Source organism: Alteribacillus sp. JSM 102045 (genome assembly GCF_041949975.1).
Taxonomy (GTDB): domain Bacteria; phylum Bacillota; class Bacilli; order Bacillales; family Marinococcaceae; genus Alteribacillus.
In genome coordinates, this window is record NZ_JBHFQG010000024.1 from 1 (window position 1) to 56,998 (window position 56,998).

Below are 56,998 nucleotides of genomic sequence, written 5' to 3' on the forward strand. Positions count from 1 at the left end.
CATACCAATAGAGCATCCGTGCCTGGGTGCCGGTCGTTTTCCCGACGGTTTTGTATCCCGCCTGCGTGAGAACCCCGGTAACTAATCTAGTTACTGTGGATTTGCCGCGGATTCCGTTGATATTAATGCGAATCGGAACTGCAGCAATGTTCTTGTAGTGCTTGCGGCGTTCCACCACGCCAAAAGTAAGTAATAAGAGAATAAAAAAAGCAATTAGATAGAGCATACACGTACTCCTTCATTATTTTTGCACTGATCTTAGGTGAACGGTCAAACTTATTTTCAAGCTGACACTTCACCCATCCACCGTATGATATACAAGTGTTAGAAAAGCGTAAAGGTAAATAAATCCCATTATTACGGCTCGTATGATAGGAATATAATGGCTGGTTGTAATCCGTTCTATTAGTAGAGAAAGAAGCTTCAACCACCGCTTTTAGTGGGTTTTAAGGAAAAAGCCGGGTGTGATTATCAGTTTTTGAGGTTTGTTTTTTATCAAAAGTAATCCGTATTTATTCTCACGACAATTGCTTTAAGAAAGAAAGTGAACAAAGAAAATAGGAGTATATAAGTGAACACTTGTATCCAGTTAAAAAGAATTAAAAAGGTTAAAATAAAGGGGGATAAAGGAAGTTACACTAGGGATTTTATTTCATGGAATAGGAGGAATGTAAAATATAAAATACAGTAGATAAAACAGATAATGAACTGGTATTAATAGGTTTAAAGGGGGGTTAGCTGAAAAATTAATAGAAGATAGGTATAAATTCGTTTTATAATCAACGATTTTTAAATAGGTACAAATACACGTAAACTTAGTAATGGGACTATTAATCAAAAAACTTTTTATAGCTCTTATGGCACTCATTTTTTGGTGGGATTCTGTTTTGAGAGAGTTCTTGTTTTTTCTGTACTATATAAGAATCACATTATAAACCTTGATTTAATAGAAATTTTCTCAATTAAACAATGAAATGAATTTAAGTCACAAGATCTTATAATATTAAGAATATAGTCATTATTTTTATCATAATAATTTTTAATTGTTTCTAAAGTCCTCATCAATTATACTTATTATGAAAAGGTAGATGTTGTCTTTTTTTATTTATATAATTAGGGGGAGAATGGTTGAAAAGATTCATACCTTGGTGTTTTTTGTTACAATTTTTGAAATTTTTTCCATTTAATCGAAGTGCAGCATATGCGGAGGTTGATTTGAATAACTTAAACAGTTTGCATATAGAAAATCGTTTGCTGGAGTTTATTCTTCCATATGAAGATTCTTTTTCTCAGAATTCTTATCAGGGGGATATAAATACAGATATCCCCTTTACGATTAAGGAGGGGAGTATACCGATCTTGGTTTCTGCTCCTCATGCTACAGAGCATTTGCGGGAAGGGAATGTGAAAAAAGCAGACATTTATACAGGCAGTATTTCTGCCATTCTACATGAATTAACCGGAAGCTATCTCATTCAGTCTTCCGGGTTCTCCGAAGACCCGAATTATATCGAAGCTGGAGATTACAAACAAGCGTTAAAACAGATCGTTGAAGAAAACGATATCAAATATGTTATCGATTTACATGGAAGCGCCCGGCACCGGGACTTTAATATTGATCTAGGGACAATAAACGGCCAATCTATTAAAAATAGTGCTTTGCAAAAGATAAAATATAGATTTGAAAGTAATGGAATCGATAAAGTTGCGGTCGATCACACCTTTTCCGGGTTAAGTGGGGGGACCATTGTTAATTATTCTGCGAATAACCTGGGTGTGGAAGCAGTCCAGCTGGAAATCAGCAGGGCATACAGAGACCCGAGAAATGATATGAATTCTTTTTATACTCTTTTACTTTCTTTAAACGAAATTATTAATGAATTAAACGATAATATAAATCAGGAAACGCTAGATTCTGAAATGACGTTTAATGATGTGCCGTTTTCTTTTTGGGGATGGAAAGATATTTATTTTGTATTTAAAAATAATTGGATGAAAGGACAGACAGAAAGTACATTTTCTCCTAATGCTCATCTAACGAGAAGTCAAGCTGCTGTTACAATTGTACGGGCACTTGAGTTAGAAGCGAAAGAACCATTGAAGCAGTCCTTTGAGGATGTTTCCGAAGAATATTGGGCTTTTAAGGAAATTGAGATTGCCAGGCAGCATGGAATTATCGGCGGCTACAAAGACGGAACCTTTGGACCGGGTAATCGAATAACAAGAGAACAAATAGCAGCAATATTTGCCAAAACGATAGAAGATACTACACGTGCCAAACGTCCTGCATTTAAAAATGTCAACAGTAGCCGCTGGTCCTTTGATGCCATCATGAGTCTAAGTAAGAAAGGAATTATAAACGGCTATCAAGATAATACTTTCATTCCAGGCGGGTATGTGACAAGGTCGCAATTGGCCTTTATGCTCCATCGGTATGCCCAACACAGGAGAGAAATTAAAGATTATGATGGAATATTTTGGGATAAATGATTCAAAAAGAATCTTCAAGGAGGGCTGTTCATTTTGGTTAGGGTCAATGTCACTTACTTGCTGTTGTGCTTATTGTTGTTCTATTCTCAGCCTACTTACGCTCAAGACCCAGCAGCAGATAAGGCCTTAGAAATGGTTGGAGAAAATGAAGAGAACTTTATTACATCAGAGTTTGTGCAATATGTTTATGAAGAAGCAAAAGGAATCAGTCTGCCGCGAAGTGCAAGGGATCAGCGTGCGTTAGGTGAAGAAATTGAAAAAGAGGATCTGGAGGCAGGAGATGTTGTATTTTTTCAAGGTTCCTCTTTAATGTCTGGGATTTATCTTGACAACGGTCGTTTTATCATTGTTACTAGTGAGGGAATTTCCGAAAGAAATATGGAGACCAGTGCCTATTGGTCGGAGGCTTATCAGGAGTCGAACCGTTATACAGAGGAGAATACAGCCATAGATGATCCAGCCGGTCAAATGGCGTTAGACAGCGTCGGGGAAAACAGACAGGACTTTATAACCTCAGAATTTGTTCAGTATGTTTACGACGCAGCAAAAGGAATCTCACTTCCAAGAGCTGCGAGTGATCAATGGATATTAGGAGAAGAAGTAGAGCAAGAGAAATTGCAGGCAGGAGATGTAGTTTTCTTTCAAGGAACATATTTAATGTCTGGAATTTATATTAAAAATGGTCGTTTTGTGATTGTGACCAGTGAGGGCATTTCGGAAAGAAATATGGAAACGAGCGCTTATTGGTCAGAAGCATATAGAGGGGCGAAAAGATATTCAGAGAATGCTGCAGACCCTGTGACTTCAAACAATGAAATTGTGGAAAAAGCCAGGTCTCTTATTGGCAGTCCTTATAATCGAAAAGGAGATGATCCGGAGGAAGGGTTTAATTCCGGGGCGTTTGTTTACTATGTTTATAAGGAAGTAACAGGAAGCTGGCTTTCTAAGTTATCATCGCCGCAGCTTGAAGCAGGCATTGAAATAGAAAGAGAAGACTTAGAGCCTGGTGATTTAGTATTTTTCGAAGGCAATGAAGATGAAATCATATCGGGAATTTACACGGGGAATGATCAATTTATTACTGCTTCTTCTTCAGGAGTTCAGGAGCGGCATATGGAGTACCACACGTATTATGCAGAACGGTTTTTAGGAGCAGCTCGCTATCCAGAAGAGGTACTGGAAAAATCCAATCCAAACACCTATGCCGCTCATGAAAACCCGGTTATTCAAGAAGCAATTCAATATATGGGAACTCCCTATTTAATGACAGGAAGCACCCTGGATGCATTTGATTGTTCTTTTCTCATTCAAACAGCTTTTCGGGATGCAAAAGATGTGTTTTTACCTAGAATTAGTTACAGGCAATGGGAAGTTGGGAAGACAATTTTACCAGCAGGCACGGATATTAACCAGATTGAATTGGATAAACAAGTGCAGCCTGGAGACGTTCTTTATTTTTCTGGAACATGGCAAGAAGGAATTTCTCACACAGCCATTTATTTAGGAGACAATCATATTATTCATGCCACTGGCGAAGAGGGTCAAACAACTATTTCTTATATGAGTGAATATTGGCGTGATCATTTTATCGGAGCCAAGCGATTTGATGACTTAACCATAAATTATGAAAATGATGCAGTTTTTGAAGCCTATCAATTATTAGGCACAGAATATAATCTTGGCGGAAATACTCCAGAAGAAGGCTTTGATACTGGAAGTTTCGTTCAATATGTATATAAAGAAGGTTTACAATATGACCTGCCTCGTTACGGCAGTCAGCAATGGGAGGAAGGTACAGAAATTTCATTGGAAGAAGCCAACCCTGGCGACCTCTTATTTTTTGAAGGATCGAGCATAATCCCTGCGATTTATATTGGCAGCAATCAAATGATTGTTGCTACGCAATCAAATGGAGTATCCGTTATCGATCTGACTACAAGCTCGTATTGGCCGCCTCGTTACTTTGGTGCTAGAACCTATGAAAAAGAGGAAGCTGAGAGTGTGGATGCTCAAATTGCAGAAAGTTACGTAGGAGAAGCATTTGAGGGTACCTCCTCTGAGTTTATTCAGAAAATATTCAAGGAAGGTTCCGGCAAAGAGCTATCCTCCAATATTGAAACGCTCCGGGAAAATGGAGATGAAATTCATGTTGAGGAACTAGAGAGAGGAGACCTCATGTTCTTTGGAGATGAAAACGGCGGAGATACTCCTGTCTTTGCTGCTATTTATCTCGATGATGGACATTTTGTAACGGTCAATGAAGGAGAAGTAGTCCAAGAATCTATGAATGATGATAGTGAGTGGATCGACAGATTATTAGAAGGAAGAAAATATACAGATTAAAAGAGTTATGCATAGATTTTTAAAAGCCCTAGCATGGTAACCAGCCGGTCGTAAAATAAATGACGACCGGCTGGTTTTGTTTTACAACAATCCGACAAGCAGGTAACTGGAACTTCAAGATCCTAGCTTGGTTACCGCTCCTCCTTGCATTCTCCAGTTCCGGGTATCAAACACTCTTCTTGATGACCGTTCCAACTTGCTTTCTTTTGTTTTGAGCACCAAAAGCATTCCATGGTTACCGTGCCGCTTTTCTTTTTCCTGTTCCGGGGACTAAGAACCTTTCTTAATGAACATTCTGCCATGCTTCCTCCGGTTTTGACTCCCAAGAGCCTTCCTTGGCTGAGGCTTCATCTTTCTTTCTCCTGTCTTGGGCTTCAAGTTCCTTGCTTGGCGAAGAAGGCACAGGATCGCGCTAAAACTGTAAGCAAGGAAGATTGGGCATTAAAAAAGTTAAATGGTACAACCTTTTATTACTTATTAACCAGGACATAACCATAGAAATTTTATATTTTTTTTAAAATGGTAGGAATTTGAAATAGTTATTGTTGAAAATATAAACGAAAATTCCAAATGGGAGGGATTTACATTGAAAAAGGTGATTAAAACAGGGATGATCTCGGTATTATCTTTATCCTTATTAGCAGCACCATCTTTCACTCACACTGTTACTGCTGTTGGAAGCGGACCAGAGGTAAATGAAAATCAAGAGGTTAAAATTGAACGGTTAACAAGCTACGAAGAAATGGTAAAAAAATTAGATCGTGTAAACAAGAAAGTAGATCACATGTCAGTAGAAGTTATTGGCGAGTCTGTAAAAGGACGTGACCTTCACCTGGTAAAGTTTGGGGATGATGAGAATAACCCGACATTATTATTACTAACTCAGCAGCATGGAAATGAACCCTTGTTAACAGAATCTGTGCTAAAAGTTATTCAAGAACTTTCAGCTAACAGCAAAGAAGTAAAAAACTTATTAGATCAGGTAAATATTTTATTTGTGCCGCGTTTAAATCCTGATGGAGCAGAGGGAGATGTCGATTGGGATTCTTCTCATCTGCAAGGGGGTGGCCAGCAGACGCGGAACAATGCAAATGGAATTAATTTAAACCGCACTCATAATTCGCTCTCCCAGCCGGAAACAAGAGCGCTGCATGAAAATGTACTGGAGCAATATGATATTGATTATGCCATTGATTTGCACCACCAGGTAGCCAATCGTGCAATTGATAACGAAGGGAAAGAAGAACTTGTGTCGGGAGCAATGCTGTTCCCGACCGCAAGCGGAGTCTCAGATGAAGTTCTGGAAAGCTCCAAAAAACTGGGAGCTGTGGTGAACGAGGCCGTAGAAAAAAAGGGATATAGCACGCTAGCTCGTTATAATGTGATGAATACCTTAACATCAAATGCTAGAAATCATTTTGCCGCCCATTATGATATTCCTACCATTCTTTTTGAAAATAGAGGACTATCTGATTCTCCTAATACCTCCTCCATTTTAGGGCAAAAAAGCAGCGGTTACTTAATAGGTCAGGGGAAAGTTGTAATAATGGCAGCTATCAAAGCTATAGCTGATCAATCAATTGAAGATGCGAATATTAGTATTTGGGACTCTTTGCCGGAGCAATATACAGTAGAGGATGATAATGGAGAATAGATAATAACGTATAAGCCCCCTTTGGCCTCAACAGTGCTAGAGGGGGCTTTATGGTTATACAGCAGTTTCTTTTTCTTCCTTGTTCTTTTTCTCAACCCTGTGCCCGCAGCTGTAAACAGTCTATACGCAGCAGGGATAAGAAGCAAAGTGATAAGAGAAGCAAATAGGAGCCCGGAAATTATCACTATTGCCATTGAAGCTTGATAGTTTCCAGTTGTGCCTGAGGCCAATACTAACGGAAGCATTCCTCCTGCAGTGGTTAACGTTGTCATTAATACAGGCCGGATACGGTTTCTCCCAGCTTCTATGAGAGCTTCTGTCACACTAAACTGCTGCCTGCGAATCTGGTTGGTTCGATCAATAAGAAGAATAGCGTTGTTTAAGACAATTCCAATCAGCATAATGACACCCGTGCCGGACATAATACTTAGCTCACGCTGAGTGATTAACAGACCTAAGACAGCTCCGACAATAGTCGCCGGAATGACATAATAGGATGTACCAGGTTGATTAAATAATAAAATGAAAAAGAAGGAATAAGGATATATATATCCGAATTATATTGCTAAATAATATTTTTGAAAAATCAGAAATGGTAGAAGGGCATAAATGAATATATTTACATCTCTTACGCTGAATGCCAAAGGCCTGCCGGACAAAAAAAGCACTTATCTTCCAAGAAAGAGAGTATACGTATAACGAATTTAATGACACGGTCAATCAGCTCGCTCATGGGCTCATAAATCAAGGTATTAAAAAGAGTGACAAGGTTTCCCTTATGATGAAAAACTCTGATTATTTTGCTATTAGCTATTTTGCCATAGCTAAGGCAGGGGGCGTGGTAGTACCTATTAATTTTCGATTGCTGGCAAAGGAAGCAGCTTATATTATTCATCAATCTGACAGCAAGTTAGTTCTTTGTGATAAAAGCGCAGAAGCAGTTGTGAAAGAAGCATAAGAAGATATAAGAGCTGTTCAGAAAATTATTGTGGCACCGCACGCAAACGTACCTAACCACTTGTCATTTAATCAAATGCTGATCGGTCGAAAAGAGGAACCTCCAGTAGAAGTGATGAATAAAGATGATCTTCATATTTTATACACGTCCGGTACCACTGGAAAGCCAAAAGGGGCATTATTTGATTAACTCAGGTCCCAAATGCAAAAGATTTTGATCTCTCTTCCGTTACTCGTTGTGCTTACGCACAGCTCCAATGTCCCCTGAATTAGGGAAACGAAGCATGGGGTTATTTGGTACGGATCAGTTTTACAATTTATGCGGATTAACGGAAGGCGGTTCTTCTGGTGTTTATTTGTCTCCGGAAGACCATAAAGAAAAAATTGGAGCATCCGGTAAAACACCATTATTATTTACAGAAGTTAAGATTATCGGGGAAAATGGTGAATCCATTCAACCTGGAGAAGTAGGAGAAATGATCTTAAAGGGTGGTACAATCATGAAGGAGTACTATAATAAACCAGAAGAAACCAGAACAACTTTAAAAGATGGATGGCTCTATACAGAAGATTTAGCAACCATTGATGATGACGGGTTTATTTCCATCGTAGACCGAAGAAAGGATATGGTCATAACTGGTGGAGAAAATGTTTATTCTGTCGAAGTAGAATATGCATTGGATGAACATCCTGCTGTGATCGAAAATGCAGTCATAGGCTCTTCTGATCCTCAATAGGGAGAGATTGTAACCAGTGTTGTTGTAACAGCACCGGAGACAAAAGTCACGGAAGAGGAACTGATTTAATTTTGTAAACAGCGGCTTGCCGGCTATAAAGTTCCAAAGAAGATTATTTTTACAGATCAGCTGCCAAGAAATGCATCTGGAAAAATTCAGAAGTTTAAACTACGCCAAGATCATACTGTTTCTTCCTGAATAAAGGATATTTTCAGAAAAGTGAATAAAAAACATTGACAAAAATGTAAGCGTTTTATAACATGAACAGTAACATCAATAAAAATAATACCGATGGATTGTTAGAGTACGACTCCATTCCACACCAGAATGGAATCTCGGATCTAAAAGCCAGTCCACCTTCCTTTAAGACTTGGGGAGAGGACTGGCTTTTTTGCGTAGTTTTATAGGAGAGAAGGCAGATATTAATAAAAAGAGGAGGAAGGTAAAAATGGATTTTCATTTTTCAGAGGAACAAGAAATGGCACGAAATATGCTGAGAAATTTTGTGAATAAAGAAATCATTCCAAATATGAAAGAGTGGGATGAACAGGGCTATTTTGAACCTACTATTTTTAAGCGGTTAGCAGAGCTTGGGATGATGGGAACTTGTATACCTGAACAATACGGCGGCAGCGGAATGGATTATAATACGTTGGCCATTGCCTGTGAGGAGTTAGAAAGAGGAGACACAGCGTACCGTACGGCAATTTCTGTCCACACCGGGCTGAATAGCATGACTTTGCTGCAGTGGGGAAATGAAGAACAAAAGCAGCGAATTCTTACTCCGCAGGCAAAAGGCGAAAAAGTAGGAGCTTTTGGGTTAACAGAACCCAACGCAGGCTCTGATGTAGCAGCGATGAATACGACCGCAGAAAAACAGGGAGATTACTACATTATAAACGGTTCTAAAACTTGGATATCTCTTTGCGATTATGCTGATCACTTTTTAGTGTTTGCTTATACAGATAAGGAGAAAAAACATCACGGTATTTCAGCATTTGTAGTAGAACGTGACAGAGAAGGCTTTTCTTCTAAAGCAATTAAAGGCAAGCTGGGTATTCGCGGCGGTAATACCGGGGAAATATTTTTTGATAATGTGAAAATTCCAAAGGAGAACTTAATCGGAGAAGAAGGGGAAGGTTTTAAAATTGCGATGTCCGCTCTCGATAATGGACGATTTACCGTAGCGGCTGGTGCTTGTGGTTTAATAATGGCCTGCCTCGAAGCAAGTGTGAAATACTGCCATGAACGCAAAACATTTGGAAAAGAAATCGGAAAGCATCAACTCGTTCAGCAAATGATTGCAAAAATGGAAGCTGGCCTTCAAATGAGCAGGCTGCTCGTTTACAGAGCTGGAGAATTAAAAAATGCAGGTAAACGAAACACCCGTGAAACTTCGTTAGCAAAATGGCAGGCGAGTGATTTTGCGAATGAAGCAGCTAATGATGCCGTTCAAATTCATGGAGCGTACGGCTATTCCAATGAGTATCCCGTAGAACGTTACCTTCGTAATTCAAAAGCACCGGTGATCTATGAAGGAACCCGCGAAATTCATACAGTGATGCAAGCTCGTTATCTGCTTGGGTATAACGAAGATAAACCTTTAAGAAAAATGCTGCCTGTTTGGCCTTTTGAAGAAGAAAAAGCCAAAACAATGAAATAAGAATTTTTAATAAAATAAAAATAATCAGATTTTTATTGAAATTAAAAAGATAGCGTGATAGGGTTAAAATTGGATACAATTTTCTTCGCGCTATCTAACAATATCTTTATATCGTCTTTATTCACCACCGCACAATAAACTTCGCTGCATTTTGGATCCCAAGAAATAGGTTCCTCTTTTTTAACCAGTAAATGAAAGCGCTGTCACAAAATGAAATTGTGAAGAAAAAATATAAAGGGAAAAGGAGGAAAAACATGAGTGAAGGGAAGCAGCCTTCTTTGACAAAGGAATTAAGAGAGGCAGAAAAGTACGACTCCGATTCAAAGATGAGAACCTATACAGGTCTAATGGAAAAAATCATTACAGTTATCTGTATTGCCTGGGCCGGGGTGCTGATGTATTACAACAGCATTGGCTCCATGGAAGCTATTTTGTTAAGAGCTTATACACTTGGATTTTTGTTCCTGTTAGCTTTTTTGCTTTTTCCTGCTACAAAAAAAAGCAGTGGTACAAGAAGGCTTCCTACTATATGGGACATTATATGCGTTATATTGGCTCTTAGCTCTATTGTTTACTTTATTAGCATCTATGAAACATTTGCTAGAGAATGGGGCGGATTTCACCGAAGTGATTGGAACTACATTTTTGGTGCGATCGCCACCATAATGCTTTTTGAAGCAAGCAGACGAGTTGTAGGAATCTCTTTATCTATCATTGCTGCTTTATTCCTCGCTTATGTTTTTGCAGGCCCTTATATGCCTGGAACTTTTAGCCACGGCGGCTTCACGATAACCAGGGTTATTGACACGATGTTTTGGGGAGCTCAAGGAATTTATGGGATTGCACTAGGAGTATTTACTACATTTGTTTTTATGTTTGTATTATTTGGAGCTTTTCTAAAAAACAGCGGATTTACTGATTTTATAAATAATATGGCGTTGACGGTAGCCGGACGAACAGCTGGAGGACCAGCGAAAGTATCGGTAATTGGCAGCGGATTTATGGGGATGGTCAATGGAAGCGCTGTTGGTAATACCGTGACAACAGGTGCTGTAACCATTCCACTTATGAAAAAGACTGGTTATAAGCCGCATTTTGCAGGAGCAGTAGAAGCTGTGTCTTCAACAGGTGGTTTATTTGCACCTCCAGTCATGGGTGCCGCAGGTTTTATTATGGCTGAATTTGTTGGGGTGCCCTACACAACCGTGATGCTAGCTGCCTTAATACCAGCACTGCTTTATTTCATAACAGTGTTTATGGTAGTTCATTTTGAAGCAAAGCGTATTGGTTTAACCGGGTTAAGTAAAGAAAATATTCCACCAGCTCTTGGAGTGATAAAAGAAAAAGGCCACTTGATTGTTCCATTAATAGTTCTTGTATATCTGCTTGTGAGCGGTACCACACCCACATATGCGGCTGTGTTTGCACTTTTGGCTACTGTAGCAGCAAGTTTTGTTCGCAAGTCTACTCGAATGAATGTAAAAGTAATTATTCAGTCAATTGAAGATGGATGTAAAGCAGCTATATCAGTAGGCATAGCATGTGCCATTGTTGGGATAATAGTTGGCGCTGTTACACTGACAAGTCTTGGTCTTGTTGTTGGTAATAATATTCTTCATTTAGCTGGAGGAAGTTTATTGCTAGCCGGATTCTTCACTATGGTGATCAGCATTATTATGGGGATGGGGGTTCCAGCTACAGCATCTTATATTATTGTGGCAACTGTTTCAGCACCATTATTGGTTGAACTCGGGGCGCCTGTTCTTGTGGCTCACATGTTTGCATTTTTTTATGCTGCTCTTTCGAATATAACCCCGCCAGTTGCCTTGGCTTCTTATGCAGCTTCAGGGATCGCAGGTGCTTCACCGAATAAAGTATCCTTAACCGCTGTGCGGCTGGGTATAACAGGGTTTATTATTCCATTTTTCTTTCTGTACAATCCTGTACTATTATTCGATGGTGCAAGCTACACAAGAAGTATTATCGCGATGGTGACGGCCATTATAGGCGTTATCGCCTTATCAGGCGGATTACAAGGATGGCTTATCACTAAAGCGAGCTATATCCAGCGCATTGTTCTTTTTTTCAGTGCATTTCTATTAGTCACTCCTACTATTTTCTTTGATGTGTTTGGAATTGCGCTGCTAATTGGGGTAGGAATTTGGCAGAAGATTAAACCATATAAAACGAAAACAACAGAAAGCAGAAGTCCAGAAACTGCCATTTAAAAATGTATAATTATTAAATGTTGGGGGTGGTATCCTCTGAAAGCTTCTCGTTCAATAAAGTACAAAGAAATCATACTTTTGGAAAAGGAGGACATTCAATGAAGAACATAAGACTGTATCCATTAATGGCTGCCTTACTTGGATTAGGGATGTTAACTGCTTGTGGCGGGGAATCAGAAGATATGGGGGGCGAGGAAACAGCTGGCGGAAATGATGAAGCTAGTGAAGCATCAGGGGCTGACGGCCTTGATGGGTTAGACGAACAGGGAGATGAAGATGACTTTCATATAGATCTTGTGACCGCTAGTGAAACGGGTTTGTATTACCCGCTTGGAGCTAGTATTGCAGATTTTTGGAGCAGTGAGGTAGATGGTGTTTCTTCTTCCTCTCAATCTTCTAACGGCAGTGTACAGAATATGATTTTCATGTCTCAAGGAGAAGCTGATGTAGGGTTTGTTATGGGGAATATTCTTCAGGAAGCATACAATGGGGAAGCAGGATTTGATGGAGACCCTTATGAAGATGTAAGAATTTTGGCAGGGATTTATCCAAACTATAACCATGTAGTGTTGCGTGAAGGTTCTGGTGTGGAATCTATTGATGATTTAGAAGGAGGAGATTTTGCACCGGGTGCAACTGGAAGCGGAACAGAAATCGCCTCGCAGCACATACTAGGCGCTTATGGCTTAACTTTTGATGATATGGAAACACATTTTGGTGCTTTTCCGGAAGCCACAGATTTAATGAGAAATAATCAAGTAGACGGCGCAAATATTAATGCAGGAATTCCAACTTCTGCTGTAAGTGAAATGCTAAGCACAGCAAACGGAGTATTAACTAGCATTGATGATGAACAGATTCAAAGCATGGTAGATGAGTATGATTTTTATATTGAAGAAACGATTCCAGCAGGTTCTTATGAAGGGCAAGATGAAGACGTGCATACTACCGCACTTAAAAACTTCCTTGTGGCTGACGCATCTATGCCGGATGATGTGGCCTATGAAATTGTGAAAGCAATGTGGGAAAACATCGAAGATCTGCATGGACAGCATGAAACGTTCCAGCAATTTGATATTGAAAACGTAGAGGAAGGGTCCGGGGATGTTCCATTCCATCCGGGAGCGGAAGAATACTACAAAGAAGAGGGGATTATGGAATAACTAATCTCGGATCACAGGAAAGGCTGCACATAATTATGCAGCCTTCTTCTTATCAATCCTGTGAGAGAATTAGGATGCAATTTTAGTTTTTCTAAAAGCGGGGGTGATTGATTTGCAGCATTCCGTATTTAAAGAAGAAAAACGAACTATTGAAGATGAGGTAGCTGATTCATTAAGAAGAGCCATTTTATTAGGGGAATTTAAGCGCGGGGATCGAATTGTACAGGAAGAATGGGCCAAAAAGCTCGGGGTTAGCCGTATGCCTATACGTGAAGCTTTAATTCGGCTCGAACTAGAAGGGATAGTAAAAAACGTACCAAGAAAAGGTGCAGTTGTCTGTCCTATTACGCCAGAAGATATTGAAGAGATTTACACCCTTAGAGTGGTTAATGAAAGTTTGGCTATGGAGAAAGCACTGCCTTTTATCACCGACAGGGATTTAGAAGAAATTGAGAGCATTCTTATAGAAATGGAGAACTTGGATTTAACGGATAAAAATATTGACTTTTATTCAAATCTAAATAAAAAGTATCACCAAAAAATGATTGAGAGGTGTCCTTGGAGAAGAGTAAAACAAAACGTGGAACTATTATGGACAGGATTTTTGCCAATATCTAGTCCAAGGCTGTTAAAAAATAGTCACCATAAATCCCGTAAAGAACACCGACAAATTTTTGAAGCGCTAAGCACAAAAGATGAAAAAGTAGTGAAATCGATTGTGGAATTTCATATTGAAAGAAACAAAATGGACTTAATTCATAGCTTTAAAAAAAGAAACTTATAACGTTTGCAAAGTAGGGAGGTAGCTGAATTATGACAAAGCGAAGACAAGCGGCCTCTTATGGTGATGAAGGATTTAGTTTATTTTTGCGCAGGGCATTTGCAAGGCATATGGGTCATAGTGCGGAAGATTGGGAGAAACCGGTTATCGGAATTTGCAATACCAAAAGTGAAGTGAACCGTTGTCATACCCATTTCGATAGAATAGTAGAAGCCATTAAACGAGGAGTATTAATGGCGGGAGGGATTCCGTTAGAGTTTCCTACCATTTCTCTTGGGGAAAGCTTCACCAGTCCAACTACAATGTTATATAGAAATTTAGCAGCAATGGACACGGAAGAAATGATACGTGCTCAGCCATTAGATGGTGTAGTGCTTATCGGGGGCTGTGACAAAATGACTCCAGCTCAGTTAATGGGAGCGGCCAGTGCCAATATCCCATCTATTATGATTACGGGAGGACCTATGAACAACGGCGAATACGAAGGGCAGACATTAGGAGCCTGTTCTGATTGCCGTTATTTCTGGCAGGAATACAGAAGCGGTACGGTGGATGAAGAAGAATTAGAAGAAATAAATAAGGCACTAGCTCCTACAGCCGGTCATTGCATGGTTATGGGAAGCGCCAGCACGATGGCAGCTGCATCTGAAGCACTTGGCATGATGCTTCCTGGCGGTGCAGCTATCCCAGCTGCAGATAATAGAAAACTAGAAGAAGCACAGAGTGCAGGAAAGCAGATTGTTAAGCTTGTTCATGAGCAGCTTCTTCCGTCTTATATTATGACAGAAAAAGCTTTTGAAAATGCAGTTCGAATGCTTATGGCAATCGGCGGTTCTACCAATGCGGTGATTCACTTAGTTGCAATTGCCGGAAGGTTAGGTATTGAACTGCCACTAGAACGTTTTGATGAAATTGGCAGAGAGACGCCGTTTATCGCTAATTTAAGACCAGCCGGAAAATATCAAATGCAGGAATTCTATTACGCTGGGGGAGCCAGGGCTGTTATGAAAGAGCTAGAATCATACTTTTATACTGATCAGCTTACCGTTACGGGTGAAAGCCATGTTGATAATTTAAAAGATGTAACCTTATCATCCCATTACCGGCATGTCATAAAGCCTGCGGATGCTCCATTACATGAGGGTGAAGGAATTGCCTTTTTGCGGGGAAGTTTGGCTCCTAATGGGGCCGTCATAAAGCCAAAAGCAGCATCCGAACATTTGCTGGTTCATGAAGGTCGTGCTGTTGTTTTTGAGTCTGTGAAAGACATGCAGAACAAGGTAGAAGATCCTGATCTTGATGTGGAACCAGATGACATTCTAGTTTTGAAAAATACAGGACCTGTTGGCGCTCCTGGGATGCCAGAAGCGGGAATGCTTCCTATTCCAGCCAAGCTTTTAAAAAGAGGCGTTCGTGATATGGTTAGAATTTCGGATTGCCGCATGAGCGGAACTGCTTTTGGAACCGTCGTTCTTCACGTGGCCCCGGAATCAGCGGTAGGAGGACCGCTGGATCTTGTTGAAAACGGAGATTTTATCAGGCTTGATGTACCAGCCAGAAAGCTTGACCTTTTGGTGGATGATCAAGAACTTGAAAATCGCAAAAAGGAAAGACAAAAAAGCACCTGCTCCTCCATAAGAGGATATGAGAAGTTATATCGAGAGCATGTTCTTCAAGCAGACAAAGGCTGTGATTTTGACTTTTTAGTGGCAGAATCTTTGCAGTCAGAGAATAATCGATTGAGGTAAGTGAGGGGAATGCCTTGAATGCTGCAGGAAAATGGGGCAGGCGATTATCTATATCAAGAGGGTATCTGCTGCTGGCCCTTGCCGTTATATTTATTCTATCAGCTTTTTTTAATTGGCCTGGGAAATACATTTTAGTAGCTTTAACTGTCTTTCTTATAATGTATTCTTTTCCCTTTATGTCAATGTTTCCAAAAGTCATGACGGGTCTATTGCTTACGGCAGGGCATGTTGTGTATTTTTCCCAGCCATTGTCTTTCCTGTACTGGCAGAACTCTCTTATTGAAAATTTACCATTAGTTGCTCTGTTTGTTTCCGTTCCTCTTTTTGCTTATCCCCTTCAAGCAGGAGGTTATGTAGAATATGTTTCTTCGATTGCTCATCGTTTTTTGAAAACACCAATTAAAATATTTTCAAATATAGTGGTGCTTACTGGAACGCTTTCGTCATTTATGAATTTGGGATCGGTTCGAATTACGTATGAACTGTTTTACGAAGAAATTCAAAGAGATCCCAAATTTTATATTAAATCTGTTTCGCAAGGATTTAGCTTAGCTATGTGCTGGTCGCCGTATTTTGCAGGAGTTGCTATTGTACTAAGCATGTTAAGCCTGCCGATTTTTCCGTTTATTCTCTGGGGAGTGCTGATGATGATAGCCGGTATGGCTGCTGCTGTACTGATGAGCTTAAAAGAAAGTCATAATGATGTTGAAAACAGGGTGATTCTTGAAGCAAAATCAAATCAGAAGGAAAAATTGTCCTGGAAAAAAGGTCTCGAATTGACCTCTGTTTTTGTCGGAATGTTTGCATCTCTCTTTATATTAGAACAAATCTTTCAAGTGAATCTTGTTATCTTAATAAGTTTTATAGCCTTTATCTATCCTGTTGTATGGATGGCTTGTTTAAAAAAGAAAAAAGAATTTGGAAAGTCTCTGCGTCATTATAAAGACCACATTTTACCGCGAATACATAACGAAGCTATTCTTTTTATAGCTGCAGCATTTTTCGCGGAAATGGTGAAAACAACAAGTATTTCAATAGTTATAGCAGATGTTTATGAATATCTGACCAGGTTGTCGCCCTTTATTGTTATATTCTCGACTATTTTAATTATTGTTTTATTAGGGGCTGCTGGAATACATCAAATTTTAACCGTGTCGTTAATTGGAGCAAGCATTTCAGTTTCGGATTTAACCATTAGTGTAGAAGCATTCGGGCTCGCTCTTATAGCAGGGTGGTCTCTATCTACAGCTGTTTCTCCGGTGGCAGCTCTTAATTTAACCCTTGGTAATTTGTTAAGGCGTTCTCCCATGGCAGTAGGCTGGTTGAATGTTCCATACGCGGCGGTGACCATGACAGTTTTATCCGTCATTATTTATTTCATTAATTATTTAACAATTTAAAAAGGAGGCGGGGAAATTGAAAGTTGCGTGTATACATGCGCTGAAATCATCACTGGAACCAATCGACAAGGCTTTTCAAGCAGCAGCCCCTCATATAGAGATTTATCATTTAATGGATACTGGTATGTTGTATCTTTTAAAAAAATACAAGGAGATTACTCCAGCTATTTTGAGGCGTTTAACTGATCTTTGCAGCAAGGCAGAAGAATTGAAAGTAGATGCCATTCAAATGACATGCTCGGCCTTTAATGGAGTCCGTGACCAAATTGCGCCATTCGCTTCGGTGCCGGTTTTTCGCTCCGATGAAGCCGTACTAGAGGAAGCATCTAAATATAAGAAGATTGGCTTGATTGCTACTGTTCGTGAAACCGCTCCGCCGTTAATAAAATATTTACATCAGATTGGACCAGCGACAGAGGTGATAACAGAAGTGAATACGCTTGCGATGGAGCGATTGGAAAAAGGAGAGCGTAAAGGACATGACAAATTAGTGTTAGAAATGATCTCCTCTTTAAAAAATAAAGTAGAAGCAGTGGTGCTTTCCCAATACAGCATGGCTCATACAGCGAACATGGCGTCCCAGGTAGAAATTCCAATTTTGACCGCCCCGCAGGCGAGTGTTCGAAAATGTCTGTCATCATTCCAAAAAAGGGGTGAGAGAATTGCAAATAATTGAAGCAGAACTCCAATTTCCAGAAAAAACATTAAATTATACACGCGAAACCATTTTTAAAGAAGTAGAGAGCCAGTTAAAACAGAACCATCTACCTGCTGGCGGGGAGATTGCTATTACAGCAGGAAGCAGGGGCATTTATAATATTGACGGTATTCTTAAGGATACATTGGACGCAGTTCGAAGCTTTGGATATACCCCGTTTCTTGTTCCAGCTATGGGGAGCCACGGCGGTGCAACAGCTGAGGGGCAATTAGAGGTACTTCAGCATCTAGGTATTACAGATAAGACCATGGGAGCAGAAGTTCGAAGTTCTATGGATGTAGAGCTGATTGGTTATACCGAAAATGGTGTTCCGGCTTATATGGATAAACACGCTTTTCATGCAGATGGAATTATTGTCGTGAACCGAATAAAGGCACACACTGCTTTTCGAGGAAATGTGGAAAGCGGGCTCAGTAAAATGGTGACAATCGGGCTCGGGAAAATCCGTGGAGCCACTTTTGTTCACAGTCACGGGGCTTTAAAAATGGAAGAGAACATTACAGATGTATGCAAGACATGTCTTGAAAAAGGTCCGGCCATTATGGGGCTTGCGATTGTAGAAAATGCTTATGATAAAACAGCTGTTATTAAAGGAGTAGAAAGAGAGCGGTGGTTCGAAAAGGAAGCGGAACTGTTGGAACAATCAAAAAGTATGATGCCGCAACTTCCTTTAGATAAGATAGATGTCCTTGTGATTGAAGAAATGGGTAAAAATTACAGCGGTACTGGAATGGATCCTAACATTATTGGAAGGTGGAGGATTGACGGAGTACCAGAGCCTTCATCTCCTGCAGTAAATCGGATCGCTGTGCTGAATCTTTCGGAGGAATCATTTGGAAATGCCCAGGGAGTAGGTTTAGCAGACTTTATTACGCAGCGTTTAGCTGATCAGATCGACCGTCACGTCACCTATACGAATGCTTTAACAAGCACCTATCTGCGCAGGGCCATGCTTCCGTTTATTTATGATACAGAGAAAGAAGCCATTGAAACGGCATGTAACAGTCTCGGACCGGATGTGGACATGGACCAAATTATATTCCTTCAAATCCCTAATACGCTGCATTTAGAGAAAATGTATGTCAGCAAACAAGCACTTCATGAAATGGAAAAACAGAACATTCCTTTAAAAAAAGGCAAACGGTTTTCCTTGACCTTTAATCAACAGGGAGAGCTGGCAATGAGGTTGAATGAAAAATCTTCTGTATAAAGGGGAATGGATATGAGCAGCAAGTTGAATATTGAGTAAACAGAGCAAAATATGTCTTTTCTTATTGATGAAAAAGACAATGTAAGTGTCGCGCTGCAAAAAATAAATGAAGGTGAACAATGTACCGTTCGGAAAGAAAAAGAAGAAGAAACGATAAGAGTTCTTGAAACCATAGATTTCGTCCACAAAATAGCAATGACAGATTTAGAAAAAGATGAAACTGTTATTAAATACGGAGAGGTAATTGGAAGGATGCAGCTGCCGGTTAAAAAAGGGAGTTGGATTTATAACCACAATATGTATTGTGAAAGGGGACAGAAATCATGACCGATACTTTTTTCGGTTACGCCTGCGAAAACGGAACAGTGGGTATTCGCAATGAAATAGCTATAATTCCTCGGTTTTTTGTTCTGGTAAAGTAGCTGAGCGAATTGCTTACCAGGTGCCAGGTTCCGTTTATTTTCGTCACCCGGTGGGCTGCAGCTAAGTGGGGGAAGACCTAGAAATAACGGCAAAGACTCTTATCCAAATTGGCAGAAATCCGAACTATGCAGGCGTTTTAGTAGTTGGTCTGGGCTGTGAGCGTTTTTCTCCGTATGAGTTAGCAGTTGGAATACGTCCATCCAAAAAAATGGTAGAAACCGTTGTTATTCAAAAAGAAGGAGATTCGTTGAAAGCTATTCAAGAAGGCATTAAAAAAGCGCGCGAAATAACAGGCAATTCAAAGACCTATCATAGAATGTTTGAAAATATTGACATAAATGTAGAAGAAGTGATTGAAGGTACGAAAATACTGAAGGAAAAAGGAGAAGAAATTTATAACGAAATGTTGGATGTTGCTTCTGGTAAAGGGGTGAAATCTGAAATTCTTGGCCACGATGAATTGTTTTGCATTACACGTGTTCGTTAAGAAAGGTGGTGTGTAAGGATGACAGTAAATGTGTTGTACTTTGATGAAGTGAATCCTGCTTTTAAACATGTTATTCAAGCAGCTGCTCCGGCATCGGTAAGTCTTTATTTTGCCAAGGAGCTTTCGGATGAATCATTAGAAAATCATATTAAAGAGGCAGATGCGTTTTTAGTTGCAACTGAAAAAATAAGCGGCTCCACTATTGAAAAAGCAGAAAATTTAAAGTTTATCCAAAAGACAGGGGTCGGCGTTGATAATATTGATGTCGAAACCGCAAGCAAAAAAGGAATTCCGGTAGCTAACACACCGGGGATGAATGCTGCAGGAGTTGCTGAACTGACGATTTTACTTACTTTAGCTCTTTATAGGAAGCTTCCTTATGTCCATGAGCAAACAACATCAGGTAACTGGCCGATGTGGTCGGTCCGCACAAGTTCTTTTGAAATGGAAGGGAAAACTCACGGATTAATTGGGCTTGGAAACATTGGTAAAGAAGTAGCTAAACGCTCGCAAGCGTTTGGAACGTCTATCTTATACTTTGATAAATTGCGACTTTCAAAAGAAGAAGAGACAAAACGAAATTTAACCTATGTTTCTTTAAACACCTTAATAAAAGAATCAGATATTCTTAGCGTGCATGTGCCTCTCCTTCCAGAGACTCGGCATATTATCGGGAATCGGGAACTGAAAACGATGAAGTCCAGTGCCATTTTGGTTAATGTTTCAAGAGGAGGCACTGTAGATGAAAAAGCTTTAGCAGAAGCGTTGCAATATAAGAAGATAGCCGGAGCAGCAGTAGATGTTTGGGAAGAAGAACCTGTTCCAAAAGAAAATCCTCTTCTTTCTATGGAAGAAGTCATTGCGACTTCTCATATTGGAGCGGGGACGAAGGATACGTTAAACAAAGTGCTTGGCACTGCTTTTCAGAATATAGAAAGATTTATTCAAAAAAATGAAGCTCTCTTTATTATTAACGATGACCACGTTCATGCTTAATAGATAGAAAGGAAGGTACAAGATGAGACTCGCTCAAATCATTGAAAAAAATCAAGAACAAGCTGTGATAGTAACAGAAGACAAGCAAATAAAAATATCAGATATTAACGAAAAATTTTCATTAAGTTGGTCAAATACGATTTTTTCATTAATTGAAAATGAAGAATTATCTGATTTAACCAAATGGTATAACGAAAACAAACATGAAATTTTAATGGAGAAGAAACTTTCTGCGGATAAATTTCAGCCATTATATAGGCATCCGGAAAAAATTTGGGGTATTGGACTGAATTATGTGGCTCATGCTTCAGACCTGAGTGAAAAAGCACCCAGCACAGAACCGGCAAGCTTTATGAAACCCGCTACGACAATTATCGGACCAGAGGATGTCATTGAGATTCCTCAGCAATCTGAACGGACAACGGCTGAAGCAGAACTAGGACTTATTATAGGAAAAGAGTGCAAAGACGTCTCAGAAGAAGAGGCCGTCAATTATATAGCTGGGTATACAACGATTATTGATATGACAGCAGAAGATATATTAGAAAAAAATCCCCGCTATTTAACCCGTTCTAAAAGTTTTGATACGTTTTTTAGTTTCGGCCCGGAGCTTGTTACGACCGATGAGGTGGAAGATGTACACCAATTAAACGTAGCAACTGTGATAAACGGCAGTCTCCACCGTAAAAATAATGTAGCGAATATGACGTTTACACCGTGGAACCTCGTTTCTTTTCACTCCAAAGTAATGACTTTAAAACCAGGTGATATTATTTCTACGGGTACGCCCGGGGCCATTCATATCAACGATGGAGACCGGGTAGAGTGTCATATCGATGGATTTACGCCGTTAGGAAACCAAGTGAAGGACTTGAAAAAACACTAATATACAGCAATGGAGGCAGGTAAGGATGGATCTATATTTAAAAGATAAATCAGTGATTGTGACAGCAGCTAGTAAAGGACTTGGAAAAGCCACCGCCAAAGAATTTGCAAGAGAAGAAGCACGCGTCCTTATATCAAGCCGAAATGCAGAAGAACTGGAAAAAACGGCCAAAGAAATACAAGAAGAAACCAATAATCCACATGTTTCATATTTAGTGTGCGACATTACAGATGCGGAATCTATAAAAAAATTGGTAGAACGAGCGGTGTCTGATTACGGTGCAGTGGATGTTCTGGTAAATAATGCTGGCGGGCCGCCAGCAGGTACATTTGAAAACTTTGATGACGAAGCTTGGCAGCATGCATTTGAATTAAATTTACTCAGCTTTATCCGGCTTATCCGTGAGGTGATGCCTTACATGCAGCAACAACAAGAAGGAAAAATTATGAATTTCGCATCATCTTCTGTTAAACAGACTCTTGATAATCTGATTTTATCAAATACGTTCCGGGCAGGAATTGTAGGTTTAGCAAAAAGTCTGTCCCAGGAATTAGCGGCCGATAATATATTAATTAATACCCTCGGTCCAGGCCGTATAGCAACGGATCGTGTAGCTCAGCTGGATGAAAAAAGAGGCGAAAAACTTGGTAAGACATATGAGCAAGTAAGAGAAGAAACAGAAAAAAACATCCCAATAGGACGTTACGGCCAGCCAGAAGAATTTGCAAAACAAGCAGTATTTCTTTGTTCTGGAGCGAACACCTATGTAACGGGACAAACGTTTGTCGCAGATGGCGGTCTTGTAAAAGCTCTTTAACACAAACGAATCGGATGGGAGTGGAAAAAATGAATAAACCTCTAGAAGGAATAAAAATCCTGGATTTATCCCGTGTTTTAGCGGGACCGCTCGGTTCCATGCAGTTAGCAGACCTCGGAGCTGAAGTTATTCGGATAGAGGCTCCTGAAGGAAAAGATGATATAAGGCACTGGTGGCCGTTTGTTGATGAAGAAAGCACATATTACCTTTCTGCTAACCGGAATAAAAAGTCAGTAACAATTAATTTAAAAAAAGACGAAGGAAAAGCATTATTTAAAAAGATGGCGTCCAAAGCAGATGTTATCATTGAAAACTTCAAAACAGGAACGCTCGATCGTTTAGGTTTAGGTTATGAAACACTGAAACAACTAAAAGAAGACATTATTCTTTGTTCGGTAACAGGGTATGGCCAAACAGGACCATATAAAAATCTGCCAGGTTACGACCCGGTAATCCAAGCCGTGGGAGGTCTTATGGATATTACCGGCCACCCTGATTCGGAAGCAACTAGAGTAGGCACACCTGTTGTTGACATTATGACTTCTCATTATGTGGCCATAAGTATTCTAGCAGCATTAAGGAAACGAGATATGAATGGGGATGGGGAGAGAATTGATTTATCTCTTTTGGATATTCAAGTCGCTTCACTTGGAAATATTGTAAGCAGCTATTTGTTAAAAGGGCATATCTCTAAAAGAATGGGAAATGCGCACGGTAATATCACGCCATACGAGACTTTCCAATGTGCAGATAAACCCATTATGGTGGCAGCAGGAAATGACCGCATGTTTTATCAATTAACAGAAATGATGGGGCATCCTGAATGGAAAGAAGACCCCCGGTTTAAAACGAATGCAGATCGTATTGAAAATAGAACAGAGTTAAGAGAATTACTGGAGTCTGAGTTTGTAAAAAAAGGGGCAGACGAATGGGAAGAGCTCCTATCTTCAGCAATGATTCCATGCGGTCCGGTTAATAATGTAGAACAAGTTTTCAATCATCCGCAAGTCAGAGCACGGCAGATGGTGCAAAACAGCAGTCATCCCACTTTAGGAGAAATAAAAACAGTACGAAACCCAATTAAATTTACAAATACAAGGGTAGAAGCAACATCTCATCCTCCTATATTAGGAGAGCATACAGAGGATATATTAATGGATTATGGGCTGTCTGAAAAAGAAATAAGAGTGTTGAAGGAAAACGGAGTCATTTAACCTGTTAAAACAACAGGACTCCTGTCCATTCTCTTCTACTACTTGTATAATAAATAGAGATGACGAAACGATGGGAGGACTCCGATGGCTATTTTTCATACTTGTTTCATAGCTGGGCATGCCAGGCTGCCGCAGGGGATGGCAGCTCAAAGTATTTTTAACTCACTAACGATTACAGCGGAAGTCGACCGGCAGTATGGAGTGATTATCGAAGCATCCTGTACACTGGCAACGGACCATGGCCGCCAGTACATTCATGAAATTTTAAAAGGGATCAGTATTAAAAATGGTGTGGAAGAAGCGGAGAAATTAATCGAAACACAATATAGAGGAAAAGCTACAAATGCATTAATAGCTGCCTTGAAAGATTTACACCGCCAATATTTAATAGTGGCAGAAGATGAAAACAAGTAAAAAAGAAGAGGGAGTCCCAAGCAGGGGATGACCTCTTCTTTTTTGCTGAAAGGGCTTTCATTACATTTTATTGACCGCAAAACGTCAAAAAGAATTGTCCTGCCCCGAATACTTTCATAGATAAGGAATTTATGAAAATTAAGGATCCCTTATCCAAAGCTATGTTAGCTACGAGCAAAAACTATTGTAAAGCAGCCTTGAGGTTAACGATGCCATTGCCATAATAGAAAGAATCACCAAGAGGGTCTGCTGTAGCATTTAGCTTTTGACGAATTTCTTCACTTGATAGACTGGGATCATTGTCAAGCATAAGGGAAGCAGCACCGGCGACGTGAGGCGAGGCCATAGAAGTACCGTCAAACGCTTCGTAATTATCATTAGGCGTTGTACTTAAAACATTGACCCCTGGAGCCATGACTTCAAGCTCTTCCCCAACACTTGAAAAAGAAGCGCGGTTGTCGTTTTCATCAACTGCTCCAACAGCCATAACGGAATCATACTTTGCCGGGTAGTTAATCGTATTAAAAAAGCCCAAAGAACCAGAGTTTCCGGCCGCTGCAATGACGGTAATTCCAGCTTCATAAGCATTGTCGCTCGCTTCTTCAAGTGCTTGAGATCCCATAGTACCACCAAGACTCATATTGACGATGTCCATATTATTATCAATAGACCATTCCAGTCCTTGAGCAATGCTGCTGAAATCACCGCTGCCATCTGCACCCAGTACTTTAACAGCATATAACTCAGCTTGAGGAGACATTCCCAATACCCCTGTATTATTATCCAACGATGCTATTGTGCCGGCAACGTGGGTGCCATGACCGTTTCTATCTGTTTGAGGGTCTGGTTCACTATCAACAAAGCTTACTCCGCCAGCAACGTGTAAATCCTCATGATTTCCGTCAATACCACTATCCAGCACAGCAACCTTTACACCGTTCCCGCTGATCCCGTCTCCATGTACATCAGGAGCTTCAAGCCTATCTAATCCCCATGGTATTTGTTGTTCCAAGGTTTCCATTTCTTCATTTTCTTCAATAAATTCAATATTTGGATTATTTTCAAGGGCGTTTGCAGCTTGTTTCGGAAGGGTTACCTCTAAAACGCTCATATATTCAAATTCATGTTCTACTTCCCCGTTTGCTTGTTTCACCTCTTCAAACTCTTCTTCTCCAACTTCCGTGTTAAAACCTATTAAATATTCGTTTCTTTCTGCTTGTTCTGCTTGAGCTTGTCCTGAACAGATAAACAGTCCAGAAATTATGGCAGTACCAGCCAGCCAGCCCACCCAATTTTTTTTCATAGATTATACCTCCTTTATCTTGATAGATTTAGTATAATAGAATGATAAAAAGAATGAATTTTTAAATAATTAAGATAAGAGAATAATAGAGGAAAAGAAAGAGGATTTAGCACATCATTCGATAAAATGTATGTAATTTTGCATATTTAGTTTGGCAGGTTTATTGACTTAGCAGAACCAAAAAAATCCCATGCTGGGCATGGGGAAAAGAGGGGATATTTAATGAAACCTACAAAGGGTTAGTACGTGGGTTAATGTTCGTACGGAAGATCGACTGTTTTCACATTCTCAGCTTCAGATGCTGAGTCTGCTGATACACTACTTAGTGACAGCGGGATAACAATCGCCGTGACGAATAAATATTTTAAAAGTATTGATTTCACGTGGCTTCCCCCTTGAGAAGTGGTAGTATTAATTATATAAAAATCATTTCGTAAAGCGAAATGTGGGATAACAGAGTTATTGGCGTTCTGCTTCGATTATTTAATAATTTGGTGAATAAGAAGCAAGATATTAATAATATGATGCATAAATGCATATTGGAGGGAGAACATGGACATAAACCGACTCGGAAAAGAAATTCAATATTATAGAAAACTTCGCGGTTTGTCTCAGCAAGAATTGGCCGGCAGTATTTGCAACCAATCTGAAGTGAGCAGGATTGAGGCAGGCAAAGTGTTTCCTACCCTTCAAATATTATATTACATGTCTTTAAAACTAAAGGTACCAATCACATTTTTATTAGAGGCATCTATGCGTGAAAGAGAAGATTATATCCGTGAAATAAAAGAGTGGATAGATGAACTTGTAAGCCACAAAAATTATGAAGAAGTGTATGAACTGGCAAGAGCAGAGTTGAAACAAGATTATGTATTGAATGATGAAGCCTTATTCAGCTACATCAATTGGCGTTATGCTGTTGCATCCTATCAAACCGGTCACATTACCGTAGATCAGTGTATTAAAAAGATAGAACAATCATTAGTGCAAACAGAAGAAAAGTTTATGAATATGGCAGAAGGACTGGATAGTAAAATGCGTAACAGCTTGGCGATATTATATGCGGAAAAGCAGAATTATGAGAAGTCATTTGATTGTTATGAAACTATCATTAAACAAGAGAAAATGTTAGAGACAGATCCATCTTTTTTGCCAAAGGTATATTATAATTACGGTAAGACTTTATTTGACTGCGGAAGTATAGAAGAAGCTGAGAAAATAGTAAATCAAGGGATACGCCAGTCTGTTCAGTGCGGAAATATGTTGTATATCGGACAGCTCTATTATCAACGGGGATGCTGTAAAGAAGAACGAAATGAAGCCTCAGCCGGTACTGATTTTATAAAAGCTTATAGCTATATGGATGAAATGGGAAAAGAAAACATGAAGAAAATTATATTACAGAAAAAACGAGATTATTTTAATTATGAAAGCGCTGCCCAATTATACCCTTTGTACCCTGTAAAAAAACTTTGACAAATAGTTGCAAAGGAGAAAGTATGATAAAAATGAAAAGACCTAAACTCCCTTTAACTGAGAGCGAACGGAAAGCTCTTCGTAAAAAAAGAATCAACCTTACAAATTTACATACGTGCCGTACCGATGAAATTGCCTTTGTTCTGGGGTGTGCAATGGAGAGAGCAGAGATTTTAAAAGCATTAGCCCTCTTTCAACAATTACCTTCTATTGGGGTAAAGGGGGCTGAACAGGTTGTATTTGTATTAGGGATTCTGTCCCTTGGAGATATGGCAAAGAAAAGCGGCGCAGACTGGCTGGATGAACTCGAACAAAAGCTGGGTGTTTGGACAGATCCGTGTGTAGAGGATCAGTTACGCTGCATGGTACACCATGCACGATATTCAGATAGCAGCAAACAATGGTTTGAGTTTACGGAAGAGCGAAAGATTTACCGAGCTAAGTACGGTTATCCAGCTAATCGTCCTAAAAAAGCATGGTATGAATAAGAAGTTTAGTCCACAAAGGGTAGTATCCAGCAAAGGGCAGTAACCCGAACAGTGGTTTTGTAGGAAAAGACGTTTGAATAACGTACCAGGCTTCTCAGTAAAAAGAGTTTCAAACAAAAAAGACATATCACTCCTAGAGGGGCAGCAATGATATGTCTCTTTTTTTCAGCACTAAATGTTAATTCTCGCTTTGGTTATTTTATTTCCAAACGGCAGCTGCAATTTCTGTTACATGACGAAGTTTTGCCCATTGTTCTTCTTCTGTTAGTAAGTTGCCTTCTTCTGTAGAAGCAAACCCACATTGAGGACTCAAGTTCAGCTGGTTTAAAGGCACATATTGAGATGCTTCTTCAATGCGGCGTTTTACTTCCTCTGTGTCTTCTAACGCCCCAGATTTAGAAGTAATCAAGCCCAGCACAATTTGCAAATCTTTTCTCTTAACAAAGCGAAGTGGTTCAAATCCTCCTGCGCGATCACTGTCATACTCAAGGAAAAAGCCGTCAATATTTAATCCATTAAACAATAATTCGGCAACAGGCTCATAACCGCCAGAAGAAATCCACGTTGAGCGGAAGTTTCCACGGCAAATATGCATTGTAATTTTCATATCAGCAGGTCTATCAGAAATAGCTTCATTAATCATTTTTCTGTACCAGGTTTTCAATTTTTCGGGATTATGACCACGTTCTCTGATTTTGTCCAGCTGTTCATCTGAACAAAAGTAAGCCCAGGACGTGTCATCAAGCTGCAAGTACCGGCATCCTGCATCATAAAAAGCCTGGATAGCTTGTTTGTATGTAGAAGCTAAATCGTGGAAAAATGCTTCATTATTATTGTATACACTTTCATCTATTTCTCCGCGGAAGTGCAGCATACTAGGGCTTGGTATCGTCATTTTAGCAGTATGATCACCCGCTGTGTTATTTAAAAACTTAAAGTCTTCGAGCATCGGGTGGTCGGAAAAACCGAGTTTTCCGTTTACTTTAATGGCTCGTGACTTCGTTTGCGTGTTTTTAAATTGAATACCACTGTCCGTGTTATATCCTTCAACCCCATCAAGATCTTCGAGAAAATCGAAATGCCACCAGCCCCGGCGGAATTCTCCGTCTGTTACAGCTTGAAGTCCAGCTTCTTTTTGTTTTTCAACGATGCGAATGATTTCTTCATCTTCAATACTGCGAAGCTCATCAGCTGTAATCTCCTCCTTTTCATATTGCAGTCGTGCTTCTTTTATACGTCCAGAACGTAATAAACTGCCAACATGGTCTGCACGAAAAGGCGGTTGGTGTAAGTTTGTCATAATTGATTCCTTCTTTCTTTCATATTAAGTTTAAGAATCTAATAAAGAATAACAAACATTCTAACAGGTGTAAATTTTTAAATAAAATTGAAAAAAAGAAGGCTGCATCAAAGAAATTCTTTGAAGACAGCCTTTCTAAAAAATGTTTTTGTCTAGTTTAATGCGTCAACTACTTTTTCTGCGGTACTCTTGCTTGACTGTGGATTTTGCCCGGTAACAAGGTTTCCATCAGCAACAGAGAAGTCCGTCCATTTTTCACCGCGCTTAATGTTTGCACCTTTTTCACGCAGCTTTGTTTCGAGCATAAATGGCATGTGCGTATCTAACTGCATTTCGATCTCTTCTTCATCTGTAAAAGCAGAAACATTTTTTCCTTTCACAAGCGGTGTGCCGTCCGCATATGTGGCATTCACAAGACCTGCAGGCCCGTGGCAAACGGCGCTGATAACTTTATTATTTTCTGCAAAATGCTGCAATACATTTTGCAGTGTTTTGTTTTCTGGAAAGTCAAACATCGTTCCATGTCCGCCAGGAAGGAAAATGGCATCAAAACCTTCTGTATCATTTTCACTCAATGCAGCCGTGTTTTTCAGTTCTTCCTCTGCTGTTTTCCATTCAGCACGGTCTTCAATGCTGTTTGGGTCAAGCGGAACTTCTCCGCCTTCAATGCTTGTTACTTTCACTTCATAGCCGTTGTCTTTAAAAACATTGTATGGCACAGCAAATTCCTCGAGCCAAAGACCCGTTTTGTGGTCATCTGTTATTGTGGTGTGATTGGTTACAACCATGAGAATACGTTTTGACAATATAAAAACCTCCCTTTCTTTTCTACAAGATCCATCTTAATATGATGTACAATCGGATGTAAAAAATTCTGCTTTAAGACTCAGTATTTAATAATCTTTAGCAAGACGTATACCATTGAACTGCCAGCGTTTATCAGGGTGAAAGAAGTTCCGGTACGTCAAGCGGGCATGTCCTTCCGGGGTCGTGCAAGAACCGCCTCTAAGCACCATCTGGCTGCTCATAAACTTCGCATTGTATTCTCCAAGCGCGCCATCCGGACGTGCACATTCAGGATATGGTGTATAAGGGCTTCGAGTCCATTCCCACACCGAGCCAAATGCATTTCTTCCCGGCTTTAATTTTGGATGATAAATCCCAGATTCTAAAAATTGTCCATCTGATTTTTCATGCCGAAAAGCCCATTCCCATTCTTGTTCACTTGGCAGACGGACCCAGCCCACCTGGCAAATGCATCCGCTTCAAAATAACTAACATGAGTGACGGGGTCATTGCCGCGAACTTCCTTCAAACCGGACAGGGTAAACTGATACCAGGTTCCATCGTGCTTTTCCCAATAAAGAGGGGCGTTCCAATTATTTTTTTGTACAGCCTCCCAGCCCTCAGCAAGCCAAAAGGATGGGGTTTCATAGCCGCCATCATTGATGAATTCGATGTATTCCTTATTGGTGACGGGTCTGTCAGCGATCGAATAAGAATACAGATAGTGTTTATGAGCAGGCCGTTCATTATCAAACGAAAAATTTACTTCATTTGTTCCGATCGTTACCAGCTCTTCTTCCACATCAATCCATTCCGCAGCAGATACACCTGCATTTTCATAGGTTTTTGATCTTTGATAAACAGGGAACAATAGAAAAATTATACTTGATATCGGTGTTCCTGGTGTTGTTGTTCGTGGTGAATGCCAAGGACAAGCAGGGAAGAAATCTCATCATCCCACATTTCTGCATTGGATAGGTAGGAGGAGATTGCCTCATCTACATGATTGCGGTAGTTTTTAATGTCTTTAACAGTAAGGCGTGATATAAAGCTGATTTAGGAAATGGTTTGCTAAACGTTTCATAATAAGAATTAAACAATAACCTGGCATTATCAAAAAACTCTTTATAGCCTTGAACAAAATGCTTTAAAATAAACTCTTCAAAAAACTAGGTAGTATGGGCAAGGTGCCATTTAGGCGGACTGACATCAGACATGGCCTGAACAACAAAGTCTTCTGTTTCTAAGGGTTCAGTAATTTTTTCAGTCAAGTATCTCGTATATAAGTATTGATCCAATATAGCTTCTTTGTTAGCAATGGTCATGTTCATCTGTAAGTCCTCCTTCGTTACATTGTCTTTCTTTTTTCCCGTTTTTTTAATAGAAATAAACATGTTGGGAGGGCCGTAATGAAGATATTAGTCATTTCTGATACACATATGCCCAAAAAAGCCAAAACGCTGCCTCATCAGTTGACCAAGGAACTTGAGAGTGCTGATACGGTTATTCATGCGGGAGACTGGAAAACAATGGATGTTTATAATGAACTAAAGAGTTACGGAGAACTGCATGGAGTTTATGGAAATGTCGATGACGAAGAAATTAGAAAAGTACTGCCTGAGAGAAAAGTGATCGAGGTGCAAGGCTTCAAAATTGGTATTGTACATGGCCACGGAGAAAAGAAAACGACAGAAAAACGAGCAGTGGAAGCGTTTGATGAAGAATTAGATGTTATTATTTTCGGCCATTCCCATTTGCCGCTGCTTCGATATATGGGAAAAACCATGTTGTTTAACCCGGGATCTGCCACTGATAAACGCAAGCTTCCTTATTTCTCATATGGATTACTAACGATTAAAGAAAACCTGCAGGCAGAACATATCTTTTGGAAATAATAAAAAACGCCCTTGCATGTGTGGGCTTTTTTATTATATTAATATAAATATTACACAGCTTTTTCTTCTTGAACGGCAGCATTGCTTTGCGGTTTATATTCTGGCAGTGGATGCTGGAAGGATTTTGTTAAGTAAACCAAATATAAAAGTCCTGCAGCTACCCATATAAACCCTCCTGTAATATATACTTTAGTAAATTTTAACTTTGTTAAAGGATTAAAGTTTAAGTAAAGACTAAGGCTTCCTCCATTTGGACTTGGCGGCAAGCCAAGTTTTTGTAATGGTATATATCGAACGATTTTAGCTTTATATTATTGTTAAAGAGTAGAACTTGAAATTTTAAGCGCCTTTCCCTCTCTAGATATGATACAATATGAAGATATTTTAAATATATATTCAGACTTTTCTATGATTTGTGAGAGATAAAGAGGTGGAGAGAGTAATGAAATATGGATTTGCCAAGCGTGTATATCACATGCAGTCGTCGGCTGTCCGGGATATTTTGAAAGTTGTTAACAAAGGAAATGTCATTTCATTTGCCGGTGGTCTTCCGGATGAAAAACTATTTCCTGTACATGAAGTAAGAAGAGCATTTGACCAGGCTCTGCTGTCTGATCCAAAAGCTCTTCAATACGGAGAAACAGAGGGGGTACCTGCGTTAAGGGAACAGTTGGCAAAGCGGATGGCAGATAAAGAAATTAACCGGGATCCAGAGCATGTGCTAATAACTTCTGGTTCACAGCAGGCGATAGACTTATTCGCAAGAGTGATGTTTAATCCAGGCGACATTATTTTAACTGAGAACCCCACGTATCTAGCAGCTCTCCAGGTCTTTCAATCATATGAAGTAAACATTGTGCCGGTAGATTCAGATGAACACGGAATGGTACAAGACGACCTGGAAGAGAAAATTCAACGTTTAAAACCAAAGTGCATTTATGTGGTGCCAACTTATTCGAACCCTGGCGGGAAAGTATGGTCATTGGAGCGTAGGAAGCAGCTTTTAAAGCTTGCGAAAAAATATCATACGATCATTTTTGAAGATGACCCCTATGGTGATATCCAATTTGATGAAAACGAAAACGTTCCACCGCTTGCCTCCATGGACGACAATAAATATGTTGTATATACGAGTACTTTTTCAAAGACGGTAGTACCGGCAATGCGTACAGGATGGATCGCTGGTCCTTACCAAATAATTCGTATGATGGCGCAGGCAAAACAAGCCACAGATCTTCACACAAATTCTTTATCCCAGCACGCTCTCATTCATCTAATGCGTGAGTTTGACCTTGATGAGCATATTCGGACACTTGGAAAAGCTTATAAAGAAAGAATGCTGGTGATGAAAGATATTTTTGATAAGGGTGACGATCTGCCAATTCAGTATACAGAGCCAAAGGGCGGCATGTTTTTCTGGGTGTCTATGCCAGCATCTGTTAACACAACTGCTCTTTTGAATGAAGCGGTAGATAATGGCGTAGCCTTTGTGCCGGGAGCTCCGTTTTACGTTAACAACCCGGCCCAAAATACACTTCGCTTGAACTTCACCAATGCCGAGCCGGATGAGATTGAAAAAGGAATGAAGAGGCTGGTGGATGTAATGAACCAGTCTTTGGTAAATGTATAATTCGCTGAAATGGAGTAGATTTTTACTGTGGCGACAAATTTCTCGATGATAAATTTCTACAAATTGCTGATAACAACCCCAAAACAACCCTCCCAAAAACATTAGGAGGGTTGTTTTGTGCTGTCGAGCAATTCCTTCACATAATAATTTCCTGCAGGGTTACGTTGCTGCAATAACTGTACAGTCAGCTTGACATCATCAAGCGCACGATGGGTTTGGTGGTTGGTAATACGGTGGTAACGGCACAAGTCCAGCAGTTTTCTGGTTGGGAAACCATAGCTTTTCCAGGCGATGTCCTTTACAGAGCAATGCCATGGAATGTCTTTAGGTGCAGGGAAGTAACGCTGAATAAAGCTGCTGTCAAAGCTGGCATTATGAGCAATAATGATATCCGTCTCAGCAAAAATTCTATCAAATTTCTCATAATCTAATCTTTTTCCAGCCACATCTGAATCTGTAATTCCGTGAATACGGGAAACAGAGGTTGGGATGGGGAAACTCGGCTCGTTTAAATTATTTATTTCTCCGATTACCCCATTATTTCCCCGGAAATTTTGTCGAACCTGCAGAACATAACGCCAATTTCCACGATTTCAACTCGAACTCTGGATAATCCTGTTGTCTCTACGTCAACTATTGTTGCTTTTATTCCGTTGTTTAACGGTACTGACATTTCCTTGGAAATTGATAACGCATATGTATTATGATGTCGTGTTTTTTAATCATTTTACTATGGTTGAGATACCAATTTAATGCTTTTAAGGAGCCGCTGTTCAACACTGTTTTGGAGGATCCACGGGTTTTCCACAAGGCATGTTATCAGCCTGTTGCGGGCTTTTTCAAATTCATCAATCATCGCATAAAATTTAATAAGTGTATTTAGGCAAGGAATGGAGCGTGGTACTTCATCCATATGAGCTAACACTTCAGGAAGCTGTTCCATTACGTCTTCGCAAAGGCTAAATGACAAATATATATTGCAAAAAGTAAATTATAATATATAATAAACATAACGATAAACTAATTAGGAACAGGATGGATGGCATGATTGTAAACGATGAGCGTATTACGCAAGCAAAGAATCAGATATACAAAGAAATACATGGATTCGTCTTAGCTATGCTTCTTATATCAGTGGCAATAAAATTTTTTCTGTACGGTGTTAATATTAACTTGGTAGCAACTGAGCTTATTATTTTAATGGCGCAGGGGCTTTATTATGGAATCAGATCAACTAGTATGGGGATTTTTTCTGCTGAAGTGGAGATACATGACAGAAACAGCAAATGGCCGGTTCGAAAGAAGCATGTTGTTATTGGGTTAGCAACAGGGGTTATTCTTTCTTTATATATGGGAATTCATAGCGCTGTATCGTATGCCGAAGGCACGACTCAAACCATTTATTATTTTGGTCTTGTATTTTTAGTATCATTTATGATTTATGTCCCGATTTTAGCTGCACTTATGGCGGTCACTTATTTTATAGCTAAAAAAAGAAGTAAATGTGCTGAAGAGAAAAACCTCAATGATGGAAATTCGTAATGGTGGTAAGAAAATGAAAAATATGAAGCTGAAAGTGGCACGAGTAGAGAAAGACTTATCACAAGAAGAATTGGCTAAACAAGTTGGTGTTTCAAGGCAAACGATTGGATTAATTGAATTGGGAAAATATAATCCAAGCTTAAAGCTATGTATTGCTATTTGCAAAGCTTTATCAAAAACGTTGGATGATTTGTTTTGGGAAGAGTAATAAAAAGGATCGGCTGGAAATTAAATTCTGCCGATCCTTTTCTATTAATTTTTCACAATGTCAGAAACAATTTCAAAGGAGCGGAGTCGTTTTTCATGGTCATAGATTTGAGCGTTAACCATGATTTCATCAGCCTGGGTTTCATCAAGAAACTTTTGCATTTTCTGCTTAACAGTTGTCGCTCCCCCGAATATAGAAGAGCCAAGCTGTCGCTCTAGAAGTGTTTTTTCATACTCTGTACAGATGTTATCAATGTTTTCAACAGGCGGCTGCAACGGCAATTCGGTGTTGCGGATCAGGTTTAAAAATTGCAGCTGTAAGGTAGTGCCAAGATACTCTGCTTCTTCATCACTTTCAGCGGCAACAACATTAAGTCCCACCATGGCGTAAGGCTCATCCAGCACATCTGAAGGCTGGAAGGAACGACGGTACAAGTCCAGAGCCGGTATGGTATTTTCAGGTGAAAAATGACTGGCAAATGCAAATGGCAGTCCAAGCTGTCCGGCAAGCTGAGCACTGAAACCACTTGAGCCAAGAAGCCAGATCGGTATGTTTAAACCTTGTCCTGGAATGGCCCGTACACGCTTTCCACTTCCCTCAGATAATGGTTCGAAATAGCTGCGAAGCTCTTCTAATAACTGCGGAAAATCATTGCCGTCACTTCCGGTGTGACGTCTTAAAGCCTGAGCGGTTAATTGATCGGTACCGGGAGCACGTCCTAATCCTAAATCAATACGTCCTGGATATAATGTTTCCAAGGTCCCGAATTGCTCAGCGATCACTAATGGAGGATGGTTTGGAAGCATAATCCCCCCTGATCCAACACGGATTTTAGATGTTCCTCCTGCAACGTGCCCGATGAGTACAGAGGTGGCAGAGCTACCTATAAAAGGCATATTATGGTGTTCAGCCATCCAGTATCGGTGATAGCCCCACTTTTCAGCATACTGAGCAAGCTCAAGAGTATTTTTAAAAGAGTCTGAAACGGTTCCACCTTTTACTATGGGTGATAAATCAAGTACTGAGAGCTTTATATTACTCAATTGTTTGTGTTCTGACATTATTTCATCTTCTTTCTTTTTAAAGTTTCTATTACCGATTTTTATTTTAACAAGTTTGTTTCGTATTCCAAAATAAAATGATTTAAAAGAAGTTTGCCGAAAAATCAGAATGGGTACCAAATAAAAAGGAGTTTATATAATATCTTGTCAAAAGGAGGCACAATAAAGTGAATAGCGAACATAATGAGCCGAAAAATAAAAAGCAGGAGCAGCTGGAACAATATAAAACGAATGATAAAGATAAAAAGTTAACGACCAATCAAGGGTTAAAAGTTGCCGAAGATGAATTTTCACTTAAAGCCGGAGAACGCGGGCCGACCTTAATGGAAGATTTTCATTTTCGGGAAAAAATGACTCATTTTGACCACGAAAGAATACCAGAAAGAATCGTCCATGCGCGCGGTTATTCAGCACATGGAGAATTTCAAGTATATGAATCAATGGAAGATTATACTAAAGCAGACTTTTTAAACGACCCCTCCAAAAAAACTCCAGTGTTTGTACGGTTTTCTACAGTAGCAGGCTCTAAAGGTTCCTCGGAAACTGTCCGCGATGTTCGCGGATTTGCTACAAAATTTTATACGGATGAAGGAAACTTTGATTTAGTTGGAAACAACATACCAGTATTTTTTATTCAAGATGCCATCAAGTTCCCTGATTTAATACATGCCTTGAAACCTGAACCTCATGACGGAATGCCTCAAGCAGCTTCTGCTCATGATACATTTTGGGACTTTATAGCGAACAATCAGGAATCAGCACATATTGTCATGTGGGCCATGTCGGACCGGGCTATTCCGAGAAGCTTTCGGATGATGGAAGGCTTTGGCGTTCATACTTTCAGATTTGTAAATGAACAGGGACAGGCTCATTTTGTTAAATTTCATTGGAAGCCGGCTTTAGGGACGCATTCTCTAGTATGGGATGAAGCCCAAAAATTATCAGGAAAAGATGCAGATTTTCACCGTCGAGATTTAGCGGAAGCGATTGATAATGGGGATTATCCTGAATTTGAATTAGGAGTGCAAATCATAAAAGAAGAAAATGAATTCATGTTTGATTTTGATGTACTTGATCCAACAAAAATATGGCCGGAAGAAGACGTCCCTGTAAAAATTATAGGAAAATTGACGTTAAATAGAAATGTAGATAACGTATTTGCGGAAAACGAGCAGGTAGCCTTTCATCCCGGACATGTGGTGCCTGGAATAGATTTCAGCAATGACCCGCTTCTACAGGGCCGGTTATTTTCCTATACAGATACTCAGTTAATCCGTCTTGGCGGGCCGAACTTTCATGAACTGCCAATCAACCGTCCAGTCTGTCCGTTCCACAATAATCAGCGCGATGGGTATATGCGGCAAACGATAAACAAAGGACAAGTAAGTTACCATAAAAACTCTTTAGCCGGCAACACACCAGAACCAGCCAGTGAATCAGAGGGTGGTTATTCTCATTACCAGGAAAAAGTAGAAGGACGTAAAGTCCGTGCGCGAAGTGACAGCTTTAAAGATCACTTTAGCCAAGCAGCATTGTTCTGGAACAGCATGAGTGAACCGGAAAAGCAGCATATTATTGAAGCATTCAGCTTTGAACTTGGAAAAGTAAAAAGCAAATCGGTTCAGCAGCAAGTGGTTGATATGTTTGCGAATGTGAACTTCGATTTAGCTAGAGGTTTTGCAGAAGCGATCGGTGCAAATCCACCGCAGCAGGGTGGGTCCGATGTTACCAAATCCTCACCGGCTCTAAGCCAGGAAAATACTAAGAAAAAGCCGGACACTCGTAAAGTTGGTGTCATTATCGGCGATAATTTTGAAGGCGAAGAAGTCAATGGAGTTCTTGCTAAATTAAAAGCAGAAGGGATTAATCCAGAAATCGTAAGCGATAAACTTGGTAAAAGAAAAGCAGATAATGGATCCGAGTTAGAAGTAGACCATACTTTCTTAACCGGCGAATCTGTTTTGTTTGATGCCATTTATGTCGTTAGCGGAGGCAAGAAGGAGAGCAAAGCATTTATACAAAACGCCTTATACTTTGTTAATGAAGCTTTCTCTCACTTTAAGCCAATTGGTGCCACTCATAGCGGTAAGAAGCTGCTGGCAGAAGCAGAAATTATGACTGGTCGGGGTGTTGTAGTTGGAGATGACGTAACAGACTTTACAAAGGAATTTATCGATGCCATTGCAGCACACCGTCACTGGGATCGCCAGGTCGTATAAGAAAAAAGACGAAGAGGGGGGTACATTCCTCCCTCTTTTACAATGGCAAAAAAGATTAGGGAACAAGATAATATTGTTTCATTTTACGGTAAAGAGTACTTCTGGAAACGCCTAATAATTGCGCTGCCTGACTGACGCTTGAAGCTGAATGGAGTGCTTTTTTAATGGTTTTCTTTTCTACCTCTTCAAGTAACAAGGACTCCTCGCTTTCAGGAAGAGGCTGTTTGATTTGCATATCATCTGGCAAATGTTTAACGTTCATCATAGCATCCCCTCTGTTTCTAGCTAATAAAAAGGACCGTTCAATTATATTTCTTAGTTCTCTTATATTACCTGGCCACGAATAGGAACGAAGGTGGTTAAATAAACTTGCTGTCACATCGGAGGGGCCTGTCTTGTATTGGTCAAGCAATGCTTTAATAAATTCTGCTATTAATAATTTGATATCTTCCAGTCGTTCTCTCAATGGTGGAAGATTTATGGCCATAACATTTAATCTATAATATAAATCGGAACGGAATGTTCCCTGATAAGCAATTTCTTCTTGTAAGTTTCTATTCGTTGCTGCAATAATTCTTACGTCAACCTTTCGTTCTTTATGATCACCTAATCTGATCACTTTTTTAGTTTCAAGAACACGCAGCAAGGAAACCTGTAGATCCAATGGCATATCACCAATCTCATCTAGAAAAAGTGTCCCCCCGTGGGCTATTTCAAATTTGCCAGCTTTCCCTTCTTTTTTTGCTCCTGTGAAAGCCCCAGCCACAAATCCAAACAATTCACTTGTTATTAGGTCCCGAGGAATAGCACCAGCATTCACTGGAATGAAAGGCCCTTCTTTTCTAGAGCTGTTAGAATGAATAGCTTGGGCTACTACCTCTTTTCCGGAACCGGTTTCTCCAAGAATTAAAACATTAGCTTCAGATTGTGAGGCTGCTTCTGCTACTAACAATTGTTGTTTGTAGGCAGAATTATAAGTTCTAATCATTCCAAAGGAAGTTAATTCTTGCTGATTAACAGATGCACGACCAGTTTTTGGTTCTAAAACTACCATTTTAAAAACTTTATTGGCATCAAGGTATTTTACCTTAACATTGTAATCTTTATTACCCTTTTCAATATTTGGGATGGACCACATTTGCCCTTCTCGAAAGTTGAAACGATTATTTGCTAGGTTATTAGCATACAGAACTTCATCTAGTTCATTAATAAGAAGGACAGCTTCTTCTTTGTTATGATGAAGGAGGTCTTTAAACACTTTCTCCCATTGTACGGTTTCGGGTTCCTTTTTTAGATAGCTGGTTTTCGTTTCATATGGTTTAGCAGAAATCAGTTTTTTAGAATCCCATACAATATTGAACTGGCCCTGATCGTTTATTTGGCCAATTCTAATGGGTCGAGAAATATGATGATTTTCTTTTTCTACCTTCACCATTCCAGTAGGCGTAGAAAAATGCTGATCACACATCGAATCTAAAAATGAAGTTCTTTCAAATTTTTGACAAGAAACTAACGTTTCAATAACCATTTTTGTTCCTAAATACGTATTAAACATGACAGAGGAAATCACTTGGCTGCTGCCGAATTGTTTTTGAAAACGCTCGATAAATATATGATTTTCTCTTAAGTCTAATGACTGAAAATAGCTGCCGCCGCTGAAATGGCCTTTAGCGTATCGGCTGCCAATAGCTTGTATTTCCGTTTCTTTTGTGATTGGACTGAATATTGGAAGAGACTTAGGATGAAACCCCATGTTTTTAAAAGTCCGATAAAAGTAGACAACACTTTCTCCTACAAGAGTGGAAAATATAGTATCGGCACTCTTTTTTTGAATATCTTGAAAAATATCTGTATAGTGGGTATGTCCAAAGGGCACATAAGTATCTCCGACGATTTCCCCTCCAAGGTAATCCCAGTATTTTTTAACTTCCTGGTTTGTCGCATGAGGATAAATATACTCATTTCCTATGAGATAAATCTTAGGTCCGAAATATTTTTTTATATATTTAAGTAACGTGTAAACCTGCTGGTTTGGAACTTCCCCAGTATAAAAAAGATTAGGATGTGTTTCATGACCTTCGTATAACGCCGGATACATAAGGATACAATCATGCTTTTCTAGCAGTTGAAGAAGCGCTTTTCGGCAGGCCGATGTGTACGTTCCGATAAAAACTTTAACCCCTTCATCGATAAGTTTTTGTGCTTGATTGATGGTTTCATCTGGGTCAGAAGCTATATCCCGTATAATAAATTCAACTAGATCATTCGTGGCTTTTACACGTCTATTGTGCTCTTGGAGAGCAAACATGGCCGCCTGGTACTGACCTTTTTCCGTGATTGATGTTGTTCCTGTAAGGGAAAATAAAACACCTATCTTTTTCAATTCACACCCCTCCTTGTCCGATTTTGATACAATGTCCCAAATTAAAACAGGAAGTTCTTGCTTCTATTATATCGGATTTTATCTTCAGAATATTCATTTATTTTGTTTTAATTTGACACACTTTTTAAAATTATGCTTAAAAAAAGCCTGATTTTATCACACTTTAAACTTGGCATGGCTATTGCAATAAGTAATAAGCAAAGAACAAAAGGAGGGTAGGGGCAAAATATTCATCCGGTTCTCGAATTAAAAAATTTTTTAAAAATGAAAGGGGTAGTTAAATTATGAGACATGGAGACATCAGCAGCAGTAAAGATACGGTTGGCGTAGCAGTGGTTAACTATAAAATGCCTCGTTTGCATACAAAGGAAGAAGTTTTGGAAAATGCTCGTAATATTTCTAATATGATTACCGGAATGAAAACAGGGCTCCCTGGAATGGATTTAGTCATTTTTCCTGAGTATAGTACGCAAGGAATTATGTACGACGAACAGGAAATGTTTGATACGGCTACAACAATTCCGGGGGAAGAAACAGAAATTTTTGCAGAAGCTTGCCGGAAAGCGAATGTGTGGGGCGTATTTTCTATTACTGGTGAACAACATGAGGACCACCCGAATAAAACACCTTACAATACATTAATTCTAATGAATAACAAAGGAGAAGTAGTGCAAAAATATCGCAAAATTCTTCCTTGGAACCCTATTGAGCCTTGGTATCCCGGTGATACTACTCATGTAGTAGAAGGTCCAAAAGGGATGAAAATGAGCCTGATCATTTGTGATGATGGAAACTACCCAGAAATTTGGAGAGACTGTGCCATGAAAGGAGCTGAGCTCATTGTCCGCTGTCAGGGTTATATGTACCCTTCTAAAGAGCAGCAAGTAATGGTTGCAAAGACAATGGCCTGGATGAATACTTCTTATGTCGCAGTTGCCAATGCAACCGGATTTGATGGAGTGTATTCATACTTCGGGCATTCAAGCATTATAGGGTTTGACGGAGGAACACTTGGTGCTTGTGGTACCGAAGAAAATGGTATTCAGTATGCTGAATTATCTGTTTCCCAAATACGTGATGCCAGGGAAAACTGGCAGTCTCAAAATCATCTATTTAAATTATTGCATAGAGGATACACCGGTACGATTAAATCTGGCGATGGAGATAAAGGTGTCGCAGAATGTCCATTTGATTTTTATCGTACTTGGGTAATGGATGCCGAAGAAGCACGGGAAAATGTCGAAAAAATAACGAGAAAAACAGTTGGCACAGCAGAATGTCCGATAGAAGGCATACCTCACGAAGGTAAAACGAAAGAAGCCGGTGCATAAGATTATTGATTGTTAGAACAGGGGGTATTGCCCCCTGAATGGATATTTTAATAGGGGGAGAGAAATGCCATTTATTAACGATAAGATTAAAAGCTATCAAACAGAACAAGAACGCAACAATGAACTTCCCAACCCTTCTCCTGCAGAACGACGATTAAAACCGAAAACTCGTTTTACATTCCGCCCTCAGTTTATTAAAGAAAAGCTCCATACACAAATTTTTGGTCAGGATGAAGTGATTGAACGCATATCTAATATGATCGATGTCATTTATGTTGATATAACAGAAAAAGATAGACCGCTATATGTCGTTTTGTTTCTCGGGCCAACAGGTGTAGGAAAAACAGAAACTGTAAGGATTGTCGCAGAAGCTATTCACGGCGAAAAGGAAGCTTTTAGCCGAATTGATATGAATACATTAGCTCAGGAGCATTATGCTGCAGCAGTGATTGGGGCGCCCCCTGGATATGTGGGAAGCAAAGAAGGAAATACGGTTTTTAAAGAGGAACTGATCAAAGGTTCTTTTAGTAAACCTGGTATCGTATTGTTTGATGAAATAGAAAAAGCAGACGCAAGTGTCACACAATCTCTATTAAATGTTTTTGATAACGGGAAAATGGTATTGACGAATGGAGAAAAAGAAATAGATTTTCGTAATTCCATTATTTTTATGACCAGCAACTTAGGATCTCAACAAATTTTCGAATTTTTAGACATCAATATAAAGGCAAAGTTTAAACGTTTTTATTACCGCCTGTTTCCGTCCAACTGGAGAAAACGCGATAAAGGTATTTTAAATAATATGGTTAAAAAACAAATGGAAAAACATTTTTCGCCAGAGTTTTTGAACCGGATTGATGATACTATCATGTTTAATTGGTTAGGGGATGAAACCTTTGAACCTATCATTGATAAACATATTAAAGACTTAAATATACGACTAAAAAAGCATTTATGTACAGTTACATTAAGTAAAGATGCAAAACAGCTTTTATATAATAAAGGTTTTGACCAGCACTATGGGGCAAGGTCTATGCGGCGTACGATACGGACCCACTTAGAAGTGCCATTGGCAAAGCTCCTTGCAGGCAGGGAAAAAGAAAAAACTTCTGTTGTATACAGCATTCAATCAAAAGGAGAGGAGTTTGAATTTTTTAAAGAAGAATAAAGATTGGAGGAGAGAGGGATGGCAGATGTTGGGCTGCTTTATGTCCCTGTACAATACCTGCATTTACGAACATGATTAAGCTTTGGGATAACATTTCAAACGCTGCAGGAGTTATTTTGGGCACTCTAGGATTAAATTATATTTGTTGGTTGTTTCTATTCCAAAAAACAACAGGTGAGAATACACAAACGGAAGAAATTTGCGTTTAAAAAGTATTTGGGGAGGCTGAATTATGAGTGTGAAAAAACCAACAGTTCAACAGTTAGAAACAATATCAAAAGAATTCCATTTGAATCTAGAAGAAGAAGACATTGCTTTTTACCTACAAATGATAGAGAGAACCCTTAGTTCTTACAATCGTCTTAATCAATTATCCGAACCAAGTCTTCCAGTAAATTACCCTCGAAACGGAGGCTACCGTCCTTCCGAAGAAGAAAACCCTTATAATGCTTGGTATTGGAAAGCTGAAGTAAAAGGAGAAAAGAACGGCCCGTTGGCAGGAAAGTCAATCGTGTTAAAAGATAATATCAGCTTAGCAGGCGTTCCGATGATGAATGGGTCAGCAATTTTAGAAGGATATATACCAAATGAGGATGCTACCGTGGTAAATAGAATACTAGAGGCTGGTGCAACCATTGCCGGAAAAGCAGTATGTGAAGATCTTTGTCTTTCAGGGGGCAGTCACACATCAGCTAATGGCCCTGTATTAAATCCACATAATACAGATCACTCCACTGGAGGATCTTCAAGCGGATCCGCAGCACTTGTTGCGGCAGGGGAAGTAGACATGGCTATCGGCGGAGATCAGGGGGGCTCTATACGAATGCCAAGTTCATGGTGCGGCATTTACGGATTAAAGCCGACTTACGGACTTGTTCCTTATACGGGAATTATGCCGATAGAACAAACAATAGATCATACGGGCCCCATGGCAAGAAGTGTAGAAGATGTCGCCTTGCTGCTTGATGTGTTAGCTGGTGACAACGGCCTGGACCCAAGACAATCTGGACTTGGAATTAAGAATTACAGTAAAGCACTTACCGAAAGTAAAAGCATTTTGAAAATAGGAATTGTGCGGGAAGGATTTGAATGGGATGTTTCTGAAGAAGATGTGAGTCAAAAAGTAAAAGAAACCGCTGCTGCAATAAAAGATTATGGAGCATCGGTAGAAGAAGTGTCGATACCTATGCATTCTGATGGCATTCATATTTGGAACGGAATCGGAATAGAAGGTTTAACTTCTATGATGATTAAAGAAAATGGCATGGGGACTAACTGGAAAGGTCATTATAGTACCAACCTGCTTGATTATTATGGGAAATCAAGAAAAGTCAGAGCTGATGAATATTCAGAGACAGTGAAAATGTCACTCCTGCTGGGTCAGTATTTACAGGAACAATATAACGGAAAATTTTATGCTAAGGCTCAAAATCTATCAAGAGCTTTAAGATCAGCATACGATGAAGTTTTTGAAAAATATGACATTCTGATAATGCCAACCACTCCAATGAAAGCTACAAAACTTCCTGCTGGAGATGCAACTCGAGAAGAAGTTATCAGTAAGGCACTAGGAATGATTCAAAATACCGCTCCGTTTAACGTAACCGGACATCCAGCCATGAATGTTCCTTGTGGAAAATCAAATGGTCTTCCTGTTGGAATGATGCTTGTGGGCAGACACGGTATGGATGATCAAGTACTGAAAGCAGCGTTTGCTTATCAATCTCTTCAAAATCCTATAGAAGTACCAAAAGGATAATGTATTTGAAAGGATGCTTCATGGGTTGAGTAGAAAACGGGCAGGAGATTCTGCCTTTTCAACCGGATAAGACGTATCTTCAAGAATGCCTGCCCTTTGACCGTTTCCACCCACAAAAGAGGGCTGTCCCTATTTTTGGGACTGCTCTTCTCCTTTTATTAAGAAACTTTCGCACGAATTCTTTTTCGATAAACCACTTTACTTACGGTAATACTCACCTCATACAATGCAAGCAGTGGGATAATAACCAGCACGTCAGAGATGAAGTCTGGAGGTGTAATAAGTACCGAGAGGACGATCAATCCAAAATACGAATACTTTCTAGCTTTCACGAGTTTATATGGATCAATAATGCCTAGTTTTGTTAAAAACATAATGACTGCGGGCATTTCGAACAAAAACCCAAATGGAAGTGTGAGGTGAAGCATAAAGGTAAAATATTTTTCAACGGTGAAATAAGTTTCGAAATCACTGCCTGCAAGTCCTTCTAAAAAAGAAATAACGAGAGGGAACAGCACAAAATACCCAAAAGCAATTCCGGCTAAAAATAGAAGAAATAAAGCAGGAATAAAGGCGAGTGTTGCTTTTTGTTCGTGCCGGGTTAAAGCAGGCTGTACAAATTTCCATACTTGAAGCGCCGCAATGGGAAAGGTGACTGCAATGGCGGAAGTACCGGCAATCATCATATATACCCAAAGAATATCCCCCGGGCCAAGCAGTGCCAATTTATCGTCAAGGTCTTTAACAAGATATTGATAAATATCTTTCACAAAAACAAACGAAACAATGAACGAAAATATAAAAGTAAGCAGAGTAATTATAATTCTTTTTCGAAGCTCGCTAAGATGTTCAATGATATTCATTTCACTATCCATAGTATGTACCTCTCCTTTCTTACAAAGTGCAAAGATGTAAGCAGGTATAATTATGATACCCGCCTACATCTTTATTCATTAGCTTCCTGTTTTTTCTTGCGATCTCTCTACAGCCTGCAGATTTCTATCTGATTTTTTTTCTTGTTCCTCACCGTTTACAAGTTCATTGGTTGCTTTTTTAAATTCTTTCAGTGTACTTCCAAATGCCCGTCCGATTTCTGGCAGCTTGGATGGCCCAAAAATAATCAGTGCAATAACAAGAACGAGAATTAATCCTGGAATGCCGATATTTTGAAGCATAAGTGAAACCTCCTTTATCTTTGCTTTTTATAAGATAGGCATGCCGTGGCGGTGGAATGCAGCTGCTTCAAGGGTGGACAGTCCTTTTCTTTCTGCGAATTCGGCAAGTTTATCATCCACTTTAGGCGCGTAAGCAGCTGGTGGTGCAGCGTGCCCCATTTGACGCTGACGACCGGCATTTTTACGTGCGAACGGCCCCCAAATCGCAAATGTGATACCAGGGCTTTGAATGTTTACAAAGAAAGTTTGTCCGTCTGTAGAAAAGGTAGGACCGGCAATTTCGGAATCGTTTAAGCGGTTTTCGGCAAAAGTATACGCCTCTCCTTCTGGCGTCAAACCAACAATACGGTCCACTCCACCGCTGTCTTCGGCAATCCATAAGTCTCCCCACGGCGTAATACAGATGTTATCCGGCATTTCTAAATCATTCGCATCAGAGGATTCGTAAAAAAGCTCAAGGGTGTTTGTAGCAGAAATGTAGCGATACACCCGTCCGAGATTTTTATCTCCTGCTGATGTATCATCAAACCAGAATACACCACCTGCAAAATAAGCACCTTCTAACCGGCTGAATTGAATACAGTCTTTGGCGATCGCGTCATCGGTCGGTTTTTCTGGATCCACGTCCTTCCAGACGATCGAAAAGTTCTGACCGGTATCAAAGTCTCCGACTGATGTAGAAGACTTTTCTTCTAGAGCTGCTGCTTGAAGAGTGCCGCCTTTTTGAAGGGCACCGGCTTTTTGGCTTCTATCATTAGGAAGAAAGCGATAGAAAAAGCTTGGTCCTGCATCTTCGGTTAAGTATACAATTCCTGTTTCAGGATCTATGGCTGTTGCTTCGTGAGAGAAAGCTCCCATATCTCTGATTGGTGTTTTTGATAACTTTCCTTCCGGGTCATCCGGGTCTACTTCAAATACATAGCCATGTCCCTTTTCTAATGTTTCTTCGCATGTAAGCCAGGTTCCCCATGGTGTAGCACCTCCCGCACAGTTGCGGATCGTACCGGCAGAAGTTATATATTCTTCTTCAAGTTTTCGATTCGGGCCGACTACAAGGGCTGTCGTGCCACCAGTTTCATTTTTGTTATATGGATTTTTACCCTCTACAGGTAGAGAAGGGTTCCCACTTAGTTCATGGTTTCGTACGAGAACAGTTGAATTGTGTTTGCCTGGAAAAGCTGCCATCCCGTCAAACATGGCTGGTATCGGGCGTCCATCGAAAAGCTTTCCGCCTTCTTCAGAAATAATGCGGTACTGAAAGCCTTTAGGAAGATCTAGAACACCGCCAGGGTCCTTCACAAGCGGTCCATAACCATTAGAAGAAGCAATGTTAGAAGCAGCTAATGACGTTTGTTTTCCCCCAAAAGTAAACAATCCAGCAGAGCTTAATGTAACAGCTAATGTACTCATCCCACCTGCTTTAATGAAAGCACGACGATTCATGTTTTTGTTCAAAACAACGATTCCTCCTCAAATAATTTATGAGCACCGGCGTTAACTCCGCCTTAAGTAAAAAACTACTAGATGAATGTTGAAGCAGAGTTTACTTATTGTAAAAATTTCACTTATCAAGAAAGTTAGTTCTAAAGTAAGTTATAAAAGGTGATGTGTGATGAAAAAAAGTTGAATTATTTTTAAATGGAGGTACTTTTTTATTAGGACAATACTAAATCAACGGAAAGTTTTGCATTGCAACCATTCTAACGAACGAATATATGTAAAAATTACATTAAGACAGTTCAAAAAATTGGCTGTATAAAGGAGCATTAACCACGCGGAGACTGTCAAAAGAGGATATAAAAAAGGCTGCCTCTTATTTATGAGACAACCCTTCTGCTTTCTGTTAAAATGTTCTTTTTGTTCCGCCGCTGTAGGAGTGAGGATACATATGAGTATTTTGTGTGCGATGAGAAGAAAAGGTATCATAAATATTATTTTGATGTTCTTCATCCGCTTCTACAAGAACGAGAATATGATTATTTTTTAAATAATTCTCATAATTTTTGGCATGTTCTTCAGGGATGCCAGCACCGACAAATGCTCCTACAAGTCCACCACCGCCAGCACCAACACCCGCTCCAGCTAAGGCAGAAGCAATTGGGCCAGCACCTGCTATAGGACCAATCCCGGGAATAGCTAATAAACTTAAACCGACTACGGCACCTAACACACCGCCACTTCCAGCTCCTAAACCGGCACCTTTTCCAATGCTTTTGCTTTTCCCTGTTTTTGTGCTGTCATCAACTGACGTTGTACCTGTTTTGTTTTCCACCGCATCAAGGTCATTCTGATTTTTTGAAAAAACCGAAATGTCTTCTGTTTTATAGCCTTCTGCCTTTAAACCCTCAATTGCGTTTACTGCGTCTACTTGGTCTTTAAACACACCACCGACAATCTTTTTGTGCATGTAATGAAACCCTCCTTTATTCGTTCAGGTTTTCATTTATGCTGATTCCCGGATAAGTGTCTTCCTAAAACCTTTTTATTGTGTGTCCATGCGAAGCTTGTTATTTGCAGGCAGCAAATGTGTTGCCAAAAAGGTATGAAAATAATATTCCCCGAAAGCTAAAACTGCTGCGGAAATAAGAGCTGCAAGTGGTGCTGGAGTTCCAGGTTCAAAGATGGCAAGGCCGACCAGCCAAATAATAAGAAAGGCAAGTGCAAAATCAGCAAACACGGCTGGCATATTTCTGATTTTTGGCATAATAAACAAGTCTCCTGGATAAGAGATAGCTCCAATAATGAGAGTCAAAAGAAGTACATTCCAAAAAGAAACCCCAAAGCCGATCGTAAGAATGAGAAAAAGACCAACAAGTGTCATTATTCCTTTAAATGCTAAAGCTTTTGCATGATCCATACGTATTAACCCTCTTTCTTAAATAATTAAGTGATCTCCTTTATTTTTCCAATAATCCTTCTTTTTATTCTTATTGCCGTATAGGAGGAGGGTTCAAACGATAATGCACAAAAAAGCGGACAATTGGGAAATGAGACCCATTTGTCCGCTTTTTCATTATTTCTTTTTCAATCTTGTCGTTCTTATTTTTTTAGGGTTTAGTCCATGTCCTAAGGAGCCATAAGCCTTGTTGCCGTATGGATCAACGAGCTGATTTTGGTCAAAATAAACACGCGGTGTTTTCCAAAGTGCTTTCAGGGCTTCTCCCATAGGCATTTCATGATATCTATCCGGCCACATTTTCTTAATCTTTTCTTTCACAAGGGGATAATATTTTGAGCTCATCCCTGGGAATAAATGGTGCTCTGTATGATAAGAAAAATTAAAGTGAAGCACGTCGACCCATTTTGGTACTGTCACTGTTAAACTGTTGGCTAAAGGGTCATTGACCGGCACTAAAGGATTTAAACGGTGATTGGTAGAAATGTATGCCATGACGATAAAATTAGCAATCAAAAGTGGAATAAAAAAGGCAAAAATCCACTTTTCAAATCCCATAATAAATAACAAGCTAATCCAGCTTGCCCACGGAACAACTGTTTGCAGAAGTACTTCAGGCTGCTTTTTTGGTTTAAATTCTTTAATATAAATCACCAGCATTTTCAATGAATGTGCTGAAAACTGTATACTTAACGATGCAAAGGCAAAAAAAGCGCGCACACCCAATGGCAGACGGTACACGGAACGAACAACCTTCATTTTGGAAAGCTTTTCGAGCGTAGGCCAGGCATCTGGGTCATGCTCATCGTGCTGTGTATGAACATGGTGGGTTAAGTTATGCCATTTTCGCCAAATTTTCGGACTGACGCTTAACGGCCAAAAAGCAATCGCTCCAAGGATATCGCGAAGCCACGCTCTTCGTATTACTGTTCCGTGCAGAATTTCATGTCCGAGGAAACCTAAAGCTGCAAAACTCGCCCCAATAATAAAAGAAAAAATAATATTAACGAGCGGGTGAATGTTAAAAAGGCCTATCATCAAAAAACAAACAACAACAACACACAAATATGCTAAACCGCCAAGCAGGCGGGCAGGTACAGGTTTAAAAGCTTCTTTTGGTAAATGCTTTTTTAGATGCTTAGCATAAACCGAAAATTTCTCGAGTTCACTCACAAGGATGCTCCCTTCATGACGTTTTATGAGAAAGGGTACAATTTCCATAAATACGTTTCGTACCTAACAAGCGTACACCCACCTCCTATATACGTCAATGGCTATTATTACCTGGTCTTAATATTTGTTTCTAAAAAGCTTTTAAATCAATGTATTGAAAGCTCGAAAAAAAGGGAAAAAATAAAGAAACGATGTTCAGGAAAAGGAAGGAGACGAATACATGACGGAACCTTTCATTCAAAATCATCATTTAAATGTCATTAAAAACAAAGGCCGCCACATTCAATACTGTTTTCATGATATAGAGGATGCAAGTGTCCTTCAAGCTGTGAAAGGACAGGCTGCAGATCAAGTGAAACAAGCTTTTTCTAAATTAACGAAGGAGGAAGAAGAAGTTATTGATCCGTTATCGGATGTAAAGACTAGCATTGAAGTAGAAGCATTTATTGGATCGGTGTATCCGTATGTCAAGCCATTTCCAGCTATTGATAAAACACAGATCAAGAAGCTGTTTCCGAATCACAAGAAAATGCAGTTTCCAGTTCTTGAGAACATAGACTTTTCCCATCTCACCTATCTTGGCTGGAATGATCCAGGTCAGCAGAAAAAATATTTGATATATGAATTGGACGGTGAATTAGTTGGTGTTACTGGCCGGTATACTCAGCCTACGCAGCGAAACTATTGCTATTTCTGTAACGAGCTTACTCCTGTCCATCTCGTAAGTATAAAAACAGATGAGTCTTCATCTGAAAACCCTGATTACTACAGGTCCATCGGCCAGTATATATGTAAAGACAGTGAAGAGTGCAATAAAAACATAACCGATGTCAGGGCACTAGAGTCTTTTATTAGAAAAGTAAAATAAAGGTCAATTCCAGATGTAAGCGGGCAATAGAGAAAATCTCTATGTCCGTTTATTTTTTGATTAAACAGGTATTCTGCTGCTTCTAGAGCAAAAAGCATGTTAATTTTTCTCTCAAAAATCATTTTTTTCTCGTCTTCTTCTGAAACAATGAAAGAAAAGGGAAAAATTTCATTTTGCCGGGAGTGGGAGAGATATGACAAAGAGAAAAGTAGAAGGTCAAGCTTCTGCGTTAGTGTTATCTACTATAGCTATGGTGGTTTCATTTGCCGTATGGTCTGTGATCGCACCAATAGCGACAGACATACAGGCAATCTATCAGTTAAGCGAAATAGAAAAGAGTTTTCTAGTAGTTACACCGGTAGTGCTGGGCTCTATCATGCGGGTGCCTATGGGGATTATAACCGATCGGTTTGGAGGCAGAAAAGTATATACACTTACAATGCTAGCTTTGGTACTTCCTATGACAGCGGCAGGTTTTGTGCATTCGTACTCGCTACTCTTATTCTTAACATTTTTAATTGGTATTGCAGGGACAACATTTGCCATTGCAGTTACTTATGTTACAAGGTGGTTCCCGCCAGAAAAGCAAGGGCTTGCACTCGGTATCACGGGTATGGGAAACCTTGGAACCGCGGTAGCTAGCTTTACGGTTCCTTCGATATATACTCATTTAGGGTTCAGCTGGGTATTCTGGATTTTAGCGATTGCTATAGGTGTCATGGCACTGATCTTTTGGGCAGGGACGAAAGAATTACCAAAACCTAAAGAAGTGAAAACATTGAAAAAATCGTTATCTGTTATCAAACATAAACAAACCAGGGTATTGTCGTTGTTTTACTTTCTTACTTTCGGCGGATTTATCGCATTCAGCTTGTATTTACCGGCTATATTGCAGGAAAGCTATCAATTTTCATCTGTTCATGCTGGATTGATTGTGGCTGGCTTTGTCGTCACAGCCACCTGCATACGCCCTTTAGGCGGGTACCTCGGGGATAAATTCAAACCGCACCGAGTCTTAAAGTGGCTGTTTACCGGGATTGTTATTTGTGCCTGCTGCATGACATTTACAAGTGAGGCGTTTGCTTTATTCGGGATAAGCTGTGCATTAATGGCAGCATTACTTGGTGCAGGAAATGGCGCTGTATTTAAACTTGTGCCTGAAGTATCACCTAACAACACAGGAGCGGTCACCGGTATTGTAAGTGCGGTGGGAGGAATAGGGGGCTTCTTTCCTCCAGTAGCACTTGGGGTAATAAAAGGCGTAACGGGAGGATACGGTTTAGGATTTCTATTACTTGCTATTTTTACTGCAGGATGTTTAATAGTAATGAGAAGCTTATACAGTAGAAACAAAATCAAAAAACCGAACGTACAGTACCAATAATAGAAGAACCTCCTATATCCTTTTACTTCTTAGGATTTTAGGGGGTTTCTTGGTTATATAGTCTGTGTTTGTGTACTATGTTCTGCTTGTTGATCTCGTTTTTGCATAGCAACGAGTGTTATCATTTCAAAAGCGACAGTAGATGCAAGTGCTGCTGTTATGTCGCCGCTGTCATATTCCGGCAGTACTTCTACTAGGTCAAACCCTTTAATATTTAAGCCGTAAAGCCCCCTGACATATTCTAATGCTTCGAAGCTGTCAGGACCGGCTACTTCCGGGGTACCGGTGCCCGGGGCAAAAGCGGGATCGACAAAATCAATATCATAGGAAACAAACACGGGTTTATTTCCCGCTCGTTCATGAATTTGACGAAGCACCTCATTCTTTCCAAGCTTTCGAACCTCTCGCATCGGAATGGTTTTAAACCCTAATTCTTCCGGATCTGTGATGTCCTCCGGACCATAAAGCGGACCACGCAGCCCGACTTGAATCGAATGAGAGGTATCAATTAGCCCCTCCTCTACTGCACGACGAAATGGTGTGCCGTGCATGTATTTTTCGCCAAAATAATTGTCCCAAGTATCACTGTGAGAATCAAAATGAACAAGAGCGACTGGGCCGTATTTTTTAGCAAAGGCCCGTAGATGGCCAAGCGAAACAGAATGGTCTCCTCCAAGGATAATCGGGGTAATTTCTTTTTCAAGTATAGGAGCCAGCTGTTCTCCTACAATATCATAGGAGCGGTGAATATTTTGAGGAACAATTTCAAAATCTCCATAATCCACACCAGAGCAATAATCGAAAATATTGATACCTTGATCAGGGTTATATGGACGAAGAAGAACAGAAAAATTTCGAATATGCTGAGGGCCGCCGCGAGCACCAATTCTATTGGACACAGCGGTATCGAAAGGATTTCCTGCTACGACAAAATCAACATCTTCCGTTGTCTGAATTTGTTCAAGGCGCATAAACGTACGCACACCTGTGTAACGAGGGCTTTTTGAAGAATCTTTTGGTTTGTACATTTTGGTTCCTCCTTGTTGACTAGATGAAAATGAAATTGATATATGTTTTACCATATAATTAATGCAATTTTTATGCCAAAATTAAAAAAAGAAAAGGTGCGCCATTAGAAGAATGATCGGCAGTGTAATAATGGTGCGCTGAATAAATACAATAACTAGGTCAAAAAAAGATACTGGGATACGTGAACGAAGCAGCAAAATACCTATTTCTGACATATACACGAGCTGTGTCATCGAAAGAACGGCAATCACAAACCGTGTCAGCTCGCTTTCTATTCCACTTCCAATTACCGCTGGTAAAAACATATCCGCAAAGCCAACGATCATTGCCGGTGCAGCATCAGCAGCTTCTGGAATACGTGCTAATTCCAAAACTGGAACGAGTGGATAGGAAAGAATATTAAATATTGGCGTGAATTCGGCGATAACTAAGGCAATTGTACCTAGCCCCATAACTAGAGGAATCAATCCAAACCATATATCCAGAACATTTTGCAGGCCATTTTTCACAATGGAAGAAACATTTTTTACTTCGGCTGCTGTTGCGACTGCTATTTCTGCAGCCCAGCGTAACCGTGACTTTACGGCAGGTACTTCTTCAGAAATTTGTTTTCCTGCTGGCTCATAATATACTTCTTCTTTTTTTGAAAGAGGTGGAATTCTAGGGCATATGATGGCGGCTGCAAACCCTGCAACAATGACAGTAATATAGAATTGTAAAAACATATGGTCTATCCCGATAAAGCTGATAACAACGAGACTAAATGCAATGGAAGCTACAGAGAAGTTAGTGGCAATCACTGAGGCTTCTCGTTTTGTATAATATCCGCTTTCATATTGCTGTGTCGTAATAAGAGCACCTACTGTTCCGCTGCCCATCCATGAAGCCATAGCATCAATCGATGAGCGTCCCGGCAGCTTAAAAAGCGGACGCATTAATCCTCTTACTACCGTTCCCATAAATTCCATCAGTCCGAAACGAAGCAAAAGAGGCATTAAAAAACCTGCAATGAAAAACCAGGTAGTGAGCACCGGAACCAGTTCAAACAACACAGTCCCGCCTGTAATGTCAGACCAAATAAATTCAGGGCCAAACTGAAATAGAGTCATTATTGCAAAAATTGCTCCGGTTACTCTCAAAGTCCCCCAAAACCAATTGACATCAAATAATTCCTTCATAAATTCAGAGCGTACAGCCCATCCGTGCTGATTCCGTATACCAAGTTTGTGATGACGCTTCCAATTAAAGACAGAACGAGTATGAGTGTCATGAATGGAGGTAAATAGTTTTCAAATACAGTCTGCAGAGCCTCAGCTATAATTCCAATTCCGATTGTCCATTGGTTTTGATAAGGTACAGGAACTAGAAATAAGAACAAGCTGAAAAGGGATACAATAAAAGATTTCATCTTATTTTGAGTTGTCCAAAAAGATAAATCTGTTTCTAGTTTCGTGTCTTTTTCGTCCGGTTCTTTTTCAAGTAGATGGTTCACAAAATCACCCTTTGCAATGTTTGCCGTTATTTAATTGCAAACTTTATGCCAAGTTTATTTAATATTGTATTTTCTTAGCTTTCGAAAGACAGTTGGCTGACTGATTCCAAGCCATTCGGCCATTTCTGTTGTGGTACGGCACGATGAAGCTGCTTCTTTTAAAAGGGCTTCTTCTACTGAGGCAAGGGTATCGGGCAGTGAACCTTGAAAAGTATATTTTTTAGTGTCTTTTTTGTCGTTCCCAAGAGGCATCCAGATTTCTTCTGCACTAATTAGTTTGGTTGGTGAGGTGACAATAAGTCTTTCAATAACATTCATTAATTCGCGGACGTTCCCTTTCCATTCCTGTTCACAAAGGATCTTTAGAGCAGCTTTATCCATTTGAATGTCACGGTTATGTTTTTTAGAAAAATCCTGGACAAAATATTCAATTAAAGGAATGATGTCTGACGTGCGCTCACGAAGCGGCGGAATGGTAATGGGTACAACGTTAAGGCGGAAAAATAAATCTTCGCGGAAACGTTTTTCTTCAACTAATTCTATCAGGGGTTGATTGGTTGCTGTGACCAAACGAAAATCTATATTCTTTGGCTTGCGGCCGCCAACCCGATAGAATTGTTTTTCTTGAATGAATTTTAAAACTTTCACCTGATTGTTTAGGGATAGTTCTCCTACTTCATCGAGAAATAGAGTTCCTTTTTCGGAAAGCTCTGCAAGACCAACTTTTCCATTTTTATGTGATCCTGTAAACGCCCCTCCTTCATAACCAAAAAATTCGGCTTCAAATAAGGTTTCTGGAATAGCTCCACAGTTCACTTCAATAAATGGTCCCTCTTTCCGTGGACTTTCTTGATGTATCATTTTAGCCACCTGGGTTTTTCCTACGCCTGATTCACCAAGCAATAAAACATTAACATCAGTATCAGAAACCTGTCTGGCCATTTCTAGGCAGCGTTTCATAGAAGAAGATCGAGCGATAAACCCGTGTTCTTGTAAGTACTGGCTGCGAAGGTGGTTCAGTTCGTTTAAAACACGTTCCATTTCTTCTTCCATATGAGCAAGATATTCCCGCATGTTAACAAGTTCCGTTACATCATGAGAATACGTAGCAATCCGCCAAAGCTTGCCATTATCATTAAATACTGGGACACCGGTAACAAGAAGTTTTTTATTTTCCTTGGTTGTTTGAATAATAGTTGTACGTTCACCGCTTTCCTTAACGAGTGGTGTAACTATTGGAGTGAAAACGCCTGATTTTTCAAGCTCATATACTGATTTTCCAACCAATTCTTTATTTTCTACCCCATACAAGTTTTTCATAGCAGCGGTAACCCGTGTGATTATTCCATCGGTATCCGTTACGAGTAAATCATCTTGGAGAGATTGTAAAATAACTTCATTTTCGTCTTCCCGGATGTTATGGCTCATGAGAAGTTCCTCCAATTCAAATTTGAATAAAACTAACTTACAAAATGAGATTATACAGCCACGAATAGAAGTGTATTTTTTATTCGATAAAGAATAAATTTTATTACAATTAGAATAACAGAAAGTTGTAATTATGTCCGGAAATATAAAAGGGTTGGGACATAACTAGCCCGAAATAGTAAAAAAAGATTCGATTATCGTTTTTTAATAATCGGAATCTTTTTTGGTTATTATTCAGGGGTCCATGATGTGTGGAGGCGGTATACTTTCTCAAGTTCACCGCCATAAATGCAAACCCTAACTCATTTTCTACTTTTTCTTTGCCTCTCACCGACATTCGAGTGAAACGCAAATTAGCCTTCAAAAATCCGAAGACTGGCTCTACATCTATCTTACGCTGACCATAGATTTCACCCGTTTTCGTTTCCGAAAGCTTTTCTCTCATTTTACGTTCGGAACGAAGCTGTTTACGTTCGCTTCCGTCTTCGCTCGCTTCGATTTGTTGATCATAATTCTCTACCTTTTCGTCTAGCTTTTTCACTATTTGAGTGAGTTCATCGGTAGATAATTCATCCATGTTGTCCCGTTCTATTTCTGGAATAATTTCTTTTTCCAATAGTTCTTCATACATTTGGTTGGATCTCTCCACCAACTGAGCGCTATATTTCTCCACGG

53 protein-coding genes and 3 pseudogenes are annotated in these 56,998 nt (G+C 39.7%); 33 read left to right on the plus strand and 23 right to left on the minus strand.

The window, feature by feature from the left end; genetic code table 11:
* Positions 1-226: pseudogene (locus ACE1TI_RS14950) on the minus strand (poly-gamma-glutamate synthase PgsB); the annotation flags it as partial.
* Positions 227-1,128: 902 nt separating this feature from the next.
* Here ACE1TI_RS14950 and ACE1TI_RS14955 point away from each other — a divergent pair.
* The 3 genes from ACE1TI_RS14955 (at position 1,129) to ACE1TI_RS14965 (ending at position 6,487) form a co-directional block, all read left to right on the plus strand.
* Positions 1,129-2,490 carry an S-layer homology domain-containing protein gene (locus ACE1TI_RS14955; RefSeq protein ID WP_375008375.1) on the plus strand — a complete coding sequence of 454 codons (1,362 nt, stop codon included), beginning with the start codon at positions 1,129-1,131 and terminating at the stop codon, positions 2,488-2,490.
* 33 nt (positions 2,491-2,523) lie between these two features.
* A complete protein-coding gene (locus ACE1TI_RS14960) occupies positions 2,524-4,833 on the plus strand; it encodes an NlpC/P60 family protein (protein WP_375008376.1) in 2,310 nt (769 codons plus the stop codon).
* A gap of 595 nt (positions 4,834-5,428) precedes the next feature.
* The gene (locus ACE1TI_RS14965; protein WP_375008424.1) at positions 5,429-6,487 is read left to right on the plus strand and encodes a M14 family zinc carboxypeptidase; all 1,059 of its coding nucleotides are present in this window, start codon (positions 5,429-5,431) and stop codon (positions 6,485-6,487) included.
* Here ACE1TI_RS14965 and ACE1TI_RS14970 read toward each other — a convergent pair.
* Positions 6,406-7,035: an efflux RND transporter permease subunit gene (locus ACE1TI_RS14970; RefSeq protein WP_375008425.1), complete on the minus strand. Its 630-nt coding sequence runs from the start codon at positions 7,033-7,035 to the stop codon at positions 6,406-6,408. The genes ACE1TI_RS14965 and ACE1TI_RS14970 overlap by 82 nt on opposite strands.
* A gap of 89 nt (positions 7,036-7,124) precedes the next feature.
* Between ACE1TI_RS14970 and ACE1TI_RS14975 the strand changes: the two are divergent.
* The 18 genes and pseudogenes from ACE1TI_RS14975 to ACE1TI_RS15060 all read left to right on the plus strand — a co-directional run bounded on the left by ACE1TI_RS14975 (position 7,125) and on the right by ACE1TI_RS15060 (position 24,329).
* Positions 7,125-7,634 (plus strand): annotated as a pseudogene (locus ACE1TI_RS14975) (AMP-binding protein).
* Between the two features lie 94 nt (positions 7,635-7,728).
* The gene (locus ACE1TI_RS14980; protein ID WP_375008377.1) at positions 7,729-8,181 is read left to right on the plus strand and encodes an AMP-binding protein; all 453 of its coding nucleotides are present in this window, start codon (positions 7,729-7,731) and stop codon (positions 8,179-8,181) included.
* Positions 8,182-8,289: 108 nt separating this feature from the next.
* Positions 8,290-8,379 (plus strand): annotated as a pseudogene (locus tag ACE1TI_RS14985) (hypothetical protein); the annotation flags it as partial.
* Positions 8,380-8,629: 250 nt separating this feature from the next.
* Positions 8,630-9,844 carry an acyl-CoA dehydrogenase family protein gene (locus tag ACE1TI_RS14990; protein WP_375008378.1) on the plus strand — a complete coding sequence of 405 codons (1,215 nt, stop codon included), beginning with the start codon at positions 8,630-8,632 and terminating at the stop codon, positions 9,842-9,844.
* 254 nt (positions 9,845-10,098) lie between these two features.
* Positions 10,099-12,072: a TRAP transporter permease gene (locus tag ACE1TI_RS14995; protein ID WP_375008379.1), complete on the plus strand. Its 1,974-nt coding sequence runs from the start codon at positions 10,099-10,101 to the stop codon at positions 12,070-12,072.
* A 98-nt stretch (positions 12,073-12,170) separates the two neighbouring features.
* Positions 12,171-13,235 carry a TAXI family TRAP transporter solute-binding subunit gene (locus tag ACE1TI_RS15000; RefSeq protein ID WP_375008380.1) on the plus strand — a complete coding sequence of 355 codons (1,065 nt, stop codon included), beginning with the start codon at positions 12,171-12,173 and terminating at the stop codon, positions 13,233-13,235.
* Between the two features lie 112 nt (positions 13,236-13,347).
* Complete coding sequence (locus tag ACE1TI_RS15005) at positions 13,348-14,019, plus strand: GntR family transcriptional regulator (RefSeq protein ID WP_375008381.1); 672 nt, start codon at positions 13,348-13,350, stop codon at positions 14,017-14,019.
* Between the two features lie 29 nt (positions 14,020-14,048).
* Positions 14,049-15,764 (plus strand): IlvD/Edd family dehydratase, encoded by a 1,716-nt coding sequence (locus ACE1TI_RS15010; RefSeq protein WP_375008382.1) that lies wholly within the window; start codon positions 14,049-14,051, stop codon positions 15,762-15,764.
* A 14-nt stretch (positions 15,765-15,778) separates the two neighbouring features.
* Complete coding sequence (locus tag ACE1TI_RS15015) at positions 15,779-17,164, plus strand: hypothetical protein (protein WP_375008383.1); 1,386 nt, start codon at positions 15,779-15,781, stop codon at positions 17,162-17,164.
* A 16-nt stretch (positions 17,165-17,180) separates the two neighbouring features.
* Complete coding sequence (locus ACE1TI_RS15020; protein WP_375008384.1) at positions 17,181-17,840, plus strand: aspartate/glutamate racemase family protein; 660 nt, start codon at positions 17,181-17,183, stop codon at positions 17,838-17,840.
* Positions 17,827-19,092, plus strand: coding sequence for a nickel pincer cofactor-dependent isomerase, group 22 (locus ACE1TI_RS15025; RefSeq protein ID WP_375008385.1), 1,266 nt, complete (start codon positions 17,827-17,829; stop codon positions 19,090-19,092). The genes ACE1TI_RS15020 and ACE1TI_RS15025 overlap by 14 nt, the downstream gene beginning before the upstream one ends.
* 51 nt (positions 19,093-19,143) lie before the next feature.
* Entirely contained in the window at positions 19,144-19,419 is a 276-nt protein-coding gene (locus ACE1TI_RS15030) for a UxaA family hydrolase (protein WP_375008386.1), read from the plus strand.
* Positions 19,420-19,579: 160 nt separating this feature from the next.
* Complete coding sequence (locus ACE1TI_RS15035) at positions 19,580-20,002, plus strand: UxaA family hydrolase (protein ID WP_375008387.1); 423 nt, start codon at positions 19,580-19,582, stop codon at positions 20,000-20,002.
* 18 nt (positions 20,003-20,020) lie between these two features.
* Positions 20,021-20,998 carry a 2-hydroxyacid dehydrogenase gene (locus ACE1TI_RS15040; protein ID WP_375008388.1) on the plus strand — a complete coding sequence of 326 codons (978 nt, stop codon included), beginning with the start codon at positions 20,021-20,023 and terminating at the stop codon, positions 20,996-20,998.
* A 22-nt stretch (positions 20,999-21,020) separates the two neighbouring features.
* Positions 21,021-21,884 carry a fumarylacetoacetate hydrolase family protein gene (locus ACE1TI_RS15045; protein WP_375008389.1) on the plus strand — a complete coding sequence of 288 codons (864 nt, stop codon included), beginning with the start codon at positions 21,021-21,023 and terminating at the stop codon, positions 21,882-21,884.
* Positions 21,885-21,909: 25 nt separating this feature from the next.
* A complete protein-coding gene (locus tag ACE1TI_RS15050) occupies positions 21,910-22,701 on the plus strand; it encodes an SDR family oxidoreductase (protein ID WP_375008390.1) in 792 nt (263 codons plus the stop codon).
* A 29-nt stretch (positions 22,702-22,730) separates the two neighbouring features.
* Complete coding sequence (locus ACE1TI_RS15055) at positions 22,731-23,915, plus strand: CaiB/BaiF CoA transferase family protein (protein ID WP_375008391.1); 1,185 nt, start codon at positions 22,731-22,733, stop codon at positions 23,913-23,915.
* Between the two features lie 84 nt (positions 23,916-23,999).
* On the plus strand, positions 24,000-24,329 hold the full coding sequence (locus ACE1TI_RS15060) for a DUF3870 domain-containing protein (protein ID WP_375008392.1): 330 nt from the start codon (positions 24,000-24,002) through the stop codon (positions 24,327-24,329).
* Between the two features lie 181 nt (positions 24,330-24,510).
* Here ACE1TI_RS15060 and ACE1TI_RS15065 read toward each other — a convergent pair whose 3' ends face one another.
* Both ACE1TI_RS15065 and ACE1TI_RS15070 read right to left on the minus strand, forming a co-directional pair.
* Complete coding sequence (locus ACE1TI_RS15065) at positions 24,511-25,632, minus strand: S8 family peptidase (RefSeq protein ID WP_375008393.1); 1,122 nt, start codon at positions 25,630-25,632, stop codon at positions 24,511-24,513.
* Positions 25,633-25,883: 251 nt separating this feature from the next.
* The gene (locus ACE1TI_RS15070) at positions 25,884-26,015 is read right to left on the minus strand and encodes a hypothetical protein (RefSeq protein ID WP_375008394.1); all 132 of its coding nucleotides are present in this window, start codon (positions 26,013-26,015) and stop codon (positions 25,884-25,886) included.
* Between the two features lie 169 nt (positions 26,016-26,184).
* Between ACE1TI_RS15070 and ACE1TI_RS15075 the strand changes: the two genes are divergently transcribed.
* Positions 26,185-27,108, plus strand: coding sequence for a helix-turn-helix domain-containing protein (locus ACE1TI_RS15075; protein ID WP_375008395.1), 924 nt, complete (start codon positions 26,185-26,187; stop codon positions 27,106-27,108).
* Positions 27,109-27,140: 32 nt separating this feature from the next.
* On the plus strand, positions 27,141-27,596 hold the full coding sequence (locus ACE1TI_RS15080; RefSeq protein ID WP_375008396.1) for a helix-hairpin-helix domain-containing protein: 456 nt from the start codon (positions 27,141-27,143) through the stop codon (positions 27,594-27,596).
* Between the two features lie 199 nt (positions 27,597-27,795).
* Here the strand turns inward: ACE1TI_RS15080 and ACE1TI_RS15085 are convergent, their stop codons facing one another.
* From ACE1TI_RS15085 to ACE1TI_RS15105, 5 genes are all read right to left on the minus strand, one after another.
* Entirely contained in the window at positions 27,796-28,896 is a 1,101-nt protein-coding gene (locus ACE1TI_RS15085; RefSeq protein ID WP_375008397.1) for a 5-methyltetrahydropteroyltriglutamate--homocysteine S-methyltransferase, read from the minus strand.
* 152 nt (positions 28,897-29,048) lie between these two features.
* Positions 29,049-29,702 carry a type 1 glutamine amidotransferase domain-containing protein gene (locus tag ACE1TI_RS15090; protein WP_375008398.1) on the minus strand — a complete coding sequence of 218 codons (654 nt, stop codon included), beginning with the start codon at positions 29,700-29,702 and terminating at the stop codon, positions 29,049-29,051.
* An 87-nt stretch (positions 29,703-29,789) separates the two neighbouring features.
* A complete protein-coding gene (locus tag ACE1TI_RS15095; RefSeq protein WP_375008399.1) occupies positions 29,790-30,143 on the minus strand; it encodes an SUMF1/EgtB/PvdO family nonheme iron enzyme in 354 nt (117 codons plus the stop codon).
* Positions 30,065-30,553 (minus strand): SUMF1/EgtB/PvdO family nonheme iron enzyme, encoded by a 489-nt coding sequence (locus tag ACE1TI_RS15100; protein WP_375008400.1) that lies wholly within the window; start codon positions 30,551-30,553, stop codon positions 30,065-30,067. The genes ACE1TI_RS15095 and ACE1TI_RS15100 overlap by 79 nt, the downstream gene beginning before the upstream one ends.
* 298 nt (positions 30,554-30,851) lie before the next feature.
* Positions 30,852-31,013: a hypothetical protein gene (locus ACE1TI_RS15105; protein WP_375008401.1), complete on the minus strand. Its 162-nt coding sequence runs from the start codon at positions 31,011-31,013 to the stop codon at positions 30,852-30,854.
* 78 nt (positions 31,014-31,091) lie between these two features.
* Here ACE1TI_RS15105 and ACE1TI_RS15110 point away from each other — a divergent pair, with 78 nt between their 5' ends.
* Together ACE1TI_RS15110 and ACE1TI_RS15115 are read left to right on the plus strand one after the other, a co-directional pair.
* Entirely contained in the window at positions 31,092-31,577 is a 486-nt protein-coding gene (locus tag ACE1TI_RS15110; RefSeq protein WP_375008402.1) for a metallophosphoesterase family protein, read from the plus strand.
* Positions 31,578-32,019: 442 nt separating this feature from the next.
* On the plus strand, positions 32,020-33,207 hold the full coding sequence (locus tag ACE1TI_RS15115) for an aminotransferase-like domain-containing protein (RefSeq protein ID WP_375008403.1): 1,188 nt from the start codon (positions 32,020-32,022) through the stop codon (positions 33,205-33,207).
* A gap of 101 nt (positions 33,208-33,308) precedes the next feature.
* Here the strand turns inward: ACE1TI_RS15115 and ACE1TI_RS15120 are convergent, their stop codons facing one another.
* Positions 33,309-33,776: an exonuclease domain-containing protein gene (locus ACE1TI_RS15120; RefSeq protein WP_375008426.1), complete on the minus strand. Its 468-nt coding sequence runs from the start codon at positions 33,774-33,776 to the stop codon at positions 33,309-33,311.
* 475 nt (positions 33,777-34,251) lie between these two features.
* On the opposite strand from ACE1TI_RS15120, the gene ACE1TI_RS15125 reads away from it, so the two are divergent.
* Positions 34,252-34,749, plus strand: a complete 498-nt coding sequence (locus ACE1TI_RS15125; RefSeq protein WP_375008404.1) for a DUF6773 family protein — start codon at positions 34,252-34,254, stop codon at positions 34,747-34,749.
* A 13-nt stretch (positions 34,750-34,762) separates the two neighbouring features.
* Positions 34,763-34,957: a helix-turn-helix transcriptional regulator gene (locus tag ACE1TI_RS15130; RefSeq protein ID WP_375008427.1), complete on the plus strand. Its 195-nt coding sequence runs from the start codon at positions 34,763-34,765 to the stop codon at positions 34,955-34,957.
* A 44-nt stretch (positions 34,958-35,001) separates the two neighbouring features.
* Here the strand turns inward: ACE1TI_RS15130 and ACE1TI_RS15135 are convergent, their stop codons facing one another.
* A complete protein-coding gene (locus tag ACE1TI_RS15135; protein ID WP_375008405.1) occupies positions 35,002-36,018 on the minus strand; it encodes an LLM class flavin-dependent oxidoreductase in 1,017 nt (338 codons plus the stop codon).
* A gap of 167 nt (positions 36,019-36,185) precedes the next feature.
* Between ACE1TI_RS15135 and ACE1TI_RS15140 the strand changes: the two genes are divergently transcribed.
* Positions 36,186-38,237, plus strand: a complete 2,052-nt coding sequence (locus ACE1TI_RS15140; protein ID WP_375008406.1) for a catalase — start codon at positions 36,186-36,188, stop codon at positions 38,235-38,237.
* Between the two features lie 55 nt (positions 38,238-38,292).
* Here the strand turns inward: ACE1TI_RS15140 and ACE1TI_RS15145 are convergent, their stop codons facing one another.
* On the minus strand, positions 38,293-40,620 hold the full coding sequence (locus ACE1TI_RS15145) for a transporter substrate-binding protein (RefSeq protein ID WP_375008407.1): 2,328 nt from the start codon (positions 40,618-40,620) through the stop codon (positions 38,293-38,295).
* A gap of 284 nt (positions 40,621-40,904) precedes the next feature.
* On the opposite strand from ACE1TI_RS15145, the gene ACE1TI_RS15150 reads away from it, so the two are divergent.
* The 3 genes from ACE1TI_RS15150 to ACE1TI_RS15160 all read left to right on the plus strand — a co-directional run bounded on the left by ACE1TI_RS15150 (position 40,905) and on the right by ACE1TI_RS15160 (position 44,878).
* Positions 40,905-41,951, plus strand: coding sequence for an aliphatic amidase (locus tag ACE1TI_RS15150; RefSeq protein WP_375008408.1), 1,047 nt, complete (start codon positions 40,905-40,907; stop codon positions 41,949-41,951).
* A gap of 64 nt (positions 41,952-42,015) precedes the next feature.
* Positions 42,016-43,119 (plus strand): AAA family ATPase, encoded by a 1,104-nt coding sequence (locus ACE1TI_RS15155; RefSeq protein ID WP_375008409.1) that lies wholly within the window; start codon positions 42,016-42,018, stop codon positions 43,117-43,119.
* Positions 43,120-43,351: 232 nt separating this feature from the next.
* Positions 43,352-44,878, plus strand: coding sequence for an amidase (locus tag ACE1TI_RS15160; protein WP_375008410.1), 1,527 nt, complete (start codon positions 43,352-43,354; stop codon positions 44,876-44,878).
* 158 nt (positions 44,879-45,036) lie between these two features.
* On the opposite strand, the gene tatC is transcribed toward ACE1TI_RS15160, so the two are convergent.
* The 6 genes from tatC to desB form a co-directional block, all read right to left on the minus strand.
* Complete coding sequence (gene tatC / locus ACE1TI_RS15165; protein ID WP_375008411.1) at positions 45,037-45,753, minus strand: twin-arginine translocase subunit TatC; 717 nt, start codon at positions 45,751-45,753, stop codon at positions 45,037-45,039.
* A 78-nt stretch (positions 45,754-45,831) separates the two neighbouring features.
* A complete protein-coding gene (locus tag ACE1TI_RS15170) occupies positions 45,832-46,053 on the minus strand; it encodes a twin-arginine translocase TatA/TatE family subunit (protein WP_375008412.1) in 222 nt (73 codons plus the stop codon).
* A 27-nt stretch (positions 46,054-46,080) separates the two neighbouring features.
* Positions 46,081-47,508, minus strand: coding sequence for an alkaline phosphatase PhoX (locus ACE1TI_RS15175; RefSeq protein ID WP_375008413.1), 1,428 nt, complete (start codon positions 47,506-47,508; stop codon positions 46,081-46,083).
* 388 nt (positions 47,509-47,896) lie between these two features.
* Positions 47,897-48,460 carry a general stress protein gene (locus ACE1TI_RS15180; protein WP_375008414.1) on the minus strand — a complete coding sequence of 188 codons (564 nt, stop codon included), beginning with the start codon at positions 48,458-48,460 and terminating at the stop codon, positions 47,897-47,899.
* A 75-nt stretch (positions 48,461-48,535) separates the two neighbouring features.
* A complete protein-coding gene (locus ACE1TI_RS15185) occupies positions 48,536-48,910 on the minus strand; it encodes a DUF2512 family protein (RefSeq protein ID WP_375008415.1) in 375 nt (124 codons plus the stop codon).
* 156 nt (positions 48,911-49,066) lie between these two features.
* Positions 49,067-50,122, minus strand: a complete 1,056-nt coding sequence (gene desB / locus ACE1TI_RS15190; protein WP_375008416.1) for a Delta(10) desaturase DesB — start codon at positions 50,120-50,122, stop codon at positions 49,067-49,069.
* 220 nt (positions 50,123-50,342) lie between these two features.
* On the opposite strand from desB, the gene ACE1TI_RS15195 reads away from it, so the two are divergent.
* Entirely contained in the window at positions 50,343-50,990 is a 648-nt protein-coding gene (locus ACE1TI_RS15195; protein WP_375008417.1) for a FusB/FusC family EF-G-binding protein, read from the plus strand.
* 193 nt (positions 50,991-51,183) lie between these two features.
* Positions 51,184-52,374 carry an MFS transporter gene (locus tag ACE1TI_RS15200; protein WP_375008418.1) on the plus strand — a complete coding sequence of 397 codons (1,191 nt, stop codon included), beginning with the start codon at positions 51,184-51,186 and terminating at the stop codon, positions 52,372-52,374.
* A gap of 53 nt (positions 52,375-52,427) precedes the next feature.
* On the opposite strand, the gene speB is transcribed toward ACE1TI_RS15200, so the two are convergent.
* The 5 genes from speB to ACE1TI_RS15225 form a co-directional block, all read right to left on the minus strand.
* Positions 52,428-53,402 carry an agmatinase gene (gene speB / locus ACE1TI_RS15205; RefSeq protein WP_375008419.1) on the minus strand — a complete coding sequence of 325 codons (975 nt, stop codon included), beginning with the start codon at positions 53,400-53,402 and terminating at the stop codon, positions 52,428-52,430.
* Positions 53,403-53,483: 81 nt separating this feature from the next.
* Positions 53,484-54,512: a YjiH family protein gene (locus tag ACE1TI_RS15210; protein ID WP_375008420.1), complete on the minus strand. Its 1,029-nt coding sequence runs from the start codon at positions 54,510-54,512 to the stop codon at positions 53,484-53,486.
* A 65-nt stretch (positions 54,513-54,577) separates the two neighbouring features.
* On the minus strand, positions 54,578-54,895 hold the full coding sequence (locus tag ACE1TI_RS15215) for a hypothetical protein (RefSeq protein WP_375008421.1): 318 nt from the start codon (positions 54,893-54,895) through the stop codon (positions 54,578-54,580).
* A gap of 54 nt (positions 54,896-54,949) precedes the next feature.
* Positions 54,950-56,323, minus strand: coding sequence for a sigma-54 interaction domain-containing protein (locus tag ACE1TI_RS15220; protein ID WP_375008422.1), 1,374 nt, complete (start codon positions 56,321-56,323; stop codon positions 54,950-54,952).
* A gap of 109 nt (positions 56,324-56,432) precedes the next feature.
* A partial coding sequence (locus tag ACE1TI_RS15225) for a transposase (protein ID WP_375008423.1) occupies positions 56,433-56,998 on the minus strand: 566 nt, incomplete at its 5' end.

Coding starts and splice junctions, on each gene's coding strand:
- ACE1TI_RS15030 (WP_375008386.1), top strand. CDS start 19,144: ATGTCTTTTCTTATTGATGAAAAAGACAATGTAAGTGTCGCGCTGCAA.
- ACE1TI_RS15150 (WP_375008408.1), top strand. CDS start 40,905: ATGAGACATGGAGACATCAGCAGCAGTAAAGATACGGTTGGCGTAGCA.
- speB (WP_375008419.1), bottom strand. CDS start 53,402: ATGTACAAACCAAAAGATTCTTCAAAAAGCCCTCGTTACACAGGTGTG.
- ACE1TI_RS15055 (WP_375008391.1), top strand. CDS start 22,731: ATGAATAAACCTCTAGAAGGAATAAAAATCCTGGATTTATCCCGTGTT.
- ACE1TI_RS15085 (WP_375008397.1), bottom strand. CDS start 28,896: ATGACAAACTTACACCAACCGCCTTTTCGTGCAGACCATGTTGGCAGT.
- ACE1TI_RS15010 (WP_375008382.1), top strand. CDS start 14,049: ATGACAAAGCGAAGACAAGCGGCCTCTTATGGTGATGAAGGATTTAGT.
- ACE1TI_RS15125 (WP_375008404.1), top strand. CDS start 34,252: ATGATTGTAAACGATGAGCGTATTACGCAAGCAAAGAATCAGATATAC.
- ACE1TI_RS15160 (WP_375008410.1), top strand. CDS start 43,352: ATGAGTGTGAAAAAACCAACAGTTCAACAGTTAGAAACAATATCAAAA.
- ACE1TI_RS15200 (WP_375008418.1), top strand. CDS start 51,184: ATGACAAAGAGAAAAGTAGAAGGTCAAGCTTCTGCGTTAGTGTTATCT.
- ACE1TI_RS15180 (WP_375008414.1), bottom strand. CDS start 48,460: ATGCACAAAAAGATTGTCGGTGGTGTGTTTAAAGACCAAGTAGACGCA.
- ACE1TI_RS15170 (WP_375008412.1), bottom strand. CDS start 46,053: ATGCTTCAAAATATCGGCATTCCAGGATTAATTCTCGTTCTTGTTATT.
- ACE1TI_RS15210 (WP_375008420.1), bottom strand. CDS start 54,512: ATGACTCTATTTCAGTTTGGCCCTGAATTTATTTGGTCTGACATTACA.
- ACE1TI_RS15220 (WP_375008422.1), bottom strand. CDS start 56,323: ATGAGCCATAACATCCGGGAAGACGAAAATGAAGTTATTTTACAATCT.
- ACE1TI_RS15065 (WP_375008393.1), bottom strand. CDS start 25,632: ATGAAAAAAAATTGGGTGGGCTGGCTGGCTGGTACTGCCATAATTTCT.
- ACE1TI_RS15130 (WP_375008427.1), top strand. CDS start 34,763: ATGAAAAATATGAAGCTGAAAGTGGCACGAGTAGAGAAAGACTTATCA.
- ACE1TI_RS15050 (WP_375008390.1), top strand. CDS start 21,910: ATGGATCTATATTTAAAAGATAAATCAGTGATTGTGACAGCAGCTAGT.
- ACE1TI_RS15105 (WP_375008401.1), bottom strand. CDS start 31,013: ATGAACATGACCATTGCTAACAAAGAAGCTATATTGGATCAATACTTA.
- ACE1TI_RS15135 (WP_375008405.1), bottom strand. CDS start 36,018: ATGTCAGAACACAAACAATTGAGTAATATAAAGCTCTCAGTACTTGAT.
- ACE1TI_RS14995 (WP_375008379.1), top strand. CDS start 10,099: ATGAGTGAAGGGAAGCAGCCTTCTTTGACAAAGGAATTAAGAGAGGCA.
- ACE1TI_RS15080 (WP_375008396.1), top strand. CDS start 27,141: ATGAAAAGACCTAAACTCCCTTTAACTGAGAGCGAACGGAAAGCTCTT.
- ACE1TI_RS14990 (WP_375008378.1), top strand. CDS start 8,630: ATGGATTTTCATTTTTCAGAGGAACAAGAAATGGCACGAAATATGCTG.
- ACE1TI_RS15115 (WP_375008403.1), top strand. CDS start 32,020: ATGAAATATGGATTTGCCAAGCGTGTATATCACATGCAGTCGTCGGCT.
- ACE1TI_RS15075 (WP_375008395.1), top strand. CDS start 26,185: ATGGACATAAACCGACTCGGAAAAGAAATTCAATATTATAGAAAACTT.
- ACE1TI_RS15195 (WP_375008417.1), top strand. CDS start 50,343: ATGACGGAACCTTTCATTCAAAATCATCATTTAAATGTCATTAAAAAC.
- ACE1TI_RS15110 (WP_375008402.1), top strand. CDS start 31,092: ATGAAGATATTAGTCATTTCTGATACACATATGCCCAAAAAAGCCAAA.
- ACE1TI_RS14980 (WP_375008377.1), top strand. CDS start 7,729: ATGGGGTTATTTGGTACGGATCAGTTTTACAATTTATGCGGATTAACG.
- ACE1TI_RS15060 (WP_375008392.1), top strand. CDS start 24,000: ATGGCTATTTTTCATACTTGTTTCATAGCTGGGCATGCCAGGCTGCCG.
- ACE1TI_RS15155 (WP_375008409.1), top strand. CDS start 42,016: ATGCCATTTATTAACGATAAGATTAAAAGCTATCAAACAGAACAAGAA.
- ACE1TI_RS15040 (WP_375008388.1), top strand. CDS start 20,021: ATGACAGTAAATGTGTTGTACTTTGATGAAGTGAATCCTGCTTTTAAA.
- ACE1TI_RS15000 (WP_375008380.1), top strand. CDS start 12,171: ATGAAGAACATAAGACTGTATCCATTAATGGCTGCCTTACTTGGATTA.
- ACE1TI_RS15045 (WP_375008389.1), top strand. CDS start 21,021: ATGAGACTCGCTCAAATCATTGAAAAAAATCAAGAACAAGCTGTGATA.
- tatC (WP_375008411.1), bottom strand. CDS start 45,753: ATGGATAGTGAAATGAATATCATTGAACATCTTAGCGAGCTTCGAAAA.
- ACE1TI_RS15185 (WP_375008415.1), bottom strand. CDS start 48,910: ATGGATCATGCAAAAGCTTTAGCATTTAAAGGAATAATGACACTTGTT.